At 57.6% G+C, this 57,671-nt stretch carries 49 protein-coding genes and 3 pseudogenes (1 of these 52 running past the window's edge); 30 read left to right on the top strand and 22 right to left on the bottom strand.

Annotated elements, in window-relative coordinates:
* Together HBN61_RS10235 and HBN61_RS10230 are read left to right on the top strand one after the other, a co-directional pair.
* Positions 1-357: the 3' portion of a hybrid sensor histidine kinase/response regulator gene (locus tag HBN61_RS10235; RefSeq protein ID WP_170046695.1), read on the top strand. It extends 840 nt beyond the left edge of the window; only the last 357 of its 1,197 coding nucleotides appear in the window; its start codon lies beyond the left edge, outside the window; the stop codon is at positions 355-357.
* 68 nt (positions 358-425) lie between these two features.
* On the top strand, positions 426-803 hold the full coding sequence (locus tag HBN61_RS10230; RefSeq protein WP_047274461.1) for a response regulator: 378 nt from the start codon (positions 426-428) through the stop codon (positions 801-803).
* 22 nt (positions 804-825) lie between these two features.
* Here the strand turns inward: HBN61_RS10230 and HBN61_RS10225 are convergent, their stop codons facing one another.
* The gene (locus HBN61_RS10225; RefSeq protein WP_170046694.1) at positions 826-2,499 is read right to left on the bottom strand and encodes a response regulator; all 1,674 of its coding nucleotides are present in this window, start codon (positions 2,497-2,499) and stop codon (positions 826-828) included.
* A 171-nt stretch (positions 2,500-2,670) separates the two neighbouring features.
* The gene (locus HBN61_RS10220; protein WP_169962963.1) at positions 2,671-3,726 is read right to left on the bottom strand and encodes a tetratricopeptide repeat protein; all 1,056 of its coding nucleotides are present in this window, start codon (positions 3,724-3,726) and stop codon (positions 2,671-2,673) included.
* Between the two features lie 196 nt (positions 3,727-3,922).
* On the opposite strand from HBN61_RS10220, the gene HBN61_RS10215 reads away from it, so the two are divergent.
* Positions 3,923-5,059 carry a glycerate kinase gene (locus HBN61_RS10215; RefSeq protein ID WP_094994505.1) on the top strand — a complete coding sequence of 379 codons (1,137 nt, stop codon included), beginning with the start codon at positions 3,923-3,925 and terminating at the stop codon, positions 5,057-5,059.
* A gap of 87 nt (positions 5,060-5,146) precedes the next feature.
* Positions 5,147-6,490: a CDP-diacylglycerol--serine O-phosphatidyltransferase gene (pssA, locus tag HBN61_RS10210; RefSeq protein ID WP_094994504.1), complete on the top strand. Its 1,344-nt coding sequence runs from the start codon at positions 5,147-5,149 to the stop codon at positions 6,488-6,490.
* A 143-nt stretch (positions 6,491-6,633) separates the two neighbouring features.
* Here pssA and HBN61_RS10205 read toward each other — a convergent pair whose 3' ends face one another.
* Positions 6,634-6,912 carry a DUF1652 domain-containing protein gene (locus HBN61_RS10205; protein ID WP_094994503.1) on the bottom strand — a complete coding sequence of 93 codons (279 nt, stop codon included), beginning with the start codon at positions 6,910-6,912 and terminating at the stop codon, positions 6,634-6,636.
* 258 nt (positions 6,913-7,170) lie between these two features.
* Between HBN61_RS10205 and HBN61_RS10200 the strand changes: the two genes are divergently transcribed.
* The 4 genes and pseudogenes from HBN61_RS10200 (at position 7,171) to HBN61_RS10185 (ending at position 10,945) form a co-directional block, all read left to right on the top strand.
* Positions 7,171-7,989 carry a helix-turn-helix domain-containing protein gene (locus HBN61_RS10200; RefSeq protein ID WP_094994502.1) on the top strand — a complete coding sequence of 273 codons (819 nt, stop codon included), beginning with the start codon at positions 7,171-7,173 and terminating at the stop codon, positions 7,987-7,989.
* A 48-nt stretch (positions 7,990-8,037) separates the two neighbouring features.
* The gene (locus HBN61_RS10195) at positions 8,038-9,444 is read left to right on the top strand and encodes an NAD(P)/FAD-dependent oxidoreductase (RefSeq protein WP_170046693.1); all 1,407 of its coding nucleotides are present in this window, start codon (positions 8,038-8,040) and stop codon (positions 9,442-9,444) included.
* A 26-nt stretch (positions 9,445-9,470) separates the two neighbouring features.
* Positions 9,471-9,812: a cupin domain-containing protein gene (locus tag HBN61_RS10190; RefSeq protein WP_170046692.1), complete on the top strand. Its 342-nt coding sequence runs from the start codon at positions 9,471-9,473 to the stop codon at positions 9,810-9,812.
* Positions 9,813-9,866: 54 nt separating this feature from the next.
* A pseudogene (locus HBN61_RS10185) lies at positions 9,867-10,945 on the top strand (polyamine ABC transporter substrate-binding protein).
* Here the strand turns inward: HBN61_RS10185 and HBN61_RS10180 are convergent.
* From HBN61_RS10180 to HBN61_RS10160, 5 genes are all read right to left on the bottom strand, one after another.
* Complete coding sequence (locus tag HBN61_RS10180; protein ID WP_170046691.1) at positions 10,946-11,929, bottom strand: 2-hydroxyacid dehydrogenase; 984 nt, start codon at positions 11,927-11,929, stop codon at positions 10,946-10,948.
* 20 nt (positions 11,930-11,949) lie between these two features.
* A complete protein-coding gene (locus tag HBN61_RS10175) occupies positions 11,950-13,245 on the bottom strand; it encodes an MFS transporter (protein ID WP_170046690.1) in 1,296 nt (431 codons plus the stop codon).
* Positions 13,246-13,299: 54 nt separating this feature from the next.
* Complete coding sequence (locus HBN61_RS10170; protein ID WP_170046689.1) at positions 13,300-14,259, bottom strand: sugar kinase; 960 nt, start codon at positions 14,257-14,259, stop codon at positions 13,300-13,302.
* Positions 14,252-15,034 carry a sugar phosphate isomerase/epimerase family protein gene (locus tag HBN61_RS10165; RefSeq protein WP_094994496.1) on the bottom strand — a complete coding sequence of 261 codons (783 nt, stop codon included), beginning with the start codon at positions 15,032-15,034 and terminating at the stop codon, positions 14,252-14,254. The genes HBN61_RS10170 and HBN61_RS10165 overlap by 8 nt, the downstream gene beginning before the upstream one ends.
* Positions 15,035-15,109: 75 nt before the next feature.
* Entirely contained in the window at positions 15,110-16,135 is a 1,026-nt protein-coding gene (locus HBN61_RS10160) for a substrate-binding domain-containing protein (protein WP_170046688.1), read from the bottom strand.
* An 819-nt stretch (positions 16,136-16,954) separates the two neighbouring features.
* Here HBN61_RS10160 and HBN61_RS10155 point away from each other — a divergent pair.
* From HBN61_RS10155 to HBN61_RS10135, 5 genes are all read left to right on the top strand, one after another.
* The gene (locus tag HBN61_RS10155) at positions 16,955-18,397 is read left to right on the top strand and encodes a serralysin family metalloprotease (protein WP_170046687.1); all 1,443 of its coding nucleotides are present in this window, start codon (positions 16,955-16,957) and stop codon (positions 18,395-18,397) included.
* Positions 18,398-18,455: 58 nt separating this feature from the next.
* Entirely contained in the window at positions 18,456-18,851 is a 396-nt protein-coding gene (locus HBN61_RS10150) for an AprI/Inh family metalloprotease inhibitor (protein WP_170046686.1), read from the top strand.
* A gap of 154 nt (positions 18,852-19,005) precedes the next feature.
* Positions 19,006-20,760, top strand: coding sequence for a type I secretion system permease/ATPase (locus tag HBN61_RS10145; RefSeq protein WP_170046685.1), 1,755 nt, complete (start codon positions 19,006-19,008; stop codon positions 20,758-20,760).
* On the top strand, positions 20,757-22,088 hold the full coding sequence (locus tag HBN61_RS10140; protein ID WP_094994492.1) for an HlyD family type I secretion periplasmic adaptor subunit: 1,332 nt from the start codon (positions 20,757-20,759) through the stop codon (positions 22,086-22,088). The genes HBN61_RS10145 and HBN61_RS10140 overlap by 4 nt, the downstream gene beginning before the upstream one ends.
* Positions 22,089-22,101: 13 nt before the next feature.
* Positions 22,102-23,466 (top strand): TolC family outer membrane protein, encoded by a 1,365-nt coding sequence (locus HBN61_RS10135; protein ID WP_170046684.1) that lies wholly within the window; start codon positions 22,102-22,104, stop codon positions 23,464-23,466.
* An 86-nt stretch (positions 23,467-23,552) separates the two neighbouring features.
* Here the strand turns inward: HBN61_RS10135 and HBN61_RS22955 are convergent, their stop codons facing one another.
* The gene (locus tag HBN61_RS22955; RefSeq protein ID WP_432760251.1) at positions 23,553-24,287 is read right to left on the bottom strand and encodes a methyl-accepting chemotaxis protein; all 735 of its coding nucleotides are present in this window, start codon (positions 24,285-24,287) and stop codon (positions 23,553-23,555) included.
* A gap of 123 nt (positions 24,288-24,410) precedes the next feature.
* Positions 24,411-25,097: pseudogene (locus HBN61_RS22950) on the bottom strand (cache domain-containing protein); the annotation flags it as partial.
* A 380-nt stretch (positions 25,098-25,477) separates the two neighbouring features.
* Here HBN61_RS22950 and HBN61_RS10125 point away from each other — a divergent pair.
* The gene (locus HBN61_RS10125) at positions 25,478-26,308 is read left to right on the top strand and encodes an undecaprenyl-diphosphate phosphatase (RefSeq protein WP_169962937.1); all 831 of its coding nucleotides are present in this window, start codon (positions 25,478-25,480) and stop codon (positions 26,306-26,308) included.
* Between the two features lie 35 nt (positions 26,309-26,343).
* Positions 26,344-26,742, top strand: coding sequence for a DUF1294 domain-containing protein (locus HBN61_RS10120; protein WP_170046720.1), 399 nt, complete (start codon positions 26,344-26,346; stop codon positions 26,740-26,742).
* A 17-nt stretch (positions 26,743-26,759) separates the two neighbouring features.
* Here HBN61_RS10120 and HBN61_RS10115 read toward each other — a convergent pair whose 3' ends face one another.
* Positions 26,760-27,119: an MmcQ/YjbR family DNA-binding protein gene (locus HBN61_RS10115; RefSeq protein ID WP_249275387.1), complete on the bottom strand. Its 360-nt coding sequence runs from the start codon at positions 27,117-27,119 to the stop codon at positions 26,760-26,762.
* Positions 27,116-28,024 carry a LysR substrate-binding domain-containing protein gene (locus tag HBN61_RS10110; protein WP_094994488.1) on the bottom strand — a complete coding sequence of 303 codons (909 nt, stop codon included), beginning with the start codon at positions 28,022-28,024 and terminating at the stop codon, positions 27,116-27,118. The genes HBN61_RS10115 and HBN61_RS10110 overlap by 4 nt, the downstream gene beginning before the upstream one ends.
* 127 nt (positions 28,025-28,151) lie before the next feature.
* Here HBN61_RS10110 and HBN61_RS10105 point away from each other — a divergent pair, with 127 nt between their 5' ends.
* Together HBN61_RS10105 and HBN61_RS10100 are read left to right on the top strand one after the other, a co-directional pair.
* Complete coding sequence (locus tag HBN61_RS10105; protein ID WP_170046682.1) at positions 28,152-28,763, top strand: FMN-dependent NADH-azoreductase; 612 nt, start codon at positions 28,152-28,154, stop codon at positions 28,761-28,763.
* Positions 28,764-28,936: 173 nt separating this feature from the next.
* Positions 28,937-29,968, top strand: coding sequence for an alpha/beta hydrolase family protein (locus tag HBN61_RS10100; protein WP_170046681.1), 1,032 nt, complete (start codon positions 28,937-28,939; stop codon positions 29,966-29,968).
* A 93-nt stretch (positions 29,969-30,061) separates the two neighbouring features.
* Here HBN61_RS10100 and HBN61_RS10095 read toward each other — a convergent pair whose 3' ends face one another.
* The 3 genes from HBN61_RS10095 to HBN61_RS10085 all read right to left on the bottom strand — a co-directional run bounded on the left by HBN61_RS10095 (position 30,062) and on the right by HBN61_RS10085 (position 35,009).
* Positions 30,062-31,648 carry an ABC-F family ATPase gene (locus HBN61_RS10095; protein WP_094994485.1) on the bottom strand — a complete coding sequence of 529 codons (1,587 nt, stop codon included), beginning with the start codon at positions 31,646-31,648 and terminating at the stop codon, positions 30,062-30,064.
* A gap of 545 nt (positions 31,649-32,193) precedes the next feature.
* Positions 32,194-34,101, bottom strand: a complete 1,908-nt coding sequence (locus HBN61_RS10090) for a sensor domain-containing phosphodiesterase (protein WP_262498750.1) — start codon at positions 34,099-34,101, stop codon at positions 32,194-32,196.
* Positions 34,077-35,009 carry a LysR family transcriptional regulator gene (locus HBN61_RS10085; protein ID WP_094994483.1) on the bottom strand — a complete coding sequence of 311 codons (933 nt, stop codon included), beginning with the start codon at positions 35,007-35,009 and terminating at the stop codon, positions 34,077-34,079. The genes HBN61_RS10090 and HBN61_RS10085 overlap by 25 nt, the downstream gene beginning before the upstream one ends.
* A gap of 129 nt (positions 35,010-35,138) precedes the next feature.
* Between HBN61_RS10085 and HBN61_RS10080 the strand changes: the two genes are divergently transcribed.
* The 5 genes from HBN61_RS10080 to HBN61_RS10060 all read left to right on the top strand — a co-directional run bounded on the left by HBN61_RS10080 (position 35,139) and on the right by HBN61_RS10060 (position 38,361).
* The gene (locus HBN61_RS10080; RefSeq protein WP_094994482.1) at positions 35,139-35,414 is read left to right on the top strand and encodes a DUF2798 domain-containing protein; all 276 of its coding nucleotides are present in this window, start codon (positions 35,139-35,141) and stop codon (positions 35,412-35,414) included.
* A 25-nt stretch (positions 35,415-35,439) separates the two neighbouring features.
* The gene (locus HBN61_RS10075; protein ID WP_262373428.1) at positions 35,440-35,811 is read left to right on the top strand and encodes a hypothetical protein; all 372 of its coding nucleotides are present in this window, start codon (positions 35,440-35,442) and stop codon (positions 35,809-35,811) included.
* A 147-nt stretch (positions 35,812-35,958) separates the two neighbouring features.
* Positions 35,959-36,996, top strand: a complete 1,038-nt coding sequence (locus tag HBN61_RS10070) for a zinc-dependent alcohol dehydrogenase family protein (RefSeq protein ID WP_170046680.1) — start codon at positions 35,959-35,961, stop codon at positions 36,994-36,996.
* A gap of 319 nt (positions 36,997-37,315) precedes the next feature.
* On the top strand, positions 37,316-37,633 hold the full coding sequence (gene hdeA, locus HBN61_RS10065; RefSeq protein WP_170046679.1) for an acid-activated periplasmic chaperone HdeA: 318 nt from the start codon (positions 37,316-37,318) through the stop codon (positions 37,631-37,633).
* A gap of 191 nt (positions 37,634-37,824) precedes the next feature.
* Complete coding sequence (locus HBN61_RS10060) at positions 37,825-38,361, top strand: hypothetical protein (RefSeq protein WP_047274694.1); 537 nt, start codon at positions 37,825-37,827, stop codon at positions 38,359-38,361.
* Here the strand turns inward: HBN61_RS10060 and HBN61_RS22945 are convergent.
* Positions 38,344-40,818: pseudogene (locus HBN61_RS22945) on the bottom strand (autotransporter family protein). The gene HBN61_RS10060 and the pseudogene HBN61_RS22945 sit on opposite strands and share 18 nt — an antisense overlap.
* A gap of 290 nt (positions 40,819-41,108) precedes the next feature.
* On the opposite strand from HBN61_RS22945, the gene HBN61_RS10050 reads away from it, so the two are divergent.
* Both HBN61_RS10050 and HBN61_RS10045 read left to right on the top strand, forming a co-directional pair.
* Positions 41,109-41,444: a hypothetical protein gene (locus HBN61_RS10050; RefSeq protein WP_170046678.1), complete on the top strand. Its 336-nt coding sequence runs from the start codon at positions 41,109-41,111 to the stop codon at positions 41,442-41,444.
* 18 nt (positions 41,445-41,462) lie between these two features.
* A complete protein-coding gene (locus HBN61_RS10045; RefSeq protein ID WP_170046677.1) occupies positions 41,463-42,605 on the top strand; it encodes a PQQ-dependent sugar dehydrogenase in 1,143 nt (380 codons plus the stop codon).
* A 53-nt stretch (positions 42,606-42,658) separates the two neighbouring features.
* Here HBN61_RS10045 and eco read toward each other — a convergent pair whose 3' ends face one another.
* Complete coding sequence (eco, locus tag HBN61_RS10040; RefSeq protein WP_047274691.1) at positions 42,659-43,141, bottom strand: serine protease inhibitor ecotin; 483 nt, start codon at positions 43,139-43,141, stop codon at positions 42,659-42,661.
* A 249-nt stretch (positions 43,142-43,390) separates the two neighbouring features.
* Between eco and pgm the strand changes: the two genes are divergently transcribed.
* Positions 43,391-45,031: a phosphoglucomutase (alpha-D-glucose-1,6-bisphosphate-dependent) gene (gene pgm, locus HBN61_RS10035; RefSeq protein ID WP_094993503.1), complete on the top strand. Its 1,641-nt coding sequence runs from the start codon at positions 43,391-43,393 to the stop codon at positions 45,029-45,031.
* A gap of 59 nt (positions 45,032-45,090) precedes the next feature.
* Here pgm and HBN61_RS10030 read toward each other — a convergent pair whose 3' ends face one another.
* The 4 genes from HBN61_RS10030 to HBN61_RS10015 all read right to left on the bottom strand — a co-directional run bounded on the left by HBN61_RS10030 (position 45,091) and on the right by HBN61_RS10015 (position 49,051).
* Positions 45,091-46,962 (bottom strand): DUF3857 domain-containing transglutaminase family protein, encoded by a 1,872-nt coding sequence (locus HBN61_RS10030; protein WP_170046676.1) that lies wholly within the window; start codon positions 46,960-46,962, stop codon positions 45,091-45,093.
* Positions 46,963-47,133: 171 nt separating this feature from the next.
* Entirely contained in the window at positions 47,134-47,607 is a 474-nt protein-coding gene (locus tag HBN61_RS10025; protein ID WP_094993505.1) for a YbaK/EbsC family protein, read from the bottom strand.
* A gap of 82 nt (positions 47,608-47,689) precedes the next feature.
* Positions 47,690-48,700, bottom strand: a complete 1,011-nt coding sequence (locus HBN61_RS10020; protein ID WP_094993506.1) for a zinc-dependent alcohol dehydrogenase family protein — start codon at positions 48,698-48,700, stop codon at positions 47,690-47,692.
* Positions 48,701-48,754: 54 nt separating this feature from the next.
* A complete protein-coding gene (locus tag HBN61_RS10015; protein WP_047274754.1) occupies positions 48,755-49,051 on the bottom strand; it encodes an ArsR/SmtB family transcription factor in 297 nt (98 codons plus the stop codon).
* 181 nt (positions 49,052-49,232) lie between these two features.
* On the opposite strand from HBN61_RS10015, the gene hemB reads away from it, so the two are divergent.
* From hemB to fdhE, 5 genes are all read left to right on the top strand, one after another.
* The gene (gene hemB, locus HBN61_RS10010) at positions 49,233-50,207 is read left to right on the top strand and encodes a porphobilinogen synthase (protein WP_094993507.1); all 975 of its coding nucleotides are present in this window, start codon (positions 49,233-49,235) and stop codon (positions 50,205-50,207) included.
* 230 nt (positions 50,208-50,437) lie between these two features.
* Positions 50,438-53,491 (top strand): formate dehydrogenase-N subunit alpha, encoded by a 3,054-nt coding sequence (gene fdnG / locus HBN61_RS10005; RefSeq protein WP_170046675.1) that lies wholly within the window; start codon positions 50,438-50,440, stop codon positions 53,489-53,491.
* Positions 53,492-53,509: 18 nt separating this feature from the next.
* Positions 53,510-54,430, top strand: coding sequence for a formate dehydrogenase subunit beta (fdxH, locus tag HBN61_RS10000; RefSeq protein WP_275942194.1), 921 nt, complete (start codon positions 53,510-53,512; stop codon positions 54,428-54,430).
* A complete protein-coding gene (locus tag HBN61_RS09995) occupies positions 54,427-55,062 on the top strand; it encodes a formate dehydrogenase subunit gamma (RefSeq protein WP_094993510.1) in 636 nt (211 codons plus the stop codon). The genes fdxH and HBN61_RS09995 overlap by 4 nt, the downstream gene beginning before the upstream one ends.
* Complete coding sequence (gene fdhE / locus HBN61_RS09990; RefSeq protein ID WP_170046674.1) at positions 55,059-55,967, top strand: formate dehydrogenase accessory protein FdhE; 909 nt, start codon at positions 55,059-55,061, stop codon at positions 55,965-55,967. Before HBN61_RS09995 ends, fdhE begins: the two co-directional genes overlap by 4 nt.
* Positions 55,968-56,074: 107 nt before the next feature.
* Here the strand turns inward: fdhE and HBN61_RS09985 are convergent, their stop codons facing one another.
* The gene (locus HBN61_RS09985; RefSeq protein WP_170046673.1) at positions 56,075-57,034 is read right to left on the bottom strand and encodes a LysR family transcriptional regulator; all 960 of its coding nucleotides are present in this window, start codon (positions 57,032-57,034) and stop codon (positions 56,075-56,077) included.
* Positions 57,035-57,671 lie beyond the last annotated feature (637 nt).

Raw genomic sequence — 57,671 nt, 5'->3', positions numbered from 1 at the left:
TGTCCGGTCGTCGGTCGATGGGATGAGTTCCGGATTGAGCAGGTCGTGTCGAATTTGCTGACTAATGCCTTGCGCTATGGGGCCAAGAGCCCGATTGATGTTTCAGTTTATGTCGAAGGCCAAAACGCTATTGTTGAAGTCCGCGATCAGGGCATTGGCATCAGCGAAGAAAACCAGCAACGCATCTTTCAGCAGTTTGAGCGGGTTTCAGCCAAGCACGCCGTGGCTGGGCTGGGGCTCGGGTTGTTCATCTCTGAGCAGATTGTGGCGGCCCATGGTGGCAAAATCACCGTACAAAGTGCATTGGGTGAGGGTGCTGTATTCCGGGTCAGCCTGCCATTGGCGCAAAACGCGTAAATTAGCCGCAACCTATGGCCGACCCCATGGTCGTATTGGCAGCATTTGCAGCAATTAAGGTTTCCCCCATGAGTGAAGATGCACAAGATGTGGTTCTGATTGTCGAAGATGACCCTTCGATCCTGATGGTCTTGTCCGCCTATTTGTCAGGTGAAGGCTATCGCGTGTTACAGGCTGAAAACGGTGAGCAAGCCTTTGAAATTCTGGCCAGCAAGCCGCACCTGGACCTGATGGTCACGGATTTCCGGTTGCCGGGCGGTATTTCCGGGGTACAGATCGCTGAGCCTGCGGTAAAGCTTCGGCCGGATCTTAAAGTGATTTTTATCAGCGGCTACCCGCAGGAAATACGCGAGACTGATAGCCCCATCACGCGCAAGGCGCCCATTTTGGGCAAGCCGTTCGATCTGGATAAGCTCAAAGAAATCATTCAGAACCAGTTGGTCTGAATCCTCTTTAATTAAAGCGGATTCAGACCTGCAACATCTCATTCACCTTGGCCGTCAGCAGGTCAAAGGTGAAGGGCTTGGTTATCAACTGCATGCCTTCATCCAGAAAGCCGCCACGCGCAGTCGCATGCTGTGCGTAACCGGTGATGAATAGCACGCGCAGATCCGGGCGTGCCTGACGACTGATCTCAGCCAGTTGGCGGCCGTTCATGCCCGGTAGCCCCACATCGCTGATCAACAAATCAATGGCTTGCGCCGATTCGATAATCGGCAGTGCAGCGTTCGCATCCTCGGCGCTGAGCACCGTGTAGCCTTGTTCACGCAGCACTTCGATCACCAGATTGCGCACGGCGTTGTCATCTTCAACCACCAGCAGGGTTTTTTCGGCATTGGCTGCGGTTTCTGCCTGTGACAGGCCTTGGGCGCTCAGCTCTGCGCTGCTGCCGTTACAGCGAGGCAAGAACAGTTCCACAGTGGTGCCGCTGCGTTCATGGCTATTGATGCGTACATGGCCGCGTGACTGTTTGCAGAACCCGTAAATCATCGACAGTCCCAAGCCGGTGCCCTGGCCGATGGGTTTGGTGGTGAAAAACGGGTCGAAGGCGCGTTTAAGCGTGCTTTCTTGCATGCCGCAGCCATTGTCAGATGCGCTAAGCACAATGTAATCACCGGGCGTGAAATGCCCGTTAGCTTCACTGAAAGCGGTATCGACCTGCAGGTTATAGGTCTTGAGGGTGAGGTGACCGTCTTCGGGCATGGCATCGCGGGCATTGGACACCAGGTGCAGCAATGCGTTTTCCAATTGCTGCGGGTCAACGTCAGCGATCCACAGGTTGTCATCGGCTTCAAGGGTGAGCCGGGTGGCCGGAGCGAGGTTTTGCTCCAGCAGGGACCGTTGTGCCAGCAGCCACTCGCTGATCATGGTGGGTTTGGAGTCCAGTGACTGGCGGCGCGAGAACGCCAACAATCGATGGGTGAGCCCCGCAGCACGATTGGCGGAGGTGACGCCCATGTCGATAAGACGATCCAGATCATCGAGTTTGCCCCGGGCCACCTTGCGCCGCAGCAGCTCCATACTGCCGATGATCCCGGCCAGCATGTTATTCAAGTCGTGGGCAATGCCTCCGGTGAGTTGTCCGACGGCTTCCATTTTTTGCGCATGGCGTATGTCATCGTTGTGCTGCAGTGCTTTTTTGACGCGATTCTCTACTTCTAAATCAATCTGTTGCAGCGTGTTCTTAATAAATACTTCACGTTCGGTCAGGGCGCGTGCGCTGTCTCTGGCGGCGTATTGCTGTTTGCGTGTGCGCAAGGCGTTTTTAGACAGGCACAGTAACTGTGCCGCTGACCAGGGCGAGGCGACGAACAGGGCATGACCCAATTGCTCGCTCAGGCGGGTCATTTGAACATCAGGCCATTGAGGTTCAGCGGTCAGTACGATGATCGGCAGGTCCGACCAATCGGGTTGTCTCACCAGCACATTACGCAGTTGCTCGAACGCATCGAGCTGTTGGGAGTTGGCCTCGAAAATCAACAATCCCGCACCTTGTTCCAAGGCCGGGTGGAGGTGGTCCATGCACGCCAGTTCAACACTGTTTACGCCGCCTGAGGTCAGTTGCTGCACATCAACCGACCTTTCCAGCCCGGGGCACGTGAGAATCAGGGCGCGCTCCTCGGTGGGTCCCAATGCAATCACAGAATTTCCCGCCTCTTGATACTCGACTCATAAATTACCCGCATTTGAGCGGCTATATGGTCTTGACCCTGCGCTACCGTGGCAATTCAACGTTTTGAAATTTATATTCAAATGCATCTATTTGAAGTGCAAATGACGTTGATAAAACGGTGTCGGGCGTTATAAGAGGGGTCATAACCCCTGCTGCAAAGCCGGGTCATCGGGGTTTTGCTGTTCAAGTTGGGCGAGCAGCACCTGCACGTTTTGCAATTGCCCCGACTCCTTCCAATAACGGATCAACAGCACCCGTGCCTTGCGATTGGCGGGTTGGCGTTGCAGCAGCTCTTCAAGCTGGCGCTGCGCCGCTTCGAGTTGGTTCAAGTCGTGCAGGGCAACGGCCAGCTTGTAGCGATAGTCGCTGTTGTCAGGTTCGAGTTCGACGGCTTTGGCCAACCCGAGCAGGGCGTATTCGGTTTGCCCGTGATTGTGCAGCCAGATGCCCAGTGCATGCTGCAAGTAAGCCGAGTCGGGGTGGGCCTCAAGCTGCTGGGCCAGCAACTCGCGTGCGCGGTCGCTCTGGCCGCGTTTATCCAGCAGGTCCACGCGTGCGACCACGGCTTTCAGGTTGTCCGGCTCAAGGCGGGTGACTTTTTCCAGTGCGGCCTGCGCCTCGTCCAACTGACCTTCGTGCAAGTACAAACGTGCAAGCTGCCCTTGTGCCTGCGCACTCTCAGGCTGTGTTTTGAGCGTGCGTTCATATTCGTCAATCACTTGCTGCAGCGGGCCGAAATACAGCCCTTGCTCGTCCGGGGACAGGCCCAACAAGGCGTTGGCGGCGGCAAACCGTACGCTTTGCTCCGGATCATCCAGGATCGGGCCAAGCAGCAGCGTGCGTTGCGCCCCCGGCACCAGCCCGACAATGCTCTGGATGGCCGCTTCGCGTACCAGTGCCGAAGGGTTATGCAAGTCGGCATCGGCCAGTTTCAGGGCTTGGGGGCTGGGATAGTTGGGCAGTTCGGCGTGCAGGCTGGCGCGGCGGATGTCAGACAAATCGGTGCGGGCCAATTGCTGGTAGAGCACACGGGCAGCGCCAGGCTCGCCATTGTGTGCTTGCTCCAGGGCTTGCGTGTAACTGTGATTGACGCTTGTTGTGGTGACGGTCGCCGCAGGGCGCATCCAGACCCATAGGCAGGTTGCAACGACGGCAGAAGCTAGGCTGAGCAACAAGTAGCGGTGGGGCTTTAGCATGCAAATTCCAGAAGCGGGCGTGCGTAGTGAACACCAGCTTCCGCCAGTGCAGCGTGCGAGTCAAACCCTTGTCCGGTTCAAGGCGCCCGGCTTGTGAAAATGTACAACAAACCCCGTAATCCCTTGTGCAGCGGCCTGGCGTGTTTGCACGCCGATACTGGCAGCATGGTTGACATAAGAACTGGAGATTCGCCCAATGAAAATCGTCATTGCCCCTGACTCGTTCAAAGACAGCCTGAGTGCCGAAAAAGTCGCTGAGGCGATTGCTGCCGGTCTGGCCGACGTGCTCCCCGATGCGCAGTTGATCAAATGCCCCATGGCCGATGGCGGCGAGGGCACGGTCGATGCCATTGTGGCGGCCGGTAATGGCCAGTTGCGCTGTCATCAGGTGCAAGGGCCACTGGGCGAGCCGGCTCATGCCAATTGGGGCTGGTTGCCGGAAAGCCGCACCGCGATTATCGAAATGGCGCAAGCCAGCGGTTTGCAGTTGGTGGCGCTTGAACAGCGCAATGCCTGCGTCAGTAGCACCTATGGCACGGGTGAGCTGATCAAAGCCGCGCTGGAGGCGGGCGCCCAACGCATTATCTTGGCCATTGGCGGCAGTGCAACCAATGATGCCGGTGCGGGGGCCCTGCAGGCGCTGGGGTTGGGGCTGTTTGATGCACAAGGCCGTGAGCTGCCGCGAGGCGGTCTGGCGCTGGCGCAGGTGGCACGCATCGATCTGCAAGGGCTGGACCCACGCCTGGCCGACGTGCGCTTTGAAATCGCCGCGGACGTTAACAATCCTTTGTGTGGTGAGCACGGGGCTTCAGCGATTTTCGGGCCGCAAAAAGGGGCATCCCCGGCCCAGGTGCAGCAATTGGATCAAGCGTTGGGGTATTTTGCCGACCACTGCGCCAAGGTGCTGCCCAACGACGTGCGTGACGAGCCGGGGTCAGGGGCTGCGGGCGGTCTGGGGTTCGCTGCCAAAGCGTTTTTTGGCGCGCAGTTTCGGGCCGGTGTTGACGTGGTCGCCGAGCTGGTCGGCCTGAATGAGGCCGTGCAAGGCGCTGCGCTAGTGATTACGGGCGAGGGCCGCTTTGACGCGCAAACCCTGCGCGGTAAAACACCTTTCGGGGTTGCGCGCATCGCCCGCAGCAATGGCGTACCTGTTGTGGTGTTGGCCGGGACATTGGGGGAGGGGTATCAGGCGTTGTACGCGCACGGTATTCATGCCGCGTTTGCCGTGGCCAGTGGCCCTATGACACTGGAGTACGCCTGCGCCCATGCGTCGCAGTTATTGACTGATCGGGCGCGGGACATTGCGCGCTTGTGGAGCCTTGGTCGCCAATAAGGTGCGGGGCTGAATGCGAGGTTACTGGTTGAAACACAGAATCGTGTAAGCTTCGCGGTTATTCGCATTCGACCCTTAGCGAGCCCTATGCCGTCGCTCTTCAAACGCTCTCTGCTGCCCAAGTTGCGCAGCTTTCCGTTGTCCGCCGATGCCTTCAGCATTTTGCCCGGTGCGGCCGATTTTCGTCGTTGCCTGCTGGAGCACATCGCCAATGCCCGCCAGCGCATCACGCTGGTGGCGTTGTACTTGCAACAGGACGAAGCCGGTCAGGAAATCCTCGATGCCTTGCACGCCGCCAAAGCGGCCCGTCCCGAACTTGAAATCGTGGTCATGGTGGATTGGCTGCGTGCCCAGCGCGGGCTGATTGGCGCGGGCAAACAGCCCGGTAATGCCGCCTGGTACCAGGCCCAGACGCAAGCCCACGAGACCCGGGTGCCCATTTACGGTGTGCCCGTGCAAACCCGCGAGTTGTTCGGTGTGCTGCACCTCAAGGGCTTCATCATCGATGACTGTGTGATCTACAGCGGTGCCAGTCTCAATAACGTTTACCTGCATAAGTTCGACAAGTACCGTTTCGATCGCTATCACGTGCTCAACAACAAGCCGCTGGCCGATTCGATGCAGCGCTTTATCCAGCACGACTTGATTGAAACCAAGGCGGTGCATCGTCTGGACCTGCCGACTTTACCGAGCACGCGCAGCCTGCGCTCGGCCATCGGTGACTTGCGAAGTCGCTTGAAAAAAGCCAGCTACGACACCAGTCAAGGCACTGTCGGCCACTTTGGTTTGTCCGTAAGCCCTTTATTGGGCGTAGGCAAAAACAACCCGTTGAGCCGGGTGATTTGTGAACTGATCGCCAGTAGCCAACAGCAACTGACCATTTGCACGCCGTATTTCAATCTGCCGTTGCCCGTGACCCGCGAAATCAATCGCGCGCTGGAGCGCGGCGTGCGCATCGATATCGTGGTGGGCGACAAGACGGCCAACGACTTTTACATCCCGCCCAGCGAGCCCTTCAAGGTGATTGCGGCGTTGCCGTATTTGTATGAACTGAGCTTGCGCCGCTTTGCCAAGAGCCACCAGGCCATGATCGACAGCGGCTTGTTGAACCTGCACCTGTGGCGCGACGGCGACAACACTTACCACCTCAAGGGCATGTGGGTGGATGATCGCTACACCTTACTCACCGGCAATAACCTGAATCCGCGTGCGTTCAGGCTGGACCTTGAAAATGGGTTGTTGATCGATGATCCACGCCGCGAGTTGCTCGAACCGCGCCGCAAAGAACTGGACGCGATCTTCGCCCATACCACGCGTATTGATTCGTTCAAGCAGTTGGAAACCCTCACCGATTACCCGCCAGCAGTGGCCAAGTTCCTGCGCCGGGTTAGCCGGGTGCGGATCGAGCGGCTGCTCTACCGGATTCTCTGATCGCTCGTGCACGCCCAGGCCCTTGCCCGGATCGCCCATAAGCGCTGCGGTGCAAGGACGGCATATGTGTTCGGATGGGGAGAGTAGAAGCGCTGGTTCGCGAACAGATACGTTCGCGAAAGCGTGTCACACAGGGGCTTGAATCAGGCCAATGCTTGCCATGCCAGCGGCGGGACGAAGCTTTCTAGTTCGTCTTCGACGCACTGAATGATGCGTGCCACTTCCGTGGTGGTCATGACGGTGGCGCACGGGATGCCAGCGATGGCGATGACGGTCTCGCCGCTGGCCCGGTCAAACAGACGCGCGATCATGCTGCGCGGGGCGTCCATGGTGGCTTCGAAGCCCATGGGATGGAAATGCCAGCGCATCAACTGACACGCGTTGGGAAAGGTAACTTTCGCGGTATTGCTCACCGGATTCATCGAGCGCTTCCTTTTGCTCAGTGTTTGTACGGTCGCCAATTGCCCCGACCGTGTGTATTTGCGAGCGTTTCGTGTTCAAACCTAGCACCGTGCGCCCGCCACGATAAGGTTTTTGTGCCCAGCGGGCACATTGATTCACCGGGATTTGATGTAAATCATGCAGTGAAGCGTTTTAGCCGTGTTCTGCGCGGCTGTGCTTGACCATTGAAGCCCGTTCATAAACTCGGCACTCTGTGTTTTATTTCAGCGAGCCTTGCCATGTTTGCCCCAGATGACGGCCCCGAGCAGACCCGCGCCACGGGCGAGACGGTAATGCGTTACCACCTGTGCTGGAAACACCGCGATCTTGACGGGGTCATGGCGCTATATCACCCCTCGGTCGTTTACCACGATTTTTTCCAGAACCGGGTGATGGGCTTTAAGGAGTTGCGTGACTACGTTCACCTCTCCATGCCACGCGAAGCGGATGAGGCGCTGGAGCACAGTGACCGTATTCGCCTGGATGGCAATACGGCATTCATCCAGTACCGCATCACGCTGCGTGGCAGCCAGGGGCTGGTGTCCTTCAGGGCCAGTGAAGCCATCACGGTGCGCGACGGGTTGATCTGGCAGGTCCATGAATACGCTTCGTTGGTGCATGAATCCCCTCAACACGCTACCGGGCAAACCCCCATCAGACCTGCGGTCAGTCGTCTTGGCCTGTCTGCGCGGCAGTTGAGTTTCATGGCCCGGGATCTGCAAACCTACTTTGATCGCCAGCAGCCTTACCTTGACCCAGCACTGGACCTGCAACACGTCGCCAAAGCCTGTGGCTATACGCGCAACCAGATGTCGTATTTGCTCAATCAGGTGCTGGGACAAAGCTTCTATCGCTATGTGAATCAGGCACGTCTGCGCCACGTGCTGACCGCGATGGCCGCCGCCGATTCGCCGCTTAAAGTGGATGAGGTGGCCTTTGCTGCGGGCTTTAACTCGCTGTCGGCGTTCTACAGTTGTTTTCGCCAGCACACCGGGCAATCACCCAAGGCTTATGCGCGGCAAATTTCTTTGCGGGCACGCGCGCAAGACTCGGTTTGAGATCAGGCGCTAGGATCGCTCCATTCTGAAGACAGTGTGGAGACCGCAATGCCAGCCTGGCGCTCAATCAGCTTGTGGATGGACCAACTCGCGGACGACCTGACAGCACGCCCATCGCTCGAGCACGATCTGGACGTAGACGTGGTGATTGTGGGGGCCGGGTACACCGGCTTGTGGACCGCGTATTACCTCAAGCGCCACGCACCTGAACTGAGTATTGCCATTGTCGAAGCGCAAACGGCTGGCTTCGGTGCTTCCGGGCGCAACGGCGGTTGGCTGATGGGCAACCTGTTGGGCGAAGACCGCTTGCTTGCCAACCTGTCCATCGAGCGGCGACGCCAGTCTTACGCCTTGCTGCATGGCATTCCTGATGAAGTCAACCAGGTCATTGAGCGCGAAGGCATCGACTGCCATTACCGCAAAGGCGGGGCACTGTTCTGCGCCGCACGCTATCGGGAACAGGAAGTTACCCTGCGTCACTATTTGACGAAACTTCACGCTCAGGGCCTGAGTGACGGGGACTACCGTTGGCTGGATCCGGCTGAGCTGGCGCAGCAGCTGCGCATTGCGAGCCCCTACGGGGCGATTTTTACGCCGCACATAGCCACGATTCAGCCCGCCAAACTGGTGCGCGGATTGGCCCGTGCCGTTGAGCGCATGGGCGTGAAGATCTTCGAGCAAAGCCCGGTGACGGGGTGGCAACCCGGCCGTGTGCGCACCGCCAAGGCACAGGTCAAGGCGCGCTGGGTCGTTCCGGCAGTGGAAGGCTACGCCAACACGCTGGCGCCGTTGGGGCGTTATCAATTGCCAGTGCAGAGCCTGATCGTCGCCACGGCCCCCCTGCCCGAGGCGGTCTGGGATGAGATCGGGTTGTCGGCAGGTCAGGCTTTCAGCGAAAACAGTCGTCAAGTGACTTACGGGCAACGCACCCAAGACAACCGCTTGGTATTTGGCGCCCGGGGCGGCTATCAATTTGGTGGTCGTTTGCGTCATGACTTCAACCTCAGTCAGGGCGAAATCGACGTGCGCGGTTACCTTTTCGCGGAGCTTTTTCCGGCGCTCAAGGATGTGCACATCAGCCACGTATGGGGTGGCAACCTGGGCATGGCGCGGCGTTTTCAACCGCACATGCTCTGTGACCGGCAACACGGCATCGCGTTGTCCGGCGGTTACGGCGGGGAGGGCGTGGGCGCGAGCCATTTGGGCGGGCGCACCCTCGCGGACCTGATCTTGCAGCGTGACACCCTCGAAGTGCAGCAGCCCTGGGTGCTGACCGCTGGCGGCCTTGGCGCGCTCAAGGCATGGGAACCGGAGCCTTGCCGCTGGCTGGGTTACAACGCCGTTATCCGCAGTTTTGTCTACGAAGACCAGACGCTCGCCAACCCTGACGCAGCGCCTTGGCGGCGCAGGTTCGCCAGTGGCCTGGCCAGTGTGATGGAAGGTTTTATGCAGTAACCCTTTGGCCCCATCAGGATATATCCATGAGCATCACTCACTTCAAAAACACCGCCCACGTTGCGTTGCATGCATCCTCACCTGTGGCCGTGCCCCTTGGCACCCCGGTGGCCGAGACCTCGGTGACGTGTGTCGAGCGCACCGACGGCGTTGAAACCGGGATCTGGGCCTGCACGCCAGGACGCTGGCGGCGGCAAATCGTGGCGCAAGAGTTCTGTCACTTCATTCAAGGACGCTGCACGTTCACTCCCGATGACGGGGAAATTATTCACATAGAAGCGGGCGATGCCTTGATGTTGCCTGCCAACAGCACGGGGGTCTGGGACATTCAGCAGACCGTGCGCAAAACGTATGTTTTGATCCTTTGATCACCGAACCCTGCCCATAAAAACAGCGACACACAATACGCAAGGAATCGAATCATGATCCGCATCGCCCTGTTGCCCCTGATAGTGGCTAGCTCGCTGTGCCAGGCGGCCGAGACTGTAAAAATTTACAACTGGTCTGACTACATCGCCCCCGACACACTGAAAAACTTCTCGCGTGAGACAGGCATTGCATTTAGCTATGACGTGTACGACAGCAATGAAACATTGGACGGCAAGTTGATGACGGGTAAGTCCGGCTATGACGTGGTGTTTCCGTCCAACCACTTTATGGCGCGTCAGATCCAGGGCGGGGCGCTGAAAAAGCTCGATAAGGACCAATTACCGAACTGGAAGAACCTTAACCCGGCGTTGCTCAAGGCGCTGCAAGTCAATGACCCCGGCAATGAACACGGTTTCCCTTACTTGTGGGGCAGTACGGGGATCGGCTACAACGTCGCGAAGGTCAAGGCCGTGTTGGGCGACAACGCGCCTGTTGACTCGTGGGATTTGATCTTCAAGCCCGAAAACATGGAAAAACTCAGCACATGCGGGGTGGCGATTCTAGACAATGGCCCGGAAGTCTTACCGGCTGCGCTTAACTACTTGGGGCTGCCCCACCACAGCAAAAGCGCGCAGGACTATAAAAAGGCCCAGCCCTGCTGATGAAGGTCCGTCCTTATATCAGCTACTTCCATTCCTCCAAGTACACCAGCGATCTGGCAAACGGCAATATCTGCGTTGCCGTGGGGTTTTCCGGGGACATCCTGCAAGCCCAAACCCGCGCCAAAGAAGCCAACAATGGCGTCGATATCGGCTATTCGATCCCCCGAGAAGGCGCTGCCATCTGGTTTGACATGGTGGCCATGCCCGCCGATGCGCCGGATGAAAAAGCGGCCTACCGCTTCATGAATTACCTGCTGCAGCCGGACGTAATGGCGGGCATCAGCAATTACGTGCATTACGCCAACGGTAACCTGCAGGCCGATGCGCTGGTCAACCCCGAGATCAAGGCTGACACCACGGTGTACCCGACGCCACAAATGCTGCAAACGCTGTTTGCCCTGGAAGCCATGCCGCTCAACATTGACCGGGTGCGCACACGCCTGTGGACCCGGATCAAGGCTGGGGGATGATCAGCGAGCCGGTTGCAATGCGCTCGGGTTGACCAAATTGGGCGGGCGCTGCCCGTCCAAAGCTGCCAGCAGGTTGTCCACGGCGCAGCGGGCCATGGCTTCACGGGTTTCAATGGTGGCCGACCCGATATGCGGGGTGGCCACAACGTTCTCCAGCGTCAGTAAAGGCGAAGTTGGGTCCAACGGTTCGCGCTCAAACACATCCAGCCCGGCGCCACGAATCTGCCCCCGTTGCAATGCGTGGATGAGCGCGGCTTCATCAACCACTTTGCCCCGTGAAATATTGATAAAAATACTGTCTGGACGCATCAGTGCGAATTGCTCTGCGCCGATCAGGCCCTGGGTTTCTGCGGTCAGTGGCAGCGTCAGGCAAATGAAGTCCGCCTCGTGCAGCAGCGCATTGAGGCTGCGGTAGCGGGCGCCAAATCGAGCCTCGACAGCCGGTTTTGGCGAGTGACTGTGGTAGATCACCGGCATGCCGAAGCCAAAATGTCCCCGCTGTGCCAACGCCTCGCCAATGCGGCCCATGCCGATGATGCCCAGGGTTTTGCCATGCACGTCGGTGCCGAAATGTTCCGGCCCAATGTTTTTTTGCCATTGCCCATTGCGCACACGAATTGCCAGCTCCACCACGCGGCGGGCACTGGCCAGAATCAGTGCAAACCCCGTATCGGCTGTGGTTTCGGTCAACACATCCGGGGTGTTGGTCAACAGAATGTGGCGCGCGTTGAGGTAGTCCAGGTCGTAGTTGTCGATCCCCACGGACACACTGGCAATGGCTTCAAGCCTGGGCGCCAGGGCCAGTAAGTGCGCGTCCAGTTTCAGGCTGGCCCCCAGTAACCCGTGAGCCTGGGGTAAAGCGGCGCGCAATTGGTCCAGCCCTTGAGCGTCCAGCCGTTCAATCAGCGTGACCTCGGCGCGATCTTGCAGGCGCTGCATCAAGGGCGCGGACAGTGTTTTGTAGAGCACGACATGTTTTTTCAAAGTAATCACCAACGTTAAATTCAAGAATGAGCCAGACGCGACGTGGCGCTGACTGTCGGCGCGAGTGGGTCTTTGGCCGTGGGTTTCAGCATTAACGTCAGCACGACCGAGATCAGCAGCGCGCCGCTCATCAACAGGTAAGACGCCCCCGGTGAGCCGGTTTCGCTGTTCAGGTAACCCACCAGGTAGGAGCCGGAAAAAGACCCGAGCGCGCCCATGCTGTTAATCAGGGCCATGGCCCCGCCCGCTACGTTGGATGGCAGGATTTCCGGGATGATCGCGAAGAAAGGGCCGTAGGGTGCGTACATGCATGCCCCGGCAATCACCAGCAGCGTGTAGGACAACCAGAAGTGCTCTGCACCCAATGCGTAGGAACCGTAGAACGCAAAAGAGGCAATCAACAGCGGCGGCCAGACAAAACGCTTACGTTTTTGCAGTTTGTCCGACCCCCACGACACGCCGAGCATGGCGATGACGGCGGCCAGATACGGCAGGGCCGAAAGCCAGCCCGCTTCGATCATGTCCATGTGCGCGCCTTGCTTGAGAATCGACGGCAGCCACAGGACAAACCCGTAGACGCCGATGCTCCAGCAGAAGAACTGCAAGGCCAGCAGGATGACTTTGGGCGAGCGGAAGGCCGCGGCGTAGTTCTTCACCGGGGTCATGCCGACTTGCTCGGCATCGAGCGCGCTTTGCAGGTCCTGTTTTTCCTGAGGGCTGAGCCACTTGGCTTCGCCAGGGCGGTCATCGGCCAGTCGCCACCAGATGAACGCCCAGATTACTGCGGGCAAACCTTCGACGATGAACATCCAGCGCCAGCTGTAATGCTGCACCAAGTAGCCTGACACCACTGACATCCAGAGCATGGTCACCGGATTGCCGAGAATCAGAAACGTATTGGCCCGTGAGCGTTCGGCGCGGGTAAACCAGTGGCACAGATAGACCAGCATGGCGGGCATGACGGCGGCTTCCACCACACCGAGCATGAAGCGAATGGCGATCAGGCTGTAGGCGTTGGACACAACACCTGTGAGCGTGGCGAGTCCGCCCCAGAGAATCAAGCTGACAAAAATCAACTTTTTGACGCTGTTCTTCTGCGCGTAAATGGCCCCTGGCACCTGAAAAAAGAAATAACCGAGGAAAAACAGCGCCCCTAGCAACGACGACAGGCCGGGGGTGATGTGCAGGTCTTCGGCCATCCCGGAGGCGGCGGCAAACCCGTAATTGGCGCGGTCCAGATAGGCCAGGCTGTAGGTGATGAATACGATCGGCATGATGTACCACCACCGGCGGGCAGCGAGTGTTAGCGATTGCATGGCGTAGCTCCTGAGCTTGTTGTTTTTGTCGCAGCAGGTCACGGGTGCAGCACGTTAGGCAGGTAATACAGATTCGGTCAGGCCACGGCCCTCCAACTCGGCGCGGGTCGGCAGTCCTTCCATGTCGCCACGGCTTTGCACGGCGCGGCTGCCAATCCAGTTGCCACGTTGCACCGCCTGTTCAAAGCCGAGGTTTTCCAGCAGGGCACTGATCACGCCCACTGCAAAACCATCGCCGGCGCCGACGGTATCGATCACCACGTCCACCGGCACTGCTGGCACGAAGCCTTCGGTGTCCGTGGTGCGGTAATAGGCACCTTTAGGGCCCAGCTTGATGATGACTGCCTCTGCGCCTTGATCCAGATAAAACCGGGCAATGTCAGCCGGGTCATCGCGACCGGTGAGCAAGCGGCCTTCACTCAAGCCCGGCAACACCCAGTCGGCATGGGCGGCGAGGGCATTGATGTCGCGGATCATCTGCTGTTCGCTGCCCCACAGAGACGGGCGCAGGTTGGGGTCGAACGACACCGTGCGCCCGGCCGCGCGCATCGACTGCATCAGCGCGAACGACAATTCGCGGCAACTGGCTGACAGGGCAGGGGGAATGCCCGTGGCGTGCAAGTGGCCTGCGCTGAGCAGTTGCGGGGTGATGGCGCTGCGGTTCAAATGACTGGCCGCCGAGCCGCGGCGAAAGTATTCCACTTGCGGATCACTGCCATCGTCCACCCGGGACTTCAGCTGAAAGCCCGTCGGGTGCTGCGGGTCGGTTTCCACATGCTGGCAATTCAGGCCTTCGGCTTGCAAGGTGGCACGCACAAACCGCCCAAGCGAGTCAGCGCCTACCCGGCTGAGCCACGCCACATTGAACCCCAGTCGCGCCAGCCCGATGGCGACGTTACTGTCGGCCCCGGCAATACGCTTGTGAAAGTGTTCGACTTGCGCCAGATCGCCGGTCTCTTCAGCCACCCACATGGCCATGGTTTCACCAAACGACAACACATCGACTTTAGACATGGCTCAGCTCCCGTTGCGCTGCGCCTAGCGTAGCGAGTGTGTCGACATGGACTTTCGTCAGCCATTGCAGGTCACTGCCCTGCAGGGGGTATTCCACCGCGCGCGTCAGCCCGGGCTGCATATGCGGTAGAAATTGCTCCCACATCTGCAGGTCGGTGGCCGTTGGCGGCGTAGCAATCAACTTGCCATCCGGACGCCGGGCGACGCCTTTGCAGTGCAAATAGGTGACATGACGGCCCAGTAAGCGGGCAGCGGTACTGGCGGACTGGTCCTGCCACTGCCAGTTGCCGATATCAAAGGTCATGCTGATGGGGGCTTGCAGTTGATCCACTGCGTCGAAGAAGCGCAGCAGAGGCTCGATACGTCCGCCCTGGGACGTTTGGTCGTTCTCCACCAACAGGTTGACCGATTGCTGGCTCAGGCAGGCTGCCAGGTTCGACAAATCGCAATGTTCGGTGTAGTAGCCAAGAGAGACCTTAAGCCAGGCCGCACCGAACGCATGGGCCTTGCGCAAGGTCGCCAGCAATTGAGGATTAGGCCGAGATTGTCCTGCCTCCCACAGTTCGAGCGGCGATGAGTACACGCATTCCAGCCCCTGTCTCACCACCGCTGCAGCGAAGGACGCCGGGTCTTCGTCGGTCAGCAGTTCTTCGCGCAGCTCAATGCGCCGGGCACCGGCATTGGCCAGTAAGTCAATAAAACTGCCTTGGCCACGCTGGCGAACCAGATCAGCTCCGTAGCTCGACAGGCTGATGGAAACGGGGAATGTGTTCATTGTTATTAACCTCTGAAACCGGTTTCATTTTTATTCGTTAAGGACTGCCAATCGGATTGCGTCATGGCACAACTGTCAGGGGTTAATGCGTCGGGTAGAGCCACGCACGATGAGTTGCGCAGGAAAATCCAGGACTAGAGGTTCTGCGGTATCGCTCCGCAAGCGCTTTAGCAGGCACTCAAAGGCGCTGGCGCCGATGGCTTGGGTCGGTTGCGCCAAGGCGCTAATGCCGGTGCCCACCAACGGGAACCAGTCAAGGTCATCCAAAGCAATCAGGCCAATGTCTTCAAACAGATGGCGGTTCAAGTCACGCAGCACCTGAGTGGCTGCCAGCGCGGCCACGCCATTGGCGCAAAACAGCGCCTTGGGGCCACTGCCGGGGGTATCCAGAAAGTGTTGGATGCGAGAATGCAGATGGGGGCCGGTTTCCACCCGCGCGCCTTGCAGTGAGGGGCGGTCGTTGAGTTGCGCATTAAAACTGGCGATGCGCTCCAGACGCGAGCTGGTGCCATCAACCGGTTCGCTGACCATTAGCAGGTCGCGGTAACCTTGCGCTTGCAGGTGCTCTAGCGCGGTGCGCACGGCTCCGGCGTTATCGAGCCCCACCAGATCCGCATACAACTGCTCGACCTTACGGTCGATGAGTACGATGGGCATTTCCTGGTGCAGCGCCTGCAGAACGTCAGGCTGATGACCAAGGGTGTTAAGAATCAGACCTTCGATGTTGTAAGCCCGCAGAGCGGCCAGGTGCTGGCTTTCCTGCTCATCACTGCGGTCGGTGTTGCACACCACCAGGTTGTAACCGTGCTCACGGCAGGCGGTTTCGACGCCGTGCATGACCGCGATGGAGTAGGGGTTACGAATGTCCGCGACCAGCATGCCGATCAGGCGCGTACGCCCGCGTTTCAGGCCGCGCGCCATTTGATTGGGACGGTAGCCCAGCGCCTCGATCGAGCGCTCGATCCGTTGCGCGGTGGCTTCGGAAAGCAATGCACGGTCCTCGCCGATGAAGCGGGAAACGCTGGCCTTGGACACCCCGGCGTGCAGGGCAACATCAAGCATGGTGACACGGGAGCGTTGAGCGGCTGAAAAACTGTTCACGGCCTGAAACCTTTTATTGGTGTTATCGCAGGCGATCTCGGCACTGGGCCTGAAACCGGTTTCAGGAAAACTCAAATCACCTCTGATCGTCAAGTGCCGTTTGTAGGAGAACGCGTAGGCGGGTCACGTCATGTGACGGCAAAGCGACCACGGCTCACATCGTCTTCAGTCAACCCGTTCTGCATCAGTTCCTTGGCCGTCGCACGTCAGTCAATGGCCAACAGGCGGGCTTAATCGCATTTAAAATGACGGCTTTCAGTTATTGATGAAATGCAGGGCTGACATTGGCCAGATGTGTGGACGATCGTTAACAGTGGATGCGTCTGAAAATTTCAAATAAGCGACGTATATAAGAAAGCGACGCGTGGAGTTCAGGATGGCCACCCGAGCGTTTACTCCGTCCGGGAGTGTGTTGTGATATGACGAGTGACTTTTGATCGGCAAACACTTACACGGTTGCGGGTTAACGTCTGGCCAACTTTGTAAGACGAACGAGTGGACGAAAAGTTTATATAAACCCAAAGTGACCGGTTGGTCATGCCATGAGCTTTAATGCATCATTTTGTTTGTAGTGATATTCCTATTGCGAATATAGCCATAGTCTTTGCATGTTTAAGGAAAAACCTTTCAGCAAAACACTCAATGTTTTCGGCTACTTACAGAAAAGTCGTTAATTGACGTCAAAAAAGTGCTGGACTGAATATTTCGAAGTGTGTCAATTTCGCCCGGCCATTATACGGCGAGTGATAGGACGATCTCGCCATGGGATCGTCTCTGTCTGTTTAAAACTTTTCTACTGCTAAACAAGGAACTGTTTACATGTCGAAACTTAAAGAGAAAGCAGCGCTGTCCGTCAACCAGACGTTTGCGGCCAACGGCACCAGTTCTGCCTTCACCCAGGTGGATAATTTCAGTCATTTCTATGACCGCGGTAATCACCTGGTCAATGGCAAACCATCGTTTACGGTCAATCAAGCCGCTGACCAACTGACCCGCAGTGGCGCCAGCTGGTACGACCTCAATGGTGACGGTGTGATCAATCTGTCGTACACCTTCCTCACGTCTCCACCTCCGGGCTATGCCTCCCGCGGTTTGGGTACATTCAGTACGTTTTCCGCGTTGCAAAAAGAACAGGCCAAGCTGTCGCTGGAATCATGGGCGGATGTGGCCAAAGTGACCTTCACTGAAGGTCCGGCCGCCCGGGGTGACGATGGTCACATGACCTTCGCCAACTTCAGCGCCAGTAACGGTGGGGCTGCGTTTGCCTACCTGCCGAACAGCTCGCGCAAAGGCGAGTCGTGGTACTTGATCAACAAGGACTACGAGGTCAATAAAACTCCGGGTGAAGGCAACTACGGTCGCCAGACCCTGACCCACGAGATCGGCCACACCCTGGGCCTGTCACACCCTGGCGACTACAACGCGGGTAATGGCAACCCCAGCTACCGCGATGCTGTGTATGGCGAAGACACCCGTGCTTACAGCGTGATGAGCTATTGGAGTGAGAAGAACACCGGCCAAGTGTTCACCAAGACCGGTGAAGGTGCCTACGCCTCGGCGCCACTGCTCGATGACATTGCCGCGGTGCAAAAGCTGTACGGCGCGAACATGGAAACCCGCGCCGGTGACACCGTTTACGGGTTCAACGCCACGGCTGACCGCGACTACTACATCGCCACATCGGCCACTGACAAGCTGATTTTTTCGGTGTGGGATGGCGGTGGGAATGACACCCTGGACTTCTCGGGTTTCAGCCAGAATCAGAAAATCAACCTGGCCGCAGGTTCGTTCTCTGACGTTGGCGGCATGACCGGTAACGTATCCATCGCTCAAGGTGTGACCATCGAAAACGCCATTGGCGGTTCGGGCAACGACTTGTTGCTGGGCAACGCCGTCTCCAACATCCTCAAGGGCGGTGCCGGCAACGACATCCTCTACGGCGGTGGCGGGGCTGACAAGCTGTGGGGCGGCAGCGGTTCGGACACGTTTGTGTACCGTGAAGTGTCTGATTCGACCCCTAAGGCGGCCGACACCCTCATGGATTTCCAGACCGGTCTCGACAAAATCGATCTCACAGGGATTACTCATCTCAGTGGTTTGAATTTCGTCAATGCGTTCACCGGTCAGGCGGGTGATGCGGTCGTCAGCTATAACCAGGCCAGCAATGCCGGCTCGCTGCAGGTGGACTTTAGCGGGCACGGCGTAGCCGACTTCCTGATTACCACGGTCGGGCAGGTGGCAACTTACGACATCGTTGCGTAAGGCTGTCGGTAAACGGGCAGCGCGCAAGCGCTGCCTTCTGGCACTACGCCGAGGTCTCATGAACACTGCTAACCGCTTCATAAAAGCAATGGCCTGCGTAGTTGCAGTGCTGTTTACAACCACAGAGAGCGCCATGGCCAGTTCGCTGATGTTATTAAGCCCCGCGCAAGTGGCGGGCAATTGGACGTTTTATCTGCAAGGGGCCGAGCAGGACGCGTGCACGGTTAAATTGAAAAAAGACCGCACCTTCAGTGCGCAGGCGCGTTGTTTACATGCCTGGTTGGGCCGAACGCCGACCACCTGGTCGCCCACGCCTGACGGCATCTTGTTAATCGCAAAGGACGGAACACAGTCATTGTTCTTGGCGTTGCGTGAAGCGGGTCTCTATGAAGGTGCAGTGGACGGTGAAAAGACCCTGATAATGAAAAGGGCGCACTTACAAAGTGTGAATTAATGCGATCACGCGAATGAAGTTATTCAGGCCGGATCAGTTATTCCTGTAAAGACCGGATCAGGCTTGAACACATAAAAGCAGTGAGCGGCAACGAGGGCTGCTGACAGACACTCGCCCGTGCCTGTGGACGTGGTTTATTGATCAAGGAAGATTCATGAAGCGGCTGAAAAGCAGTCCCGTCGCGCCCCTGATACATGTATTGGCCGACTATAAAAAAATTCTTATCAGTGTCGGGTGTTTTACGGCCCTGATTAATATCCTGATGCTCGTGCCTTCTATTTATATGCTTCAGGTGTATGACCGGGTGTTGTCATCACAGAACACCACCACGCTGGCGATGCTGTCCTTGATGGTGGTGGGTTTTTTTATCTTTATCGGCACGCTGGAAACCGTTCGCAGTTTTATCGTGATACGTATCGGCAGCCAATTGGAACGCCGTTTCAACCAGCAGGTATACCGTGCAGCGTTTGAGCGCAACCTGTTCAGCGGTCAGGCCCATGCCGGTCAGGCGTTGGGCGACCTGACCCTGATTCGTCAATTTGTCACCGGCCCGGCATTATTCGCTTTTTTCGATGCGCCGTGGTTTCCGGTGTACCTGTTTGTCATCTATCTGTTCAACACCTGGCTGGGTGTGTTCGCCACGGCGGGTGCAGCCGTGTTGATCGCGCTGGCCTGTGTCAATGAAGTCATGACCCGTAAGTCTCTCAGCCAGGCCAGCGTGTATTCGCAACAATCCAGTCAGTTGGCCACCAGCCATCTGCACAATGCCGAGACCATTCAGGCGATGGGCATGCTGGGTGTTTTACGCAAACGTTGGTTCAACGTGCACTCACGTTTCCTGACCGAGCAGAACAACGCCAGCGACACGGGCGCAGTCATTGGCTCGGTGAGTAAAACCTTGCGCTTGTGCCTGCAATCGCTGGTGTTGGGGCTGGGGGCTTTGTTGGTGATTCAAGGCGACATGAGCGCAGGCATGATGATCGCCGGTTCAATTCTCATGGGCCGTGTGCTTAGCCCTATCGATCAACTGATTGCGGTCTGGAAACAGTGGAGTTCCGCCAAGCTGGCCTATCAGCGGCTGGACAATTTGTTGCGCGAGCATCCCGCTGCGCAAGAGAACATGGCGTTGCCTGCGCCCAACGGGCACCTGAGTTTTGAACAGGTCAGCGCGGCGCCTCCCGGCGTCCGCCTGCCGACCTTGCATCAGGTCAGTTTCAGTCTGCAGGCGGGCGAGGTGTTGGGTGTGCTCGGGGCCTCGGGTTCCGGCAAGTCGACACTGGCCCGGGTGCTCGTCGGTGTATGGCCGACCCTGGCGGGCACGGTGCGTCTGGACGGCGCGGATATCCACCAATGGAACCGCGACCAGCTGGGGCCCTATATCGGCTATTTGCCCCAAGACATTGAACTGTTCAGCGGCTCCATCGCTGACAACATTGCGCGGTTCCGTGACGCCGACCCGCAACAGGTGGTGGCGGCCGCACAGCAAGCCGGGGTGCACGAGATGATCCTGCGCCTGCCGCAAGGCTACGACACCCTGCTGGGAGACGACGGCAGCGGCTTGTCCGGCGGCCAGAAGCAGCGGGTGGCGCTGGCCCGCGCGTTGTATGGCGGTCCGCGTCTGGTGGTGCTCGATGAACCCAATTCCAACCTGGATGCCGTGGGCGACGCGGCGCTGACCCGTGCCATTGCCCAGCTCAAGGCGCAAGGCTGCACCGTGGTGCTGGTGACGCATCGTTCTGCGTCGTTGGCGCAGGCCGACAAATTGCTGGTGCTCAACGAAGGCCGCACGCAGGTGTTCGGGCCGAGCGCCGAGGTGCTCAAGGCTCTGACTGGCGCTCAGCAACAACAGGCTGCCGCCACCAGCATCCAACCCCCGAATCAGGCACAAGCGCGCAGCAGCGGCGCATGAGCAAGGACGCACGCACCATGAACAATCAACAACAGCCGCAACCAGCGGAACGTGGCGCCGGGTTTTACGTGCGCATCGGCTGGATCCTGACCCTGGTCGGCGCCGGCAGTTTCTTTGCCTGGGCCAGCCTTGCGCCGCTGGATGAAGGTATCCCGGTGCAGGGCACAGTCGTGGTGTCAGGTAAACGCAAGGCCGTCCAGTCATTGGGCGCGGGCGTGGTCAGTCAAATTCTGGTGCGCGAGGGCCAGGCGGTGCATCAGGGTGAACCGCTTTTTCGGCTGGACCGGACCCAGGTCGAAGCCGATGTGCAATCGTTACGCGCGCAGTACCGCATGGCGTGGGCCAGCACGGCACGTTGGCAAAGTGAGCGTGACAACTTGCAGCATGTGAGTTTCCCGCCCGAGTTGAGCCGCGACCCGGACCCACGGCTGGCGCTGGTGCTGGAAGGTCAGCAGCAGTTGTTCAGTAGCCGTCGCGAAGCCTTCGCCCGCGAACAGTCCGGGCTCAAGGCCAGCATCGAAGGCGCCACCCAACAATTAGCCGGCATGCGCCGTGCGCGGGGAGATCTGGCAGCCCAAGCCGACTCCCTGCGTCAGCAGTTGATCAACCTGCGGCCGCTGGCTGAAAACGGCTACATCCCGCGCAACCGCCTGATGGAGTACGAACGTCAGTTGTCACAAGTACAACAAGACATGGCGCAAAACACCGGGGAAAGCGGGCGCATCGAGCAAGGCATCCTTGAGTCGCGTCTCAAACTGGCGCAACACATCGACGAATATCAAAAGGAAGTTCGCACCCAACTGGCCGACGCGCAGCTCAAGAGCCTGACCCTTGAACAGCAATTGGCGTCCGCCGGGTTTGACCTTCAGCACAGTGAAATTACCGCGCCGGCTGACGGTATTGCGGTGAATTTGGGGGTGCATACCGAAGGCGCGGTGGTCCGTGCCGGTGAAACCTTGCTGGAAATCGTGCCTCAAGGGACGCGGCTGGAAGTCGAAGGGCGCCTGCCAGTGAATCTGGTGGATCGGGTGGGCAGTGAGCTGCCGGTGGACATTCTGTTCACCGCATTCAATCAGAGCAGTACGCCCCGGGTCTCGGGCGAAGTCAGCCTGGTCTCGGCCGACCAGTTGCTGGATGAGAAAACCGGCATGCCGTATTACGTGCTGCGCAGTTCAGTGAGCAACCAGGCGCTGGAAAAACTCAACGGCCTGGTGATCAAACCTGGCATGCCAGCTGAAATGTTTGTACGCACGGGCGAGCGTTCGCTGCTCAATTACCTGTTCAAACCACTGTTGGATCGCGCAGGTTCTGCGTTGACTGAGCGATAGGAAATTGCGACGTATGAAAGTAGCTTCAAAAGTGTGCCTGGGGTGGGCGTTATGGGCGGCAATGGTTGCCAGCGCGCAGGCAATGGGTCCGTTTCAGGTGTATGAACAAGCGTTGCGCAACGATCCCGAGTTTCTCGGGGCGATTCAGGAACGCGACGCTGGGCTGGAAAACCGCATCATCGGTCGCGCGGGGCTGCTGCCCAAGTTGTCGTACAACTACAATAAGGGGCGTAACAACTCCAAAGCCACGTACTTGAATGACAAGGGCAACCGCCACGAGGACCGCAACTACAACAGCTATGGTTCGACGTTCATGCTCCAGCAGCCCTTGATTGACTACGAGGCTTACGCCAACTACCGCAAGGGGGTCGCGCAATCGCTGTTCGCCAACGAGACGTTTCGCAGCAAGAGTCAGGCACTTTTGGTGCGCGTCTTGACCCACTACACCCAGGCTTTGTTTGCGCAGGACCAAATCGAGAATGCTCGCGCAAAGAAAAAAGCCTACGAGCAACAATTCCGACAAAACGAGCACATGTTTCGACAGGGTGAAGGCACTCGTACCGACATTCTTGAAGCAGAATCACGCTACGAACTGGCCACCGCCGAAGAAATTCAGGCTCAGGATGAGCAGGACGCTGCGTTGCGCGAGCTGGGTGCCCTGATTGGTCAGCCAACCGTGGACATCGATCAGTTAACCCCTTTAGCCCATAGCTTCAGCACCTTCGCGCTGGAGCCCGCTCAGTTTTCGACTTGGCACGACATAGCGCTGGCCAATAACCCCGTGCTGGCCTCCCAGCGCGAAGCACTGGACGTTGCGCGTTACGAGGTTGAACGCAACCGTGCCGGACACTTGCCAAAACTCAATGCCTACGCCAGCGTGCGCAAAATGGAGTCTGAAAGCGGCAACACCTACAACCAGCGCTATGACACCAACACCATTGGCATTGAAATTAGCCTGCCCCTGTATTCAGGCGGTGGTGTATCGGCGTCCGTGCGTCAAGCCAGCAGCAACCTGTCCCAGGTCGAATACGAGCTGGAAGGTAAAACCCGGGAGACGCTGATCGAGTTGCGGCGCCAGTTCAACGCGTGTCAGTCGGGGGTCAGCAAATTACGGGCGTATCAGAAAGCCCTGACCTCGGCCGAGGCACTGGTGGTCTCGACCCGGCAAAGCATTCTTGGGGGAGAGCGGGTCAACCTCGATGCCCTGAATGCAGAGCAGCAGCTTTACAGCACGCGACGCGATCTGGCGCAGACGCGCTATGACTACTTGCTGGCGTGGACCAAATTGCATTTTTACGCGGGCACGTTGCGTGAGCAGGACCTGGCACGGGTCGATGAGGCCTTTGTGCCCCGTGGGGACATGCGGCAGGCGCACTAATGACGATGAGCGGCTCAAGGGCCAACGCGTGTGGAAAGCGGCGCAGGGACACCCTGCGCCGCGCTGGTGTCTACACCTCTACACCTCTACACCTTGAACTGGCGCAATAACTGACCCAGTTGCACGCTCAGCTCCTTGAGGTGCAGGCTGGCAATACTTGATTGCTCGGCTGCCTGCGCAGTGCTTTGCGACAAGCCCGCAGCTTGTGTCACGTTTTGGTTGATGTCTTCTACCACATGGGCTTGTTGCAGCGTTGCACTGGCAATCGACGCGTTAAGGCCGTTCAGGTTGTTAAGCGCCTGACCGATACTGCTCAAGCTTTGCCCGGCCTGCGTCGCTTGTTCGATGGTCAATTGAGACGCACGGCTGCTGCTGGCGATGACGTTGACGGCCGCTTCAGAGTGCTTTTGCAGCCCCTCGATCATGGCCTGAATATCGGCGGTCGACTTTTGTGTGCGCTGCGCCAGCAAACGCACTTCGTCCGCCACCACCGCAAAACCGCGGCCCTGCTCACCCGCACGCGCGGCTTCAATGGCCGCGTTCAGGGCCAGCAGGTTGGTTTGCTCGGCAATCGAGCGGATCACTTCCAGCACTGTGCTGATGTCACTGGTTTGCGAGGCCAGCGTTCGGATCACGTCCACGGCCTGATTGATCGTGCCGGACAGGTCGTCGATTTGCTGCAAGCTGCTGTCAATGTTGTGCTGGCCCTGTTGGGCCTGATCCTGCGCCCCGCGCATTTCACTGGCCGCATGCTCTGCGTTTTTGGCCACATCCTGCACGGCATAAGTGACTTCGTTGATCGCCGTGGCGACCTGATCCATCTGCAAGGCCTGTTGCAGGCTACGCTGCTGGGCCTCGCTGGCATCGTGTCCCATTTGCGTGGACGACTGATCCAGCGCCGTAGCCGTTGACTGCAAATGACTCACCACATTGCGCAATTTGGCAACAAACCCGTTGAAGTGTTGAGCCAGCGCGGTGACTTCATCCTGACCATGGGTGTCCAGGCTGCGGGTCAGGTCGCTCTCGCCGCTGGCAATGTTGGCCATGGCCTGAACGGCTTCATCCAGAGGGCGCACGATACTGCGGGCGATCACAGTTACCAGCACGCCCATGATCAGCGCAATGCCCAGCCCGACCCCGCAGGCTTTCCAGACCTGGCCCCAGAACTCGGCCTGCATGTCATCGATGTACACACCGGAGCCGAGGACCCAGCCCCAAGGTTCAAACAATTGCACGTAGGAGGTTTTCTGCACCGGGGCTTCAGAGCCCGGTTTAGGCCAGCGGTAATCCACCATGCCCGCGCCTTTGGCTTTAGCCAGTGACGCCATCTCGCTGAAAATCGCAAAGCCGTCCGGGTCCTTGATCGCGGCGAGGTCTTTGCCATCGAGCTTGGGGTTGGTGGGGTGCATGACCATGTAAGGCCGCAGATCGTTGATCCAGAAGTAGTCGTCGTGGTCGTAACGCAGTTGGCTGATGACACCTAACGCCTGCTGCTGAGCGGCGTCGCGGCTCAGGCTGCCAGCGGTTTCGAGCCCATGGTAGTAGTTCAGGATGCCGCTGGCGGTCTGTACGACGTGTTGGGTCTTCTGCACCTTGCCCTGATAGAGGTCGTCATGGATCTGCTTGAGCATCAACAAACCCAACGCCAGAAGCATGGCCATGGCCACGAGCAAAATCAGCCACAACCGACGGCTGATAGACAACTTGCGTAAGGTATTCATAGAACGGTCACTCCTTGTTTTTCTTCTTGTAGTCGACACTGACTGGCATCCAAGCATGCTTTAACGACTCGGCCCATGCGACTTGGGTCTAATGTCATAGCAGCGAAAAGCGAATGTGTCTGATAGGATCTCGGCCGAAACGGGAAAACCTGTAAGTTTCTTGATTTCCGACACTTTTTTCACATCGCACTGGCGAAAATCCACAGTTGTAACCCACCCCGCGGCAGCGGTTGCAGACACTTACTTTTCAATAATCAGCCCGGCACGATGCGGGGCTTTATGGGGGAACAATGGATCTTTGGACTGCCGCACAGGCGTTGATACTCGGCGTGGTAGAAGGCCTGACGGAATTTTTGCCAATCTCCAGTACAGGCCACCAGATCATCGTCGCAGACTTGCTCAATTTCGGTGGTGAGCGAGCCATGGCGTTCAACATCATCATTCAGCTCGGTGCCATCCTGGCCGTGGTCTGGGAGTTCCGGCGCAAAATTCTGGATGTCATCACCGGGTTGCCCACCCAACCCAATGCACGCCGCTTTACCGTCAACCTGATGATCGCTGTGTTGCCTGCGGTGGTGCTGGGCATCATCTTTGCCGACACGATTCACGAGTACCTGTTCAACCCCATCACTGTGGCTGCGGCGCTGGTGATTGGCGGGGTGATCATGCTCTGGGCCGAACGCCGCCCGCACGTTATTCACGCCGAAACGGTCGATGACATGACGTGGAAAGACGCGGTGAAGATCGGTTTTGCGCAGTGTCTGGCCATGATCCCCGGCACCTCGCGGTCGGGTTCTACGATTATTGGCGGCTTACTGTTCGGGTTATCGCGCAAGGCGGCCACAGAGTTTTCATTCTTTCTGGCAATGCCGACGATGGTCGGCGCGGCGGTGTACTCGGGTTACAAATACCGCCATTTGTTTCAGCCTGACGACGTGCCCGTGTTCGCGATTGGCTTTGTGACCTCTTTTGTGTTCGCAATGATTGCAGTGCGTGCGTTGTTGAAGTTTATTTCCAACCACAGTTACGCGGCATTTGCCTGGTACCGCATCGCGTTCGGGATGTTGATTCTCGCCACCTGGCAGTTTGGCTGGATTAACTGGACGGCGGCTTCTGCGTGAACAAATCAGTCCGAGAGCGTCGCGAATATGTGGGCATGCCTGAGCGTGGCAACGGCCCGATCCGTGGGTTGAAGGTAAAACTGGTCCTCTTTGCAGCGCTGTGCGCCTTGCCGGTGGGCGGCGCGGCAACGTTATTCGTTACCGGTGTCAGCCGCGTACCGTTACTGATTTATCTGGTCATGAGTGTGCTGGCCTTCGGGTTGTACTGGTATGACAAGCAGCAGGCCAAAGCCGGCCAGTGGCGCACACCGGAGAAGGTATTGCACGGCGTTGAACTGTTGGGTGGCTGGCCCGGCGCGTGTGTGGCGCAGCAACTGTTGCGGCACAAGACGCGCAAGGTCTCCTTTCAACTCTGGTTCTGGCTGATTGTGGCCGTGCATCAGGCGATCTGGATCGATGTGCTGTTTTTGAAAATGACCCTGCTGGACCTTTAGCTCCGAGTGAAAACGCGTCAGAGCAGTAACCCGATCTGGCGCTTTTTCGGCAGTTTGGCCACCACCAGTTGGTGGGAGCGGCGCAGCGCGTCTTGCAGTTCCTCGGCGCCCATGGGGTAGGGGGGCTGCATGTTGATCCAGTACGCCCGTGCCAAATACGGGGAGGGGCGTATGCCGGGCCGATCGACATAGCCCAGAAACAATGTGTGATCGACCTTGAACGACAGCCCGTCCTTATTCAGGTTGAACAGCGCAAACATCTTGCTCTGGTCAACGTAGAACACCTGCACACCTCCCCACTTGATGTCTTCCTTGACACCGGGCAAGCCACGGCAAAAATCAGCAATCTCTTCCCTGTTCATCCTGTCGGTGCTCATAGCAGCTTATCTCCACAGCGTTCGAACGATTCAACCAAGTGTTCCATCCAGGCGCGAACGGCGGGCATCACCCCACGACGATGCGGGTAGACGGCATGTAACCAACCCCCCGGTAATGACCAGTTGGGCAGCAGCTGTACAAGTTGGCCGGATTGCAACTCCTGCTCGCAATACATCATGGGCAGTACGGTAAAGCCCAGGCCCGACAGGGTGCAGGCTTTACGCACGATAAAATCATCAATGCCCAAGCGCGCCTCCAGTACCAGGTCACAGCGGCTGCCCAGCTCATCGAGCATGCGCAAGTGGACCATGCGGTCGGCTTCAAGCGCGCCCAGCACGGGTACTGCCTTCAAGTCGTCCGGGTGTTCGATTGGCCATTGCCGGGCAAATGCAGGGCTGGCGACCATCACGGTTTGCGCCTGCCGCAGACGGCGGGTGGCCAGCAGCGGGTCTTCGTCCCCCAGCTCACGCACACGCAGGGCCACGTCAATGCCCTCTGTGATCAGGTCCACACGGCGGTTGAGCAGCATCATTTCTAGCTGCACATGAGGATAGGTGTGTAAAAAGGAGCTGATGACTTCAGGCATGAACTCATGGGCAAGCCCGACAGGGCATGAAACCCGCAGCGGGCCACGCGGTTCGCTCGACATGCTGGCCACAGCTTCGTCTGCCATTTCCGCTTCCAGCAGCATCGCCTGACAGTGGCGCAGGTAACGCTCTCCTACGGCTGTCAGTTTGAGCTGACGGGTGGTGCGTTGCAGCAGGCGCGCGCCAAGGCGTTCTTCAAGTTCGGCCACGCGCCTCGACAACCGGGATTTCGGAATCCCTAATACGCGTCCCGCCGCAGCAAATCCACCGGCCTCCACCACTTTGGCGAAGTAATACAGATCGTTCAGGTCTTGCATGAAGTGCTCACTGTCCTACAGGTGGGACGAACTATCGCATGAGGCGTGACTTATCGTCGATTGCTTTCATGGGTAGCATCCACACCACTTGATCGCCGGGCGGCGGTCCTCACCTCTGGAGATCACCATGAACGTTTTGCATATCGATTCGAGCATCTTGGGCGACAACTCGGCTTCGCGACAGCTGAGTCGTGCCGTGGTCAATGCCTGGAAAGCGGCTGATCCGAGCATTGAAGTGAGCTATCGCGACCTGGCGGCCGAAGCCATCGGGCACTTTTCAGCCGCTACGCTGGTGGCTACAGGTACTCCGGCTGAACTTCGCGATGCTGCGCAGTCGCACGAAGCGCAACTGAGCGCCGATACCCTGACACAGTTTCTGGCCGCTGATGCCGTGGTCATTGCAGCGCCCATGTACAACTTCACTATTCCGACCCAACTCAAGGCATGGATTGACCGCATCGCTGTCGCCGGTCAGACATTTCGCTACACCGACGCCGGCCCTGAAGGCCTGTGCGGCAATAAAAAAGTGATTGTGGTGTCGACTTCTGGCGGTTTGCACGCCGGTCAGCCTACCGGGCTTGCGCATGAAGACTACTTGAAGGTCATGCTCGGTTTTATGGGCATCACCGATGTTCAGTTCGTTCGTGCCCACGGGCTGGCTTATGGCGATGACGTTCGCAACAAAGCCATGAACGATGCTCAGGCGCACATTACTGAAGACTTGTTCAGCGCAGCGTAAGCTTTCGGGCACGGCGCCACCCCCTAAACTCTGTATTCTGGCTGTCAGCAAATGGCCCGGGTACGGAGTTTTTTGCATGTTGAGCCAAAAGCCTGGCCTGAACCGTGCATTCCACACCTACTCGGGTTCAGGCCTGGGGCATACCGGCGAAACGCCTTCAACGGTGAGCGATCATGGTGCGTGCGCGTGCACTTCTCATGCTTTTCTTGTTTTGCAGCCCTTGGGCGGTGCAGGCCGAGCCGTCCCTCCACTGGAGTGTCGGGTTTCATCGACTTACGTTTCTCGATCCGCTGGATGAGCGGCCGATGCATGCCATCGCCTTCTATCCATCAACGGGTAAAGAAGGGCGCAGCAGGATTGGCACTTATCAAATTGATGCAACGGAAAACGCCCGCATAGCGACGGGCCGTTATCCATTGTTGATGCTCTCCCATGGCAACACCGGTACGCCGCTGGCATTGCATGACGTGGCCACGGCATTGGCGCGCAAAGGGTTTGTCGTGGTGGCGGTGCTGCACCCCGGTGACAACTATAAGGACCACAGCCGCCTGGGCACGTTGAGTAACTTGTATGGCAGGCCGATGCAGATATCCGCCGCGATCGACGCGACGCTGCGAGACAGGCGCCTGTCGCGGTATGCAGTGCCTGATGAAGTCGGTGTAATTGGCTATTCAGCCGGGGGGGAGACGGCGCTGATCCTGGGCGGTGCGCAGCCTGATCTGGAGCGTCTACGGCGCTATTGCCAGGAACGGCCGGGGGATCGCGATGCGTGTACCAGGCAGGGTGAATTGATTGCAGACCGGGATGATCTTGTTCCGGTGGCGGATGCTCGCGTTCAGGCGCTGTTGTTGCTGGCACCGCTGAGCTTGATGTTCGGGAGAGACACCCTGTCCGAGGTCCATGTGCCCGTGCTGCTTTACAGCGGGGATGGCGACAAACTGGTCTTTCCGGACAAAAATTCTGATGCACTTGCCCGTAAATTACCCACTGCGCCCGAGTTCAAAATCATACCGGGCGCCGGGCACTTTGTGTTTATGGCGCCCTGCACGGATGAGCAGATGGCGACCATGCCCGGTTTGTGTACCGATGCCGAGGGTGTCGACCGCGAAGACGTTCACCGTGATCTTATTTATGAAGCCGGGCGTTTTTTTCGCCAGTCATTAACGAGCCGCTCCCACACTGGATTGCGCACGGCAGACCCGTGATGAGGTGAGCGCCCGCGAGGGCCTCAGACGTAGAAAACCCGTCACGGGGACGGGTTTTCTGCACGACGCGGTTCAATCAGGGGAGGCCTGAAATCAGAACACCACACCCTGGCTGCGCAGGTAGTCATCGTATGTACCGCTGAAATCGATCACGCCGCTTGGGCTCAGCTCGATAATGCGCGTGGCCAGCGAGGACACGAACTCACGGTCGTGGCTGACGAAGACCAGCGTACCCGGGTAGTTTTCCAGGGCGAGGTTCAAGGCTTCGATGGATTCCATGTCCAAGTGGTTGGTCGGCTCGTCCATCACCAGAACGTTAGGCTTTTGCAGGATCAGCTTGCCGAACAGCATGCGGCCTTGCTCACCACCGGAAATCACTTTGACCGACTTGAGGATCTCGTCGTTGGAGAACAGCATGCGGCCCAAGGTGCCACGCACCATTTGCTCGCCTTGTGTCCACTGACCCATCCAGTCGAACAGGGTCATGTCATCTTCAAAGTCGTGGGCATGGTCCTGGGCGTAGTAACCCAACTCAGCGGCTTCGGTCCACTTCACAGTGCCCGCATCCGGAGTAAGTTCGTTAACCAGTGTGCGCAGCAGCGTGGTTTTACCAATACCGTTCGGCCCAATGATCGCGACGCGCTCGCCGGCTTCAATGGTGAAACTGAAATCTTTGAACAGCGTTTTGCCGTCAAAGCCTTTGGCCATGTGCTCAACGATGACCGCCTGACGGTGCAGCTTTTTGGTCTGCTCAAAGCGGATAAACGGGCTCACACGGCTGGAAGGCTTGACCTCGGCCAGCTGGATCTTGTCGATCTGCTTGGCACGGGAGGTTGCCTGCTTGGCTTTGGAGGCGTTGGCCGAGAAGCGGCTCACGAACGATTGCAGTTCGTTGATCTGGGCTTTCTTCTTGGCGTTGTCCGACAGCAGTTGCTCACGGGACTGCGTGGCAACCGTCATGTACTCATCGTAGTTGCCCGGGAACAGGCGCAGCTCGCCGTAATCCAGGTCGGCCATATGGGTACAAACACTGTTCAGGAAGTGTCTATCGTGGGAGATGATGATCATCAGGCTGTTGCGCTGGGTAAGCACGTTTTCCAGCCAGCGGATGGTGTTGATATCCAGGTGGTTGGTCGGTTCGTCGAGCAGCAGCACTTCGGGATCGGAAAACAGTGCCTGAGCCAACAAAACGCGCAGTTTCCAGCCCGGCGAGACTTCGCTCATCGGACCGTTGTGCTGTTCGATGCCAATGCCCAGACCGAGCAGCAATTCGCCCGCACGGGATTCAGCGGTGTAACCGTCCATTTCAGCAAACTCGGTTTCGAGTTCCGCGACCGCCATGCCGTCTTCTTCAGTCATCTCAGGCAGCGAGTAGATACGGTCACGCTCAGCCTTGACCTTCCACAGCTCTTCGTGGCCCATGATCACGGTATCGATCACGGTGAATTCTTCGTAGGCGAACTGATCCTGACGCAACTTACCCAGGCGCACATTCGGCTCGAGCATCACCTGGCCGCCCGACGGTTCAAGATCGCCACCGAGGATTTTCATGAAAGTGGACTTGCCGCAACCATTGGCACCGATCAAACCATAACGGTTGCCTGCGCCGAACTTGACTGAAACGTTCTCGAAAAGCGGCTTGGCGCCGAATTGCATCGTGATGTTAGCTGTGGAGATCAATTACTTTACCTATCAATAGCTTAGAGAGCGCGTATTTGGGCTGGGGCCCAACAAGTGGTACCCATTTGGAGTGACTCAGGCTCACGCCGGTCGGGGCTTGAGTCGATCCAACGCGCATAAGTCGACAGCAACATTGGGACACTGTGGCCAAGCTGCTGAGAAATGAATGCGGGGTTTCATGCCAGACATGCCGCGCATTGTCGCATAGGTGGGACGCCAGATGCACTGCGGCCGATCGCGCAAGACCCAGTTTTCAAGGGGCAATCGTTGATTGCCTGGAAAACGCGATCGTTCAGGTTTTACAACGGGGGAAGGTGGCTGAACAGGGGATAAGCATTGGTACGCCTGTTGTGTCCCGTTCAGCCTTCTGATGCCGTGGCAGTTTAGGGGGTTATTGGTAGGGCGCGCAGGGCTTGAAAGCCTGGCACTTCAGCGCGTGTTTATTACCCAACGATTTCGCGCTGCGCCCGGTTCAACCGGGGCTGGCCCGCACGGCTAGGGCATGGCTGGGGTTGAATCCTCCCTGGCCTAACCACTGTGCAAGTTCACTGGCGGTTAGGGGGGGTGATCAAATATCCCTGAGCTTCTGAGCAACCCCACTCGGTGATCAGGCGCAAAATATCGTGATTTTCAACGCCTTCAGCCACCACGCGGTAATTCAATCCTTTGGCCAGCTCGATCAGTGTTTTAACCAAGCGTCGGTCTTGAGGGCTGGTCAGAAGTGTCCTGACCAGCGACTGGTCAAGTTTGACCGTCTGCGCAGGCAGTTTTCGCAGGTACGCCCAATTGCTGTAGCCCGTGCCAAAGTCATCAATGGCGATGTGCAGGCCCAACGTTCGCGCGCGCTCCAGTTCGTGCATGACGGACGCGGGTTTTGACATCAAAATGCTTTCAGTCAGTTCCAGCTCGATCATGTGGGGCGCGAGGCGTCCTGTTGTGATGGCGTCTTCTATCGTGTCGACAAACTTGGTGTCTTGTAAGTCGCTCACCGTCACGTTCATCGCAATGCGTATCTGTAAACCTTCAGACGCCCATGCGCGTGCTTGCTGGATGAGTGCGTCTAAAACCCAAAAAGTGATGGACTGCATCAAAGCGGTCTTTTCAGCCAGCGCAATGAACTCCGCAGGACCGATCGCGCCTAGCGTGGGATGGTTCCACCTTATTAGGGCTTCAACACTGTCACAGGCCAAATCGGGCAGTTTTATTTTTGGGTGATACACCAGACTGAGCTGATGATCGCTACAAAGGGCTTCATTAAGCGAGCTCAAAATCATGAAAGCACGGCGTTGCGCTGCGTCCAGTTTAGGCTCATAGAGCGACCAGCCTGTGTTCTGGTCCCTGGCAAGATCCGCAGCGCTGACAACGAGCCGTAACCAGTCTTGATCTTTTTGCGATGCGTCAACGATGGGCAGCACCCCCATCCCGATTTGCATCAGGATGGGGATATGCTGGCACTCAACTGGCGTTTTGAAGTCGTCAATGATTTTTTGGCACACACTGTCTATGCAGGTGTGTTCGCCAAGAATGAAACCGAAACGGGTCGGGCTAATTTTATAAAGCAGCGTGCCGGCCGGTATGAGGTGTTGCAACCGTGCTTTGATGGCCAGTATCAGGTCCTGCGCAAAGCTATACCCCAGCGCTTTGACCACATCGTTGAGTGATTGGGGGGCGATCACGTCGACTGAATACACCTGGCACTTTTTATCACTGGCGATGGATTGCCGAATATCTTCTTCAAAGCGCAGGCGATTGAAGAGCCCGGTGGGTTGATCAACAAAATTGCGCGAACGGACGCTCAGAATTCGCATCATGGTCAGCTCTGCAAAATCCAACAACATGGCCTTCTGGGCCGAGCTCATTGGCGCTCGGGGGCACGTGTCGATAATGCAAAGGCTTCCCAGGTTAAACCCTTCAGCCGTTATCAGCGGGGCGCTGGCGTAGTAACGAATATATGGGCTGCCTGAGACCAGCTCGTTAGCGTCGAAACGGGGATCTTGGGTGGCATCGAGGACCTCAAAGAGCGTGTTGTGCGTAAGGGTATGGGCACAAAAAGACAAGTCTCGCGGGGTTTCGCGCCTGTCGAGCCCGACATACGCCCTGAACCATTGCCGGTGTTCTTCTACGATGGAGATCAATGCAATGGGCACGTGAAAGTAAGCAGAGGTCATGGCGACTATTTTGTCGAACACCTCGTCTGCCGCTTCCTGAGGAGGACAAAGCTCGGCTACACGCCTGAGACGCCTGAGTTCATACGGATCCAGCCCTGCATGCTCATCCATCACGTTCGCTCCGTACCCGCGACTTGTACAAGGTTCATAAATTACCGTGACCCCAGAGCAAAGGCGATGACTTTTGTCAACAACGCGCCGTTGGCTGGCCGCAAGGGACAGTGGCGGCTGCCGTTCTCGCGTCATCCAGTGGTTGCCCGTCAGGGCGCTGTAAGTGACGGCCATCGGTGTGTGAGGGCTTCATCCAGGTAGCTCAGAAAGGCCCTGACTTTAGGAGTCATGGCTTCTCGGCTTTGCACGCAGGCATAAATGTCCAATGGCTCGGCGTAGGACTCGCTGGGGGCATGCGTGCGTTGCAGCAACGGGATCAACTGGCCAGCGTCGATGTAAGGTCTGGCCACGAATTCAGCGAGGCGCGCAATGCCAGCGCCGTGAATGGCCATTTGCGCGAGTGCATCAATGTCGTCACTGATGGCCGTGATATTTAGTGCTGCGTACTGATGCTGACCCTCGCTGAAAAATCCCCAGCGCAGAAAACGCCCGTCCAGGGGATACCGAAAACCCAGGCAGGCATGATGGGCCAGCGCATTGAACGACTCTGGCCAGCCTGCACGCTCCAGGTAGGCCGGGGCCGCGCACACAATAAACGGAACGCAGACCAACTTGCGCGCCACGATGCCATCTTCCAGTTGGGGCCTGATGCGCAGGCTCACGTCAAAACCGCTTTGAATGTGATTGATTTTGCCGTCCGTGGTGCACAGTTCCAGGGTAAGGCGCGGGTAGCGGGTGGCGAACTCTGCAATCAGCGGGGCCAATACATGGCGGCCGAACGCCGATGTAGAGGCAACGCACAGACGTCCTTGTAAGTCTTCGTCAGCCTGGGTGATAGCGGCTTGAGCCGACTCAAGATCAAAGGCAATGCGCTGCACCTTTGCGTAATACAGTGCACCACGTTCGGTCAGCGCCATGCTGCGGGTGGTGCGCTGCAAAAGCCGTGTGCCGAGGTGGGCTTCAAGCCGATTGAGGGTTTGACTCACGGCAGCAGCGCTCACGCCCAGTCGCTTGGCTGCGCCTACCACCGAGCCTGTCTCAACCACTTTGATAAAGCTGTCGATGGCAGCCAACAGATTCATGTGCACATCCCTGCGTATCGATTCGTAAGTTTTTGTTTATAAAGCATGCACGCCAGACCGTCTACTGAACAGGCGGGTGTGTTGGTAAGGTGCGTCACTGCTCCGGTACAGAATCCTCAGAGGCACACCATGAATTCAAAATCCCGCTCCTACACCCTTATGTTTAAACCCTCACGGTTGACGGCTCGCGCCACGCCGTACGTCTTCGCCTTTTACATGTCGTCTATCATGGCGTTCTTGATGTCGTTGGTGATTACGGCGGCCAATTCCGGAATAGGGCCGAACTACCTTAGTAATGCTTTGCACGCGTATCGATTGGCCATGCCCGTGGCCTTCCTGTGCATTCTGGTGGTTCGCCCCGTGGTGGGGAAGTTGGTGGCCCTCACGGTTCATCCCCAGCGCTGATATGTGCTATTGCTTGACGCACGGCATGGAGCCGTTTCAAGGAGTGAACATGCAGGGCAAACATCGCTTCGCCATCCTTCATTGCGCTTTCGCGGCGGTTGCTTTAACAGGCTGTGCCCATAATCCGCAATTTTCCGGGCAATCCGTTACCGATCCAGTGCTGCGCCAGGATGTGATGAAAAACGTCGAGCTGCTATTTTCGGCCATGACGCAATGCCGCTCTATTGACGCGGTAAACACCTCCATTACAGGGATCCATCAATTGCCATCAGGGGCAGTGGAGCGCGCCAGCGAAACCTGGGACGTGACCGGGTGCGGGGTGTCCAAGGCCTACACGGTTGAGATGCGCTCGGATGCCAGAGGCGAAACAGACTTTTCGGTGTCGCCACAGCGTTGATCGCTATGGCGCCAAGGTTTTATGACCTGCGGCAACGGCATAACGGCCAAAGACTGCTTTACTGGTCCGCATGACGTTTGGGCACCCGGTCCTCCTGCCCGTCAGGACGGGTGCAACAGATTTCAATTCGGATAAAGGAAAGCCACTATGAAAGCGCTCACCTATCAAGGCCCCGGCGAAAAAGCCTGGGCCGACATCCCCAAGCCCGTTATCGATAAACCCACCGACGCCATTGTGCGAATTTTGCATACCACCATCTGCGGCACAGACCTGCACATCCTTAAAGGCGATGTGCCGGCAGTGACCTCCGGCCGCGTGCTCGGGCATGAAGGGGTCGGGGTAGTCGAAGCCGTTGGTCCGGCCATCCGTAATTTCAAACCCGGCGACCATGTGCTGATTTCCTGTGTAACGTCCTGCGGCAGTTGCCCGAACTGCCGGCGTCAGATGTATTCCCATTGCGCCGACGGTGGCTGGATCCTCGGGCACCTGATCGACGGCACGCAGGCCGAATACGTGCGAATCCCCCATGCCGATAACAGCCTGTATCCCGTGCCTGAAGGCGCCGATGAAGAAGCGCTGGTGATGTTGAGTGACATCCTGCCGACCGGCTTTGAAATCGGCGTGCTCGCTGGCAAGGTCAAACCGGGCGACAGCGTGGTGATTGTCGGGGCGGGCCCAGTGGGCATGGCAGCGTTATTAACGGCCCAGTTTTACTCCCCCGGCCAATTAATCATGGTCGACGCAGACAGTAACCGCCTTGAAGTGGCCAAGCGGTTTGGCGCAACCCACGTCATCGATATCAAGACGGAAAACGCCGTTGAGCGGATTTTTGAATTGACCGGCGGGGTGGGGGTGGATGTCGCCATCGAGGCTGTCGGCATCCCGGCATCTTTTGACACGTGTCAGTCAGTGATCGCGCCGGGAGGCAATATAGCCAATGTCGGGGTGCACGGTAAAAGTGTTGAGTTGCACCTTGAAAAGTTATGGATTCAGAACATCACTATTTCAACGGGACTGGTGAATACCAACACCACACCACTGCTGATGAAAACGGTGCAGTCCGGCAAAGTTGACGCGGGGAAACTGATTACTCACCGCTTTGCACTTAACGACATTCTTCACGCCTACGAAGTCTTCGGTAACGCCGCCAAGGAAAAAGCCATGAAAGTCATTCTTTCGCAATAATTTAAACCTTCAGGTGCCTGTTGCCGTTAATAAGCAGGGCTGTTTGGGTGAATGAGGCAGCGCCGTGAGCCTGTGTAAATCAGGCTCACGCCATGGCATGTGTGCGCTTTCGAAAAGTCCGGCCAAGTCAGATGAAAGACGTGATTTATACAGTTTTGGTTATTTCTTTAAGTTATTGATTTACAGCGCTTATTTAATTCAAAACGGTGTTAGAAGGCGGGTTTTGTGACGCGCTTTTTTGACAGGTTCCCCAACCACAACTATGTTCCATGCGGCGGAACTAACGTCATTGCCAATTTGATAATAGGGAATTATTCATATGAAAAAGCACCTCCTGATTCTCGGTACTGCAAGCCTGGTTGCACTGTCGACACTGGCGCAGGCTGCTGATACCAAACAACCTGTTTCTCAGTGGACGTGTGAAAGTTTCCTGGCCGTTGATGAAAGCTTCCGACCCACCGCAGTGGGGTTGGGCGAAGCAGTCAATAAGTCCGGCAAGGTTGAAGATGCAGTGCTCGACGTTGCAGGGGTCGAGAAAATTACCCCACTGGTCGTCACGGCTTGCGAGAAGGACAAGAAAGCCAGCTTCGTGCAAAAACTCAAGGAAGAATGGTCGAAAGTTAAAAAAGACATGTAACAGTCCCGGCCTGTACTTGCTGTGAGTACAGGCTTTCCCTCTTGTGCCTGCCCGTAGCATTCGCGCCCCGCGCACTCAATCTTCTTTGAATTTCTCTGGCTGCTGACGTTCTACATCCTTGCAGCCGGTCTTCAGCGGGTTCAGCCCGTAGTAGACTGCCCGCATGCGTTTTTATTTGTCAGGGGAATCTTATGTTAATCAGGTCATTGGCCGAGCTTGATCGCATTCGGGACGAATGCAAGTCCATGGTCACCAAGCGCTCTGCGGTCTCCGCGGGTGCTGCGGCCGTCCCCATCCCCGGGCTCGACATCGGCACCGATGTGGCTTTGCTGGTGGAAATGCTACCCGCCATTAACAGCAAGTTCGGGCTTACACCCCAGCAAATCGAGCAACTGGATACGCGCTCCAAACGACTGATCGTCGTAGCGGCTTCGGGCATCGGCAGCGAGATTATCGGCAAGTTTGTCAGCCGGACCCTGGTGATGTCGCTGCTGCGCAAGATGGGCGTCAAAGTCGCCACCAAGTCCATCACTCGCTTCATTCCCCTGGTTGGACAGGCCGTGGCAGCTACCATCAGCTTTGGGGTCATGAAAATGGTCGGCAACGACCACATTGAGGATTGCTATCAAGTCTGTCGTCAGGCGCTGCTTGACGAGGCCAAGCAATCCACGGTGATTGAAATCGGCCCCGAGGATTACCGCCACGTTGATTCACCAACTCACCCGTAAACCCAGGGACCCACTGAGTCCTTCTTGGTTACGGCTGTCGATGTTGGCGCTGTAATCGGTACTTGCATACACGCTGACGCCGGGATGAAGCCGGGCGACGATGCCAGCACCAATGTCCATGGTGCTGGAGGTGTGGTCCGTGCGGGTTACCGGTTGCGCGTCGTAACGGGTGGTGTCATTGCCGCCGAAGCTGCGCCACAGGTTGGTGCGTACGTAAGGTTCGACGGGCACGTTGGCGATTTCCTAAGCGCCTTTTAGACGTGCGCCTACACGGCCTTTCAGATAGTCCTGGGTGTCGAAACCCACGTTTGAAATGCCATCTTGCGCGCTGTCCATCTTCACCCGTTGGCCGATGATTTGAGCTTGAGGTTCGATTTTCCAGCGATCAGTAAGGGCGAGGGGGTAACCGGCTTCTACCGACAGACTGACACCATGGCCGTCCAGATCCAGTTTGACGCCTCGTTCTGAACGGCTGCGTCCATCAAAACGGGTACCCAAGGCCACTACGTCTAGGTAGGCGGACTGCGGACCGATCAATGTCCAGTAAGCGCCAAGGCTGTCGCCGTCCAGTCGAACATCGCCGGCCTTGTTGTCCTTAAAGCCCAGATTGAACCCTCGAACATCGCCGTCCAGCCGTGCATGGCTGACGAACAGGCCAGCGCGCTGCCGGTAGCCGTTGGCATGGCTATAGCCATAAAGGTCATGACCGACCTGATAGCCATTGATTGAGCCGTCGAAACTGGGTGTAACAGTACCTGACCAGCTCTGGCGCATTGAGTTACCAAAGGCACGCACCCATCCGCCGGGCAGGGCACCGTCCTCCCTCAGCAGGTTCTGATCACCCTGACGCTCATGAAACGTGCTCAGCGTAGTTTGGGCCAATAAAGCAGCCACAGGGGGCACCACGGCATACAGCGGCACTTCCTGCCGGTACAAGACGATGCTTTCACCGGGTGCCGCAACCGGCAGGGGCGGGGTGCCCATCGCGGGGGTTGGAGGAGGCACGGGCAGGGGTTGTTGGGGGGTGGGTTGTTCTGGCGTTGGCTGTTGCGGCACAGCTGCGACCGCTGACGGTGCCACCACGCTGGAGCGCAGGTACCAACTGTTTTCACTGCCCGCCGTCACCCCGCCTTTGAACAGGTAATACTGATAGGCGCCTGCCGAAAGGGGGCGGCCCAACGTGAACGCGTCTGCACTGCTGACGGCACCCTGATTGGCTTCAACCACTTGAATACCGTTTTGAGTCGTCAGCGCGCCCATACCGCCCGCATTGGTCACGTTTATTGAGGTGGTGCCGCTGATAGTGCCCGTGGAAACGATCAGCCTGTCCGAGGGGGCGTTGTCGCCAGCCAAAACGCTTTGCAGGTTGAGTCGCGCGCCGTCGCCCGTGTAGTTGCCTGCGATGGTCAACTGATCGGTCACCGACGTACCGCTGGAGGTGAGGTCAATCAACCCGGCGTTATTCACACTGACTTTTTGCCCGCTGGCATAGGCGTTAATTACGCCTTGGCTGGAGCCGATCCGGCTGGTGGCATCGAGGGTGAGAACGCCAGTCCCCGCGGTGCTGTCGCCCAGCGTCAGGGTGTCGTTGAGTGTCAGGCTAGAAGTCTGTGCGAGGTTGATGGTTTCCCAGTTGATATAACGTGCGCCGCTTTCAGGGCTGCTGTTTTCGACGCTCAGCTTGTCTGCCCCCGGCCCGCCATCGATGGCCGGGGTGGAAGACAAGAGTGTTTCGGTGAGGTTGCCCAACACCGCCGTGTCGTTGCCGTCGCCCATTAGCACAGCGCCCTTGAGGGTCCCTGCGTCGCGCCAGACAAAGCGGTCGTCGCCAACGCTTAGCCGGATTTCCCCGCCCACCGTGCCGCCGGTGACCGTGACGGAATCATCCCCACCGCTGACACTGATATTGCCGCCAATGCTGCCACCGGACAGGATGATGGTGTCTCTGCCAAATGCTGTGACCAGGTTGCCGGTGATGTTTCCGCCCGACATGTCGAAGATGTTGTTGTCCAGTTTCATGTCAACCCGGCCGATACTCCCGCCCGTCATTTTTGCCACATCCCCATCTTCGAAAGCGCCCACGATGGTGCCGCCGGTCATCAGGAATGTGTCCCGCCCATCACCCTGTGCCAGCGACTGGACCTGCCCGCCCGTCATCACAAAATCGTCAATGCCATCGCCCTGAATGACGGCCCCGGTGATCAAGCCGCCGTGGACAGTGATGCGATCAGCGCCCGCTCCAAACGTGACGGGGCCATTGATAGTGCCGGAACTGTTGGCGGGCAGGGTCAGGGTGTTATTCCCAGACAAGTCGATCAAGGATGGCGCACTGTCGCTGTCACATACATAGCTGTCATCGCCCGGTGTCGGACTGAAGCTGCAGGCAGCGTGGGCGTCGTGCAAGGCAAGGCTCAGCACCGAAAAGGCGAACAGTTGGCACGTACGACTGCGGGTCATGGGCACCCTCCTGAGAATTTAATGGATCCATCTACATGCGCCGTCACGGCGGCCGGTCGAAGTAGATGTGGTTATAAACCCAATGAAACCCCCGGATAAGCTGTCAAAAGTGACAGCTTGTGGCGATTTTTCTCGCGTTGTTTACTGACAGGCTAGGTGATTGAGGTCCGCAATCCGTCACTGCGCATCAGAGGTACTCAGGGGAAGCGCAATAATTCCGACGTTTTAAAGCGAACCCGCTGACCCAAATGCGATCCAACGGTGACTGAATACGGCATAAGGAACGCACCATGAAACCCATCATTTACTGTGGTCTTTTGCAGATGCTGGTCAGTTGTGGCGTAACGGCACAGGCCGAGCCACGGGTTGTTGATGCGGCTTTGGCGCAGAACACGATCGTCACCAGCCCCCCGCCAGTTGACAACACCTTGCGCCGTATCAACCCCAATAGCCGCCAGGGCAGCACCTCCAGCGCTCCCCCCGTGCGCGGAGCCACTACCTTGCCAGCGCCGTCCGTACCTACCCTTGAAAATGGCCAGATCCGCAACGGATATCCGCGCCCCACGACACCGCCCGCGACACTCAAGCCCACGGCACCGTCACTGCAACGGCAAAACGCACGTTAATCACCCAAGGAGCGACAGATGCTGAGGAAAACCCTGCTGGCAGCGCTGTGTGCCACATCATTACTCACCGCAGCGATGATGGCCCACGCCCGAAATTTCACCTCTGAAGAAGGCGTGGTCACTGTCGACAAAGTCGTCGGGGGGCTCAGTCATCCGTGGGCATTGGCATTCTTGCCGGAAAAACAGGGCATTCTGGTGACCGAAAGGCCTGGCAATCTGCGGGTTGTCAGCCCTGATGGTCAATTGTCTGCGCCGTTGGGAGGCGTGCCCGAGGTATGGGCGAAGGGGCAGGGCGGCTTAATGGACGTCGCGCTGTCACCTGACTTTCGCACAGACCGAATGGTCTACGTGACGTACGCCGAAGGTGGGGGTGACGGCGGTACGGCGGGCACCGTGGCGGGCCGAGGGCGGTTGTCGGACGACTTGACGAAATTGAGCAATTTCCAGGTGATCTTCCGACAGGAACCCAAACTATCAACGGGTAACCATTTCGGCTCTCGGTTGGTGTTTGATCGGGACGGCTACCTGTTCATCGCATTGGGCGAAAACAATCAGCGTCCGACAGCCCAAGACCTCGACAAGCTGCAAGGCAAAGTCGTGCGTATTTATCCGGATGGGCGTGTGCCGGATGACAACCCGTTTGTTGGCCAGCCCAATGTACGCCCGCAGACCTGGTCTTATGGGCATCGCAACCCACAGGGTGCTGCGTTAAACCCTTGGACCGGCTCGTTGTGGACCCATGAACACGGACCAAAAGGCGGGGATGAAATCAATCTGATCGAACGCGGCAACAATTACGGCTGGCCTATGGCAACCCATGGGATTGACTACTCCTCCAAACCCATTCCGGAAGCGCAGGGCGCGGCGGTCGAAGGCATGAAAGGGCCCAATCATGTCTGGGAGCAATCCCCGGGTATAAGCGGCATGACGTTTTATGACGCCACTCGGTTCACGCCCTGGCAACACAATGTGTTCATTGGGGCATTGGCTGACCAAAACCTGATCCGCCTTCAACTGGACGGGGACAAAGTTGTGCATGAAGAGCGCCTGCTGGGCGAATTGAAGTCGCGGATTCGCGACGTGCGGCAAGGTCCGGACGGTTATCTGTATGTGCTGACCGATGAAAAAGACGGTGTGCTTTATCGCGTGGGTCTGCAGTAGCGTGCAAGCATCCGCGGGCGCCACCCCGTGTGGCCGTGGCGCCCCATAAAGAGTTACTCGGCAACGGCCTGCTTGATTTGCTTGGAGGCCGACCAGATGCGATAACGCACTTCAATGTCCTTGGGTACGTACAGCACGATAGGCAGTTTGCTGTTGTAGCGCAGCATGAACCCGTCCCCCACGACCGGTACGAATTCAGCGTGCGTTTTGCCTTCAGGGCAGGCCATCAGCGTTGTCGCCGGGCCGCTGACCTTGTTAAGGCGATACATAGGGTAGCCCCAGCCTTTGAGCGTCTTCTCTTCCAGCTTGCCGCCCAGGCGTTGCTTGTTGCAGTCCACTTGCAGGGTCTTGCCGGCAATGATCTGGACTTTGTAATCGTCTTCATTTTTCTGCGTCGGCAAATGAATGACTTGTCGGCTAAAGCCCTTATCGGCTTTAGGGTAGGGCGCCACGTCTTCCAGTTTGGCGGCGTTGGCAACGCCGCTCAGCGTACTCAACGAAAACAACAGTGCCGCGCTGATGACCAGTGGTTTCATGATGTGTCCTTAAATTCAGTGCAGAAAGAAAGCCTCCGGTTGGATCACGAAAACACCGGAAAGTGCCATAGTTTTGCCATGAGCTAGGTTTTGTTGCAAACAGGGTCATCGTCACGTGCCGTAATAGAGCCTGCGATCATCAAAAACGCAGGCAATTGCGCAGGCCTGGGATAGATCGCTTCTCGCCAGTGTCGAAGTGCCAGTAAACTGCGTTTTTTCCTCCGAATCATTTATTTCCCGAGGTTTTGCATGACACTCAGTCCTCTTGCGGGCAAACCGGCGCCGGCACAGTTGCTGGTCGATATTGCGCGACTGGTGACCGCTTATTACACCGGTCAGCCCGATGCCAGCATTGCGACCCAGCGCGTCGCGTTCGGAACCTCCGGTCATCGCGGCAGCTCGTTTGAGTTGAGCTTCAATGAATGGCATGTATTGGCCATCAGCCAGGCCATTTGCCTGTACCGTCACGCCAAGGGCATCAATGGCCCACTGTTCGTCGGCATCGACACCCACGCGCTTTCCACCCCGGCCGGGGCGAGCGCTTTGGAAGTCTTCGCTGCCAATGGTGTCGAGACCATGATTGCCGCTGCAGACGAGTACACCCCGACGCCCGCAATTTCCCACGCCATCCTTTGCTATAACCGCGGCCGTACGTCTGGCCTGGCGGATGGTGTGGTGATTACGCCTTCGCATAACCCGCCTGAAAGTGGTGGCTTCAAATACAACCCTCCCAACGGCGGACCGGCAGACACTGACGTAACCAAGTGGATTGAGGCCAAGGCCAACGAATTACTGGCCGCCAGGCTGGCGGGTGTGAAGCGCATCAGTTATGAGCAAGCCCTCAAGGCCAGTACGACGCACCGTCACGACTACCTGAACACTTATGTGGCTGACCTGAAGAACGTCATCGACATGGATACCTTGCGCGGTGCCAATCTGCGTCTGGGAGTCGATCCGCTTGGCGGCGCAGGCGTGCGCTACTGGTCAGCAATCGGTGAGCACTACGGCTTGAATCTGGATGTAGTGAACACGTCCGTCGACCCGACGTTCCGCTTTATGTGCGTCGACTGGGACGGGCGGATCCGCATGGACCCGTCCTCGAGCTATGCGATGCAAGGCCTGATCGGCCTGAAAGAGCGTTTTGATGTGGCCTTTGCCTGCGACCCGGATCATGACCGTCATGGCATTGTGACCCCTTCGGGCGGCCTGTTAGCGCCGAACAATTACCTCGCCGTCTCCATCGACTACCTGTTCCGCAATCGTCCGCAATGGCGCGTCGATGCGGCCGTGGGCAAAACCGTGGTCAGCAGCGGGTTGATTGATCGGGTGGCCGCGCGTCTTGGCCGTCGTTTGTACGAAGTGCCAGTGGGCTTCAAGTGGTTTGCCGATGGCCTGTTTGACGGTTCGCTCGGCTTCGGTGGCGAAGAGAGCGCAGGGGCATCGTTCCTGCGGCGCGATGGCAGTGTGTGGTCGACAGACAAGGATGGTTTGATTCCGTCTTTATTGGCCGCAGAGATGACGGCCCGCACCGGTCGCGATCCGTCGCAGTTGTACCAGCAGATGACCGACGACCTGGGACAGCCTTTCTCAACCCGTGTAGATGCCAAGGCGACGCCTGCGCAAAAGGCGCTGCTGGGCAAGCTGTCACCGGACCAGGTCAAGTCGACTACCTTGGCGGGTGAAGCCATCACGCAAATTCTGAGCCATGCCCCCGGCAATCATCAGGCGATTGGCGGCCTGAAGGTCATGACCGAAAACGGATGGTTCGCTGCGCGCCCATCGGGCACCGAAGACATCTACAAGATCTACGCCGAGAGCTTTATCGGCGACGAGCATCTCAACCGGTTGGTTGAAGAAGCTCAAGTGTTGGTCGACGCTGCTATCGCCTGACCCCAGCTGCAAAAACGCCTGATCCCTTTACAGGACCAGGCGTTTTAAAAGGGCGGCTATCAACCCTGGGTGTTGAGTTGCACCCGTTGTTGCATGTGTTCGTTGCACGCTCGGGCTTGCTGCAGCATCGCTTCGAACGGGGCGCTCATGATCGCGTCATGGCTCAGCCAACTGTGTTTTTGCGTCACGGAGTACCGGTAACGGTACTCACCTTTATTGAGCTGGCTGCTCAACTCCAGATCAAACCAGGGTGAATTGACCTTGCAGGTGTTGATGAGCTTGGCCACCTTGGCACCTGAAAGGGTGATGTCGTAGGTCATCGTTTCCGGATCCCCCATATACAAGTCTGCCAGTTGGCCTGTGCGTCGATAGTTCATCAGGCTGTCCCAGCGCTCGGTCATGAATGCGGGTTTATAGATCAACTGCCCGGCCATGTTCTCCAATGGGCGCAGGTTGGTCAGGCGGGCGTGAACCCTATAATGCTGCGGGACCACAAAACCGGTTTTTTCACGGGTGATGGTGCAATCACCGATCTCTTTGCCAAAGTTGTTACACAGGTTCAGGTCGGTGGCAGAGACCCCTGATTCCGTGTCGGCGTAGCTGAGCTGCATCAACATCATTTGCCCCATCTGCACCTGCGCCGTGGTGCGCGCCTGTCCTTCGTCATTGAAGTGTTCAAACTTTTTCACGTCCATGCTCACAGTAGCCGGGGCTTCGGGGATGTGTTCCTGACGCACCGTGCCTTGATCATCGATGACCAGCGCCCAGCGATCCTGAATGTCCGGCATGCTGCGCCCTGGCATGAACACCGGATTGGTCGGGTCCAGCCACCAGACGTGCCCATCCACTTCAGCACGCACGATGGCGTGGTTGGCGGAGCTGGTGCCGGGCAGCAGCAGGCTGAGCGGCGTTGTACCCCGGCTGACCCAGGTGGTGTGCGCGTTGATGCCACTGGCTTTTAACATGGCCGTCAGCAACACCGATAAATCCTTGCAGTCGCCGTAGCCACGCACTTCGATCTCGCTCAGGCTGAATGGCACATACCCTCGGTCGGTAGCGCGCCAGTCGCCCATGTAGCGGTATTGATCGTGGATGTACTGCATCACACCGGCTACTTGCTGTGCAGGCGGCAAGCCCTTGAGCCCGGAGACGGTTTTTGCGGCACCGGCAGGCAGGCGCGCAGCGAGAATTTCGTTGTAGCGTTTGGCGAAAGGCCCGAAGTAATCCTGTAACTGGCTAGAGCTGCCGATTTCAACCCGTGGCACCTGGCGGATGTAGCCATTGCTTGCTTCGTTGATGTAATTCACAAAGCGCGGTTTCTTTTGCTCGATCACCAACGTTTTGTGATCGGCCGAGGGCGTGAAGATGAAATCCTCCATCTGTTCGCTGCGCCAGACAATCGGCTGCTCGGCGGTGAACGTGCCTTTGAACACATCCGTGCGAACCGGGCTGGGGCCGAATGTCATCTGGTAATGGAAGTGCTCCATCAGCGGTTTGGCCGTGGTGTGTTCACGCACGGTGTAGGTGAGTTGGGTGCCGACGCGCAGGTTTGGAAACGCAATGGACGTTTGTTTGGCCCGCAAAAAGCCCTGATCCGGGTTGGGTGCCATACGCGTGTCGATTTGCGATTCAGCCAATGGCTGCGGTGTGCCACCGGGCTGGGTGGAGTGGGCGTCGATGATGTCCAGCCGGTCCGTTTCGGGGAAGCTGAAGTCAATGCGCGATAGCATCTCTCGCCCATTGTTGGTCAGGATGGTGTAACGGTAAGTGGTGGTGCAGTCGCTGCTGGTGTCTTTGTTGAAGTGGCAGGTGCGTTGTGTTTCGCCGGCCAGCGCCGCATCTGACGCTGGTTGCAATGCCGCGAAAGAGGGCAGGCTGACAATCCCCAATGTTGCGCAAATCAACGATTTGCTGAAAGTAAAGCGGTGCATGAGCGCCTCAGGTCATTCCTTTAAAGCAGCACCTGCGACGTTTTAATGATTGTTGATTAGCGGTGTAGGGTGCTGCGCGAGTGGCGGATGATAATCGATCTCAACTGTAATTTCTACATTGTAGGACAATTAATGCAGCGGAGAGGCCCGAGCTAGAGCCTTCTCCAATTATCAGGCGGCAGGAAGCGGCTGGCACACATCGACCCACTGCGCGTTGACCAGCGCTGCCAGGCGCGTGGGGCATAGCTTTACCGCGGTGTGCGTGGCGCCCGCGGCAGGCATGACTTCGGTAAAGCTTTGCAGGGAAATGTCGCAGTAAACGGGCAGGTCAGTCGCCAGCCCGAAAGGGCAGACACCGCCGACCGGATGACTGGTGAGTGCCACCACGGTTTCGGCGTCCAGCATTTTGGCTTTGCTGCCCAAGGCGTCTTTGATCTTTTTGTTATCGATCCGCGCGTCACCTCGAGCTACCAGTAATACGTTGCGCTCGCCAACGCGAAAGGCCAGGGTTTTGGCGATTTGACCGGGTTCGACCCCATGGGCTTCGGCGGCCAGTGCAACCGTCGCCGTGCTGGTGGCCAATTCGATGATGTGCAGGTCGGGGGCGTTGGCGTTAAAGAACGCACGTACAGATTCAAGGCTCATTAGGCTTCGCTCGTGGGGGCAAAAGCCTGAATCTAGTGAAGCCGCAAGCGCACTGTCAATGCGCCTTGCGGCGGTATTGCGTTTAGATGTCCAGGCAGATTTTGCCGAAATGCTGGTTGGTTTCCTGGTATTTGAAGGCTTCAACAATATCGGTCAGCGGGAAGTGACGATCGATGACCGGACGCATGCCGTTGGCATTGATGGCGCGGATCATGTCTTGTTGCTGACTGCGGCTGCCGACCAGCACGCCTTGCAGGCGAACTTGCTTGACCAGTGCAGGTACGAAGTCCATGGCGCCGCTGACGCCGCTCAAAATGCCAATGATCGAGATGTGCCCGGCGACGCGCACGGCAATCATCGATTGCTCAAGGGTCGCGGGGCCACCCACTTCGATGATGTGATCGACGCCACGGCCACCGGTCAGTGCGCGGGCGGTCTCGCCCCAACGGGTGTCTTTGCGGTAGTTGATGACGTGGTCGGCCCCCAGCGCTTTCAGGCGCTCCAGCTTTTCATCGCTGGAGGAGGTGGCAATGACGGTTGCACCGGCCATTTTCGCGAATTGCAGTGCAAAAATTGAAACCCCTCCCGTGCCTTGTACCAGCACGGTGTCGCCGGGTTTGAGCGAGTCATCGGCCATCAGCGCACGCCAGGCTGTCAGGCCCGCGGTGGTCAGGGTCGAGGCTTCAGCGTGGCTGTAACCGGTCGGGGCCAGTGTGAAAGCGGTCGCTTTGGCCGTCACGTGCTCGCGGGCGTAGCCGTCAATGCCATCCCCCGGAACGGTGACAAACCCTTCCACCAACGGCGTGCCATCAATCCACTCGGGGAAGAAAGTGCTGACGACTGAATCCCCGACCTTGAATTCGGTTACGTCCGGGCCTACCGCGATCACTTCTCCCGCACCATCGGCCATCGGGATGCGCTTTTCAGACGGCCCCCACATGCCGCTAACCACAGCGAAATCGTGATAGTTCAGGGAGTTGGCATGCAGTCGCACGGTAATTTCGCCGCCCGCTGGCGCGCGCACTTCGCTGCTGCCGACAACCACGTTGTCATAGCCACCACCGGGTTGGACGAAAATGGTTTTAGTGCTCATGGAAGTTCCTCATATTTTTACATTACGCAAAACGACGAAATGTATAGGTAAAAATTACAACTCGATTTTCAGCCTAGCCGCAAAGTCATCAATCGCTTGCTCGTTGCGCCGGTAATAGGTCCATTTGCCAATGCGCGTGGTCAAGACAAAGCCGGCACGCTGCAAAATGGCTAGATGCGCGGAAGCCGTGGAGGGTGAAAGCCCTGCCTTGTGCTGCAAGTGGGTCACGCAGACACCGATAGCAGGATCTCCGTGATCCTGTGGCGGGAAATGGGTAAGTGGGTCTTTGAGCCACTCCATCATTTGCATGCGAGTGTCATTGCCCAGCGCTTTGAGCTGTTCGAGAATCATGGGCGGCGATATTACGCCTTTTAACGAAATGTTCAACCCGCACGCCTGATATGCCGGGCGCGGCAATGGCGCGCAGGTGGGCCGGATGTTTTGCAATTCAGGGGTCAATCCTGTATTTGTTGCGCCATTGAGCCTTGGCCAAGGCTCACTTGTCTTATGAACCTGCCCCTCAGGAACCATGATGCCTAACCAGTTCCCCGCTGTTCGCCCGCGTCGTTTGCGTCGCTCCCAAACCCTTCGCGACCTGTTCCAGGAAACCGAATTCAGCCTTAATGACCTGGTGTTGCCGATTTTTGTTGAGGAAGAAATCGACGACTTCGTGCCCATTACCAGCATGCCGGGTGTCATGCGCATCCCTGAGTCGAAACTGGCGGGCGAAATCGAGCGGTACGCGCGCGCCGGTATCAAGTCAGTGATGCTGTTTGGCGTGTCGCACCATCTGGACGCCACTGGCAGCGATGCCATGCGTGAAGACGGGCTGGTGTCGCGCATGGTGCGCATCAGCAAAGACGCGGCGCCGGACATGGTGGTCATGAGCGACACCTGCTTCTGCGAATACACCTCTCACGGCCACTGTGGCGTGATGCATGACCATGGCGTGGACAACGACGCGACGTTGATCAATCTCGGCAAACAAGCCGTGGCAGCTGCGGCTGCGGGCGCTGACTTCATCTCGCCTTCGGCCGCGATGGATGGCCAGGTGCAAGCGATTCGCAGTGCGCTGGATGGCGCGGGGTTTCTGGACACGTCGATCATGGCGTATTCCACCAAGTTCGCCTCGGCCCTGTACGGCCCGTTCCGTGAAGCAGGCGGCAGTGCATTGAAGGGCGACCGCAAGTCATACCAAATGAACCCGATGAACCGCCGCGAAGCGATTCGCGAGTCCTTGCTGGACGAACAGGAGGGCGCGGACGTCTTGATGGTCAAGCCGGCCGGGGCTTATCTGGATATCATTCGCGACATCCGTGAAGCCTCGCGTTTACCGCTGGCGGCGTATCAGGTCAGCGGCGAATACGCGATGATCAAGTTTGGCGCACAGGCGGGGGCCATCGATGAGGCCCGTGTGGTGCGTGAAAGCCTGGGCTCGATCAAGCGCGCCGGTGCCGACATGATCCTCACCTACTTTGCGATGGACCTTGCCCTGCAAGGCATTTAAGTCGCCAGCGGCAAACGGCGTACCCGCGCAGTTTGCCGCCATTCACATCTTTCTTGACGTCCGTCAATAACGCTGCGGCGCTTTTTGTCATATTCCTTAGGGTTGATTTTTCCTCGCGTGCGAGCGGAAGTTGGCTATGGTCATTAGATAAAAAAGCCTGAGCGTATCCCGTCACCGTGAGGCGGGAACGACTCTGTGTCCGGCATAGCGCACGGATGTTGAGGAGATTTATGGACGTCGGCAGAAGACAGTTCGTCAAACTTTGTACGGCCGGTGTAGCCACGGCCACAGTTGCATCACTCGGGTTTGCCCCCGGTCTTGCTCAAGCAGATCCCTCCCGCCAATACAAACTGTTACGCGCCAAAGAAACCCGTAACAACTGCACCTATTGCTCGGTGGGTTGCGGGATCTTGATGTACAGCCTGGGTGACGGCGCGAAGAACGCCAAAGCCCGCATCTTCCATATCGAAGGCGACCCGGATCACCCGGTCAGCCGAGGCTCGCTGTGCCCCAAAGGCGCTGGCCTGATTGACTTCATCTACAGCGAACAGCGTCTTAAATACCCGGAATACCGCGCCCCCGGCTCCAACGAGTGGCAACGCATCAGTTGGGACGAAGCCATCACCCGTATCACCCGTTTGATGAAAGACGACCGGGACGCCAACTTTATCGAAAAGAACGCCGACGGCGTGACCGTTAACCGCTGGTTGACCACGGGCATGCTGTGCTCGTCGGCGGCCAGTAACGAAACCGGCTTCCTCGATCAACGTTTCACCCGTGCGCTGGGCATGCTCGGCATCGATTGCCAGGCGCGGCTGTGTCACGCACCTACTGTATCGGCCCTGGCGCCAACGTTGGGCCGCGGTGCGATGACCAACAACTGGGTTGATATCAAAAATGCCAACGTGGTGCTGATCATGGGCGGCAACCCCGCCGAAGCGCACCCGGTGGGTTTCAAATGGGTGGTCGAAGCCAAGATCCGTAATGGCGCCAAAGTCATCGTGGTCGATCCGCGCTTCAACCGCAGTGCTGCGGTGGCGGATCTCTACTCGCCGATCCGCGCTGGGTCTGACATTGCCTTCCTGATGGGCATGATCAACTACCTGATCACCCATGACCGCATTCACCATGAGTATGTGCGGGCCTACACCAACGCGCCGCTGATCGTGCGTGACAGCTATACCTTCGAAGAAGGCCTGTTCAGCGGTTTTGATCCGGCCAAAAAGCAATACGATCGCAGCGAATGGATGTATGAAGTCGACGAAAACGGCTTCGCCCGACGCGACGAAACCTACAGCCATCCGCGCTGTGTGTGGAACCTGCTTAAAGCCCACGTCAGCCGTTACACGCCCGACGTCGTGACTGACATTTGCGGCACGCCTAAAGAAGACTTCCTGGAAATTTGCCGCATCATCGGTGAAACCAGTGTGCCGAACCGCACCACGACCTTCCTCTATGCGCTGGGTTGGACTCACCACTCCAGTGGCGTGCAGATGATTCGCGGTGCCGGAATGATTCAATTGCTGCTCGGCAACATCGGCATGGCTGGCGGCGGCGTTAACGCCTTGCGCGGCCACTCCAATATTCAGGGTTACACCGACATTGGGCTGCTGTCGTTGCGGTTGCCGGGCTACATGAATTTGCCCAGTGACCAGCAAACCGATTTGGCCACTTACCTCAAACAAACCACACCCAAGGCCTTGTTGCCCGAACAGGTCAACTACTACCAGAACACGCCAAAATTTTTCACCAGCATGATGAAAACCTTCTGGGGTGATAACGCTACCGCAGCCAACGACTGGGGGTTTGACTGGTTGCCCAAGTGGGATAAAAGTTACGACGTGTTGCGCTATCTGGAGATGATGTACGACGGGCAGGTCAATGGGTACATTGCCCAAGGCTTCAACCCGATTGCGGCCTTCCCGGACAAAAACAAGGCCAGCGCCGCGTTGTCCAAACTCAAGTACCTGGTGATCATTGACCCGCTGGTGACCGAGACCTCCAGCTTCTGGAAGAACTACGGCGACCAGAACGACGTCGATACCGCCAGCATCAAGACCGAAGTGTTCCGTTTGCCATCCTCCTGTTTTGCCGAAGAAAACGGCTCCATCGTCAACTCGGGCCGCTGGCTGCAATGGCATTGGGCAGGTGCGGCGCCGCCGAATGAAGCGTGGCATGACGGCAAACTTTTGGGCCATCTGTTCGTCAAACTTCGCCAGATGTATGAGCAAGAAGGTGGCGCTAACCCCGCCCCGCTGTTGAACATGGCGTGGAATTACCGTGACCCGCTGGACCCCACGCCCGAAGAAGTGGCGCAAGAGGCCAACGGCTTTGCACTGGAAGATCTCAAAGACGCACAGGGCAATATTACGGTGCGTAAAGGGGAATTGCTCAGCGACTTCTCGCAATTGCGCGATGACGGCACCACCGCCAGTTTCAACTGGATATTTGCCGGCTCCTGGACCCCGCAAGGCAACCAGATGGCACGCCGCGACAACGCCGACCCATCAGGCCTGGGCAGTACGCTGGGCTGGGCCTGGGCGTGGCCGCAAAACCGTCGCATCCTCTACAACCGTGCGTCAGCCGACCCTCAAGGCAAGCCTTGGGACCCGGCGCGCAAAATCATTGAGTGGAACGGCCAGCGCTGGACCGGCATCGATGTGCCGGACTTCCCGGCCACCCTGCCGCCCGGCAGTAAGGCCAGCCCATTCATCATGCTGCCTGAAGGGGTAGGGCGTTTATACGCCATTGATACGTTGGTGGACGGTCCGTTCCCGGAACATTACGAGCCGACGGAATCACCCACAGGGCGCAACCCGCTGCACCCGAGTACGGTTTACAACCCTACGGTGCGTATTTTTCCTTACGACCAGGCGCGACTGGGAACAGCAGCAGAATTTCCGTACGTCGCCACCACGTACTCGATCACGGAACTGTTCCGCCATTGGACCAAACACTCGCGTATCAACGCCGTGTTGCAGCCGGAACAGTTCATTGAGATTGGCGAAAACCTGGCGAATAAGAAAGGCATTGTCCAGGGGGACTGGGTCAAGGTCAGCACCAAGCGCGGCTACATCAAGGCCAAAGCGGTGGTGACCAAACGCATCCGCACCCTGCAAGTGGGCGGGCAGGAGGTCGATACCATCGGCATTCCGTGCCATTGGGGATACGAAGGGGAAACCCGCAAGGGCTACCTGGCCAACACCCTGACCCCGGCCATCGGCGACGCGAATGCGCAGACGCCTGAGTACAAGGCTTTCCTTGTCAACGTGGAAAAGGCGTAAGGGAGAAAGCTCATGTCCATGCAATCCCAAGACATTATCAAGCGCTCTGCGACCAATAGCCTGACGCCCGCCCCACAGGTGCGTGACAGTGAAGTGCACGTGGCCAAACTGATCGACGTCACCATCTGCATCGGCTGCAAGGCCTGCCAGGTGGCGTGCGGTGAGTGGAACGACCTGCGAGATGAGGTTGGTCATAACGTGGGGGTTTATGACAACCCGGCGGACTTGTCGGCCGAAACCTGGACCCTGATGCGTTTCGATGAGGTGGAAGACGAAAACGGCAAGCTTGAATGGCTCATCCGCAAGGACGGCTGCATGCACTGCGCTGACCCGGGCTGCCTCAAAGCGTGTCCGGCGCCGGGGGCGATCGTGCAATATGCCAACGGCATTGTCGATTTTCGCTCGGACCACTGCATCGGGTGTGGCTATTGCATCGCAGGCTGCCCGTTCGATGTGCCGCGCATCAGCAAGAAGGACAACAAAGCCTATAAGTGCACGTTGTGCATTGACCGCGTGAGCGTGGGTCAGGAGCCGGCCTGTGTTAAGACGTGCCCGACCGGGGCCATCAACTTCGGCAGCAAAGCCGACATGAAACACTTGGCCAATGAGCGGGTGGCCGAACTCAACACCCGCGGTTTCGCACATGCCGGGGTGTATGACCCACAAGGCGTGGGCGGCACCCACGTGATGTACGTGTTGCAACATGCCGACAAACCGCAGCTTTACCACAATCTGCCAGCCGACCCTCGGATCAGCAATGTGGTGGAAGGCTGGAAAGGCTGGCTCAAGCCCGTCGCCGCAGTGGCGTTTTTTGCCACCTTGGCAGGCACGCTGTTCCACTACGTTGGCGTAGGACCGTTGACCACCGATGAGTCGGACGACGACATCGACGCTGATAAAAAAGCCCCCACGCCCACGGAACAGGAGAAGCACTCATGAACCCTAAAGACATGATTCTGCGTACCCCGTTTGCCGAGCGCATGTGCCACTGGCTGATGGTCATTTGTTTCATGTTGGTGGCGCTGTCGGGGTTGTCGTGGTTTTTCCCGTCGATGAGCTGGCTTAGCCATGTATTGGGCACTCCGCAGCTGGCGCGGATCCTGCACCCGTTCCTGGGTGTGGTGGTGTTTTTGGCCCTCATGTTCCTGTTCGTGCGATTGGTGAAGTACAACATGCCAGAACCCCAAGACCGCCTGTGGTTCGCCAACGTCAAGGATGTCCTGATGGGCCGTCACACCACGTCGTTGCAGGTGGGTAAATACAATGCAGGGCAAAAGCTGTTGTTCTGGGGAATCATGGGCCTGATCACGCTGTTGTTGATCAGTGGCATTTTGATCTGGCGTCCTTACTTTGCGCCGTTTTTCCCGATTCCAGTGATACGCGTCGGGGCGCTGATGCATTCATTGACCGGTATTTGCCTGATCCTGCTGGTTATTGGCCACGCCTATATGGGGTTTTGGGTCAAAGGCTCGATCGGCGGCATGGTCACCGGTTACGTCTCGCGCAAGTGGGCTAAAACCCACCACGATCGCTGGTTTAAACAGATTGATTCGAAGAAGGACCATCCATGAGCAGCATCAAGCTGACGCCGATTGAAACACCTACCGGTGGAATCGGCCGGATTACGCCCTTGTTGTTGCCCTCGCTCAAACAACGTTATCAGCGGCGCGCCGAACGTTTGCAGGCGCTGGCCATCGACCATCCTATGGCGGACTACCTGAACTTTGTGGCGCGCCTGGTTAAGGCGCAGCAACACGTCCTGGTACAGCATCCATTGCCTGCACAGTGGGTTGATGCGGCCACGGCGCGCATGGGGCAAGGAGGTGCACCGCTGGATTACGTCACACTGCCACGCGACGGCTATTGGCAAGAGGTGTTGTTGGCCATGCTCGATCAACTGCCTCAAGCCACTGATGCAGTTGAGGAGGTGATTGCCGGGTTACGTGATACCCAAGCCGATCAACTGGACCGTCAGGCCAGCGCACTGCTCAGTGGCCATCACAGCGAAGTCGGCAGTGGCAGAGCGCTGTTTATCTGGGCGGCGCTCTCGTTGTATTGGACGCAGCTGGCCGCGCAATTACCGGCCAGCGGGCACGCTGACTATGGTGAGCATCGCCAGTTTTGCCCGGTGTGTAATAGCGAACCATCGACCAGCGTGGTGTTGGGTGGTGCTCAAAATGGGCTTAGGTATTTGCATTGCCGCTTGTGTGAAAGCCGTTGGCACATGGTCAGAGCCAAATGCAGCAATTGCGAGCAGACTGGCAACCTCGACTATTGGTCGCTGGACAGTAAAGAAGCCAGCATCAAGGCTGAAAGCTGTCTGGATTGTCACAGTTACCTGAAGGTCTTGTACCTGGACCGGGATTCAACGCTGGAAACCTTCGCAGATGACCTGGCCTCACTGATGCTCGATGCCAAAATTGAAGAGCAAGGGTTTGCCCGCAGCGGGCTGAACCCATTTTTGTTCCCAGGCTAGGCGATGCCACTGAAGAAAACGGTGCCGGGTCGTGTGCCGGCCAGGCAGCCTGCTCAGCCACGCTGACGGCATATCGGTTGAAACCGCTGGCGGTGTCAATGCGTAAATCAGTGGTTGCGTGCAGTCAACGCCTGAGCCCAATGCGCCGGGTCATTCACCGTGGCCTGGTGCGCTTCAAGCATGCCGGGTATTTCCTGTTTGAGAAATTCGACCCAAGTTTTGACTTTCGCATCCAGAAATCGGCGTGAAGGGTAGAGCGCGTAAATGCTTTTTTCGTGCAGCCGGTAGTGCGGCAACAAGCGTACCAAGCCTTTGCGTTTGTATGAGTCCACGGCAACGTAATCGGGCAGCAAGCACACGCCGAGTCCTGCTTCAGCGGCCTGGGCCATGGCTTCTGCGACATTGACCTGAAACACCTCGCCGGGGCGTACGGATTGCTCACCCTGCTCATCACGGAATACCCAGCTATCCGTAAACATCGGATCGACCAGATGCAGGCAGCGGTGGTTGGCAAGGTCGTCAGGCGTTTGCGGAATACCATAGCGCTCGAGGTAGGAGGGCGCGGCACTGATCACGCTGGAGATAGTGCCCAGCGCTTGGCCTACCAGCTCGGAGTCGGGCAAGTGAGAAGACAGCGTGATGACCACATCATGGCCTTCTTCGAGTAAATCGGGCTGACGCTGTGAAAGGGTCAAATCCACATTGACCTCTGGATACAGTTGCGCATAACGCGCCACCAACGGCGCAAGCAGTTGGATGCCTATGCCGGTGGTTGATTGCACCCGCAAATGACCACGCGGTGTTAAATGCGCGCCACCGGCTTCAGCATTGGCGTCTTCAACTTCGGTCAATATCAGGCGGCAACGTTCCAGGTAGCGGGTTCCGACTTCGGTCAGCGCCAGACGCCGTGTGCTGCGTTGCAGCAAGCGTGCCTGCAGCGAGGCTTCCAGTTCACTCAACAGACGCGAAGTTTGCGCCGTGGAGTAGCCTAATACCTGAGCAGCGGCCGTGAAGCTGCCGGTTTCGACCACTCGCACGAAAACCCGCATCGCCTGAAAAATATCCATCCTGATTGTTGCTCCACACGTCAGCGTGTTTTTTTGTGGCGCAGATGATTACACAGGCAGGGAAAATATGCCGCTTTGACATCACGGGGCGTTTTATCCGCGTTCCGAACCTGAGGAACGCAGGCAGGCCTCATGGATGTTTACGGCACTAAACGATTGTCCCCAATAGAAAGCGTTTGGATCCATTATTTATATAGGCGGGAAGGGCTGTATTTAGGCGCTGACTCAGAGATCGTCGTAGGAAGTTTCTTAACTTTTTGAAGTAAATTGTCTTTCGGAATGAGAACGGATCTTTGTTTATAAGAAAATTACGAGATATCACTTTGGCATCACTTGATTTTGGCGCGGTATGTGCTTGATTCTAAATGCAGGGATCTTTTTCTAGAATGGTCTGTCTGACGTAGCTTGAGAAAGGCCTAGCCGATAGGTGTTTAAACAGTCAAGCGGTGAACTTGCCAAGAAGTTCTACTCACAAGGTGCATTTTTTGAAAACTATTCAGCATCCGCTAGGGATGCTCCGATCAACTTGTCGTGCAGCCGCGGCAAGTTGCAATTTTCCAGGCACCTACAGCGTCATTGGACGAAAAGTGACCGAAAAATCATGTACGGAGAGCTTTTTCGACCGGTTCTCCGTGTT

It is taken from the genome of Pseudomonas sp. WS 5071 (genome assembly GCF_012985765.1).
Taxonomy (GTDB): Bacteria; Pseudomonadota; Gammaproteobacteria; order Pseudomonadales; family Pseudomonadaceae; genus Aquipseudomonas; species Aquipseudomonas lundensis_A.
This window is presented reverse-complemented; position numbering and strand designations above follow the sequence as displayed.

Bases quoted from the DNA above. Each gene is read 5' to 3' on its own strand.
- HBN61_RS10230 (WP_047274461.1), top strand. From the start codon at position 426: ATGAGTGAAGATGCACAAGATGTGGTTCTGATTGTCGAAGATGACCCT.
- HBN61_RS10220 (WP_169962963.1), bottom strand. From the start codon at position 3,726: ATGCTAAAGCCCCACCGCTACTTGTTGCTCAGCCTAGCTTCTGCCGTC.
- HBN61_RS10215 (WP_094994505.1), top strand. From the start codon at position 3,923: ATGAAAATCGTCATTGCCCCTGACTCGTTCAAAGACAGCCTGAGTGCC.
- pssA (WP_094994504.1), top strand. From the start codon at position 5,147: ATGCCGTCGCTCTTCAAACGCTCTCTGCTGCCCAAGTTGCGCAGCTTT.
- HBN61_RS10205 (WP_094994503.1), bottom strand. From the start codon at position 6,912: ATGAATCCGGTGAGCAATACCGCGAAAGTTACCTTTCCCAACGCGTGT.
- HBN61_RS10200 (WP_094994502.1), top strand. From the start codon at position 7,171: ATGTTTGCCCCAGATGACGGCCCCGAGCAGACCCGCGCCACGGGCGAG.
- HBN61_RS10195 (WP_170046693.1), top strand. From the start codon at position 8,038: ATGCCAGCCTGGCGCTCAATCAGCTTGTGGATGGACCAACTCGCGGAC.
- HBN61_RS10190 (WP_170046692.1), top strand. From the start codon at position 9,471: ATGAGCATCACTCACTTCAAAAACACCGCCCACGTTGCGTTGCATGCA.
- HBN61_RS10175 (WP_170046690.1), bottom strand. From the start codon at position 13,245: ATGCAATCGCTAACACTCGCTGCCCGCCGGTGGTGGTACATCATGCCG.
- HBN61_RS10170 (WP_170046689.1), bottom strand. From the start codon at position 14,259: ATGTCTAAAGTCGATGTGTTGTCGTTTGGTGAAACCATGGCCATGTGG.
- HBN61_RS10165 (WP_094994496.1), bottom strand. From the start codon at position 15,034: ATGAACACATTCCCCGTTTCCATCAGCCTGTCGAGCTACGGAGCTGAT.
- HBN61_RS10155 (WP_170046687.1), top strand. From the start codon at position 16,955: ATGTCGAAACTTAAAGAGAAAGCAGCGCTGTCCGTCAACCAGACGTTT.
- HBN61_RS10150 (WP_170046686.1), top strand. From the start codon at position 18,456: ATGAACACTGCTAACCGCTTCATAAAAGCAATGGCCTGCGTAGTTGCA.
- HBN61_RS10145 (WP_170046685.1), top strand. From the start codon at position 19,006: ATGAAGCGGCTGAAAAGCAGTCCCGTCGCGCCCCTGATACATGTATTG.
- HBN61_RS10140 (WP_094994492.1), top strand. From the start codon at position 20,757: ATGAGCAAGGACGCACGCACCATGAACAATCAACAACAGCCGCAACCA.
- HBN61_RS10135 (WP_170046684.1), top strand. From the start codon at position 22,102: ATGAAAGTAGCTTCAAAAGTGTGCCTGGGGTGGGCGTTATGGGCGGCA.
- HBN61_RS22955 (WP_432760251.1), bottom strand. From the start codon at position 24,287: ATGGATCAGGTCGCCACGGCGATCAACGAAGTCACTTATGCCGTGCAG.
- HBN61_RS10125 (WP_169962937.1), top strand. From the start codon at position 25,478: ATGGATCTTTGGACTGCCGCACAGGCGTTGATACTCGGCGTGGTAGAA.
- HBN61_RS10120 (WP_170046720.1), top strand. From the start codon at position 26,344: ATGCCTGAGCGTGGCAACGGCCCGATCCGTGGGTTGAAGGTAAAACTG.
- HBN61_RS10115 (WP_249275387.1), bottom strand. From the start codon at position 27,119: ATGAGCACCGACAGGATGAACAGGGAAGAGATTGCTGATTTTTGCCGT.
- HBN61_RS10110 (WP_094994488.1), bottom strand. From the start codon at position 28,024: ATGCAAGACCTGAACGATCTGTATTACTTCGCCAAAGTGGTGGAGGCC.
- HBN61_RS10105 (WP_170046682.1), top strand. From the start codon at position 28,152: ATGAACGTTTTGCATATCGATTCGAGCATCTTGGGCGACAACTCGGCT.
- HBN61_RS10100 (WP_170046681.1), top strand. From the start codon at position 28,937: ATGGTGCGTGCGCGTGCACTTCTCATGCTTTTCTTGTTTTGCAGCCCT.
- HBN61_RS10090 (WP_262498750.1), bottom strand. From the start codon at position 34,101: ATGGCCGTCACTTACAGCGCCCTGACGGGCAACCACTGGATGACGCGA.
- HBN61_RS10085 (WP_094994483.1), bottom strand. From the start codon at position 35,009: ATGAATCTGTTGGCTGCCATCGACAGCTTTATCAAAGTGGTTGAGACA.
- HBN61_RS10080 (WP_094994482.1), top strand. From the start codon at position 35,139: ATGAATTCAAAATCCCGCTCCTACACCCTTATGTTTAAACCCTCACGG.
- HBN61_RS10075 (WP_262373428.1), top strand. From the start codon at position 35,440: ATGGAGCCGTTTCAAGGAGTGAACATGCAGGGCAAACATCGCTTCGCC.
- HBN61_RS10070 (WP_170046680.1), top strand. From the start codon at position 35,959: ATGAAAGCGCTCACCTATCAAGGCCCCGGCGAAAAAGCCTGGGCCGAC.
- hdeA (WP_170046679.1), top strand. From the start codon at position 37,316: ATGAAAAAGCACCTCCTGATTCTCGGTACTGCAAGCCTGGTTGCACTG.
- HBN61_RS10060 (WP_047274694.1), top strand. From the start codon at position 37,825: ATGTTAATCAGGTCATTGGCCGAGCTTGATCGCATTCGGGACGAATGC.
- HBN61_RS10050 (WP_170046678.1), top strand. From the start codon at position 41,109: ATGAAACCCATCATTTACTGTGGTCTTTTGCAGATGCTGGTCAGTTGT.
- HBN61_RS10045 (WP_170046677.1), top strand. From the start codon at position 41,463: ATGCTGAGGAAAACCCTGCTGGCAGCGCTGTGTGCCACATCATTACTC.
- eco (WP_047274691.1), bottom strand. From the start codon at position 43,141: ATGAAACCACTGGTCATCAGCGCGGCACTGTTGTTTTCGTTGAGTACG.
- pgm (WP_094993503.1), top strand. From the start codon at position 43,391: ATGACACTCAGTCCTCTTGCGGGCAAACCGGCGCCGGCACAGTTGCTG.
- HBN61_RS10030 (WP_170046676.1), bottom strand. From the start codon at position 46,962: ATGCACCGCTTTACTTTCAGCAAATCGTTGATTTGCGCAACATTGGGG.
- HBN61_RS10025 (WP_094993505.1), bottom strand. From the start codon at position 47,607: ATGAGCCTTGAATCTGTACGTGCGTTCTTTAACGCCAACGCCCCCGAC.
- HBN61_RS10020 (WP_094993506.1), bottom strand. From the start codon at position 48,700: ATGAGCACTAAAACCATTTTCGTCCAACCCGGTGGTGGCTATGACAAC.
- HBN61_RS10015 (WP_047274754.1), bottom strand. From the start codon at position 49,051: ATGATTCTCGAACAGCTCAAAGCGCTGGGCAATGACACTCGCATGCAA.
- hemB (WP_094993507.1), top strand. From the start codon at position 49,233: ATGCCTAACCAGTTCCCCGCTGTTCGCCCGCGTCGTTTGCGTCGCTCC.
- fdnG (WP_170046675.1), top strand. From the start codon at position 50,438: ATGGACGTCGGCAGAAGACAGTTCGTCAAACTTTGTACGGCCGGTGTA.
- fdxH (WP_275942194.1), top strand. From the start codon at position 53,510: ATGCAATCCCAAGACATTATCAAGCGCTCTGCGACCAATAGCCTGACG.
- HBN61_RS09995 (WP_094993510.1), top strand. From the start codon at position 54,427: ATGAACCCTAAAGACATGATTCTGCGTACCCCGTTTGCCGAGCGCATG.
- fdhE (WP_170046674.1), top strand. From the start codon at position 55,059: ATGAGCAGCATCAAGCTGACGCCGATTGAAACACCTACCGGTGGAATC.
- HBN61_RS09985 (WP_170046673.1), bottom strand. From the start codon at position 57,034: ATGGATATTTTTCAGGCGATGCGGGTTTTCGTGCGAGTGGTCGAAACC.